General features: G+C 61.7%; 63 protein-coding genes (1 of these 63 cut by a window edge). 17 read left to right on the top strand and 46 right to left on the bottom strand.

The features are described 5' to 3' along the window. From DA915_RS04895 to DA915_RS04860, 8 genes are all read right to left on the bottom strand, one after another. Positions 1–2,474, bottom strand: partial view of a glycoside hydrolase/phage tail family protein gene (locus DA915_RS04895; RefSeq protein WP_107675292.1) — the 5' portion only. It extends 1,324 nt beyond the left edge of the window; the window shows 2,474 of its 3,798 coding nt (coding positions 1–2,474); the start codon lies at positions 2,472–2,474; its stop codon lies beyond the left edge, outside the window. A gap of 16 nt (positions 2,475–2,490) precedes the next feature. After that, a complete protein-coding gene (locus tag DA915_RS04890; RefSeq protein ID WP_107675291.1) occupies positions 2,491–2,925 on the bottom strand; it encodes an NlpC/P60 family protein in 435 nt (144 codons plus the stop codon). Continuing rightward, positions 2,922–3,806 carry a DUF2163 domain-containing protein gene (locus tag DA915_RS04885; RefSeq protein WP_107675290.1) on the bottom strand — a complete coding sequence of 295 codons (885 nt, stop codon included), beginning with the start codon at positions 3,804–3,806 and terminating at the stop codon, positions 2,922–2,924. The genes DA915_RS04890 and DA915_RS04885 overlap by 4 nt, the downstream gene beginning before the upstream one ends. Further along, positions 3,803–4,441, bottom strand: coding sequence for a TIGR02217 family protein (locus tag DA915_RS04880; RefSeq protein ID WP_107675289.1), 639 nt, complete (start codon positions 4,439–4,441; stop codon positions 3,803–3,805). The genes DA915_RS04885 and DA915_RS04880 overlap by 4 nt, the downstream gene beginning before the upstream one ends. A gap of 48 nt (positions 4,442–4,489) precedes the next feature. Further along, complete coding sequence (locus DA915_RS04875) at positions 4,490–5,071, bottom strand: phage tail tape measure protein (protein WP_107675288.1); 582 nt, start codon at positions 5,069–5,071, stop codon at positions 4,490–4,492. A gap of 68 nt (positions 5,072–5,139) precedes the next feature. Then, complete coding sequence (locus DA915_RS04870) at positions 5,140–5,349, bottom strand: rcc01693 family protein (RefSeq protein WP_099085542.1); 210 nt, start codon at positions 5,347–5,349, stop codon at positions 5,140–5,142. Then, a complete protein-coding gene (locus DA915_RS04865; protein ID WP_107675287.1) occupies positions 5,346–5,705 on the bottom strand; it encodes a gene transfer agent family protein in 360 nt (119 codons plus the stop codon). Before DA915_RS04865 ends, DA915_RS04870 begins: the two co-directional genes overlap by 4 nt. Next, complete coding sequence (locus tag DA915_RS04860) at positions 5,705–6,112, bottom strand: phage major tail protein, TP901-1 family (RefSeq protein ID WP_099086136.1); 408 nt, start codon at positions 6,110–6,112, stop codon at positions 5,705–5,707. Before DA915_RS04860 ends, DA915_RS04865 begins: the two co-directional genes overlap by 1 nt. A 90-nt stretch (positions 6,113–6,202) precedes the next feature. Between DA915_RS04860 and DA915_RS04855 the strand changes: the two genes are divergently transcribed. After that, positions 6,203–7,402: an MFS transporter gene (locus DA915_RS04855; protein ID WP_003509834.1), complete on the top strand. Its 1,200-nt coding sequence runs from the start codon at positions 6,203–6,205 to the stop codon at positions 7,400–7,402. Positions 7,403–7,409: 7 nt separating this feature from the next. Here DA915_RS04855 and DA915_RS04850 read toward each other — a convergent pair whose 3' ends face one another. From DA915_RS04850 to DA915_RS04795, 11 genes are all read right to left on the bottom strand, one after another. Continuing rightward, complete coding sequence (locus DA915_RS04850; RefSeq protein ID WP_087743622.1) at positions 7,410–7,805, bottom strand: DUF3168 domain-containing protein; 396 nt, start codon at positions 7,803–7,805, stop codon at positions 7,410–7,412. Continuing rightward, the gene (locus DA915_RS04845) at positions 7,802–8,137 is read right to left on the bottom strand and encodes a phage head closure protein (protein ID WP_020809569.1); all 336 of its coding nucleotides are present in this window, start codon (positions 8,135–8,137) and stop codon (positions 7,802–7,804) included. Before DA915_RS04845 ends, DA915_RS04850 begins: the two co-directional genes overlap by 4 nt. Positions 8,138–8,140: 3 nt before the next feature. Then, positions 8,141–8,710 carry a phage head-tail connector protein gene (locus DA915_RS04840; RefSeq protein ID WP_107675286.1) on the bottom strand — a complete coding sequence of 190 codons (570 nt, stop codon included), beginning with the start codon at positions 8,708–8,710 and terminating at the stop codon, positions 8,141–8,143. Positions 8,711–8,892: 182 nt separating this feature from the next. Further along, complete coding sequence (locus DA915_RS04835) at positions 8,893–10,161, bottom strand: phage major capsid protein (protein WP_107675285.1); 1,269 nt, start codon at positions 10,159–10,161, stop codon at positions 8,893–8,895. A 30-nt stretch (positions 10,162–10,191) separates the two neighbouring features. Beyond that, positions 10,192–10,800 (bottom strand): HK97 family phage prohead protease, encoded by a 609-nt coding sequence (locus DA915_RS04830; protein ID WP_003509185.1) that lies wholly within the window; start codon positions 10,798–10,800, stop codon positions 10,192–10,194. A 28-nt stretch (positions 10,801–10,828) separates the two neighbouring features. Next, positions 10,829–11,149: a DUF6107 family protein gene (locus DA915_RS04825; RefSeq protein ID WP_003509186.1), complete on the bottom strand. Its 321-nt coding sequence runs from the start codon at positions 11,147–11,149 to the stop codon at positions 10,829–10,831. Between the two features lie 195 nt (positions 11,150–11,344). Then, on the bottom strand, positions 11,345–12,511 hold the full coding sequence (locus tag DA915_RS04820) for a phage portal protein (RefSeq protein ID WP_107675296.1): 1,167 nt from the start codon (positions 12,509–12,511) through the stop codon (positions 11,345–11,347). A 254-nt stretch (positions 12,512–12,765) separates the two neighbouring features. Next, positions 12,766–13,074 carry a Dabb family protein gene (locus DA915_RS04810; RefSeq protein ID WP_031233658.1) on the bottom strand — a complete coding sequence of 103 codons (309 nt, stop codon included), beginning with the start codon at positions 13,072–13,074 and terminating at the stop codon, positions 12,766–12,768. Positions 13,075–13,133: 59 nt separating this feature from the next. Further along, entirely contained in the window at positions 13,134–13,772 is a 639-nt protein-coding gene (locus DA915_RS04805) for a hypothetical protein (RefSeq protein ID WP_107675284.1), read from the bottom strand. Between the two features lie 445 nt (positions 13,773–14,217). Then, positions 14,218–15,477, bottom strand: coding sequence for a DNA-packaging protein (locus tag DA915_RS04800; protein ID WP_162708892.1), 1,260 nt, complete (start codon positions 15,475–15,477; stop codon positions 14,218–14,220). Positions 15,478–15,480: 3 nt separating this feature from the next. After that, positions 15,481–15,993, bottom strand: a complete 513-nt coding sequence (locus tag DA915_RS04795) for a hypothetical protein (RefSeq protein ID WP_107675283.1) — start codon at positions 15,991–15,993, stop codon at positions 15,481–15,483. Between the two features lie 448 nt (positions 15,994–16,441). Here DA915_RS04795 and DA915_RS04790 point away from each other — a divergent pair, with 448 nt between their 5' ends. Next, entirely contained in the window at positions 16,442–18,082 is a 1,641-nt protein-coding gene (locus DA915_RS04790; RefSeq protein ID WP_192886410.1) for an alpha/beta-hydrolase family protein, read from the top strand. 23 nt (positions 18,083–18,105) lie between these two features. Here the strand turns inward: DA915_RS04790 and DA915_RS04785 are convergent, their stop codons facing one another. Continuing rightward, a complete protein-coding gene (locus tag DA915_RS04785) occupies positions 18,106–18,945 on the bottom strand; it encodes an SDR family oxidoreductase (protein ID WP_107675281.1) in 840 nt (279 codons plus the stop codon). Between the two features lie 142 nt (positions 18,946–19,087). Here DA915_RS04785 and DA915_RS04780 point away from each other — a divergent pair, with 142 nt between their 5' ends. Next, positions 19,088–19,456 carry a helix-turn-helix domain-containing protein gene (locus DA915_RS04780; RefSeq protein ID WP_003509204.1) on the top strand — a complete coding sequence of 123 codons (369 nt, stop codon included), beginning with the start codon at positions 19,088–19,090 and terminating at the stop codon, positions 19,454–19,456. A gap of 115 nt (positions 19,457–19,571) precedes the next feature. On the opposite strand, the gene DA915_RS04775 is transcribed toward DA915_RS04780, so the two are convergent. Beyond that, on the bottom strand, positions 19,572–20,003 hold the full coding sequence (locus DA915_RS04775) for an Lrp/AsnC family transcriptional regulator (RefSeq protein WP_052817598.1): 432 nt from the start codon (positions 20,001–20,003) through the stop codon (positions 19,572–19,574). 145 nt (positions 20,004–20,148) lie between these two features. Here DA915_RS04775 and DA915_RS04770 point away from each other — a divergent pair, with 145 nt between their 5' ends. After that, on the top strand, positions 20,149–21,249 hold the full coding sequence (locus DA915_RS04770) for a saccharopine dehydrogenase family protein (protein ID WP_080866011.1): 1,101 nt from the start codon (positions 20,149–20,151) through the stop codon (positions 21,247–21,249). Between the two features lie 95 nt (positions 21,250–21,344). Here DA915_RS04770 and DA915_RS04765 read toward each other — a convergent pair whose 3' ends face one another. Beyond that, complete coding sequence (locus DA915_RS04765; RefSeq protein ID WP_107675280.1) at positions 21,345–22,805, bottom strand: YdiU family protein; 1,461 nt, start codon at positions 22,803–22,805, stop codon at positions 21,345–21,347. 169 nt (positions 22,806–22,974) lie between these two features. On the opposite strand from DA915_RS04765, the gene DA915_RS04760 reads away from it, so the two are divergent. Continuing rightward, entirely contained in the window at positions 22,975–24,690 is a 1,716-nt protein-coding gene (locus DA915_RS04760; RefSeq protein WP_107675294.1) for a glycoside hydrolase family 32 protein, read from the top strand. 67 nt (positions 24,691–24,757) lie between these two features. Next, positions 24,758–24,931 (top strand): hypothetical protein, encoded by a 174-nt coding sequence (locus DA915_RS04755; protein WP_020009686.1) that lies wholly within the window; start codon positions 24,758–24,760, stop codon positions 24,929–24,931. Between the two features lie 80 nt (positions 24,932–25,011). Here the strand turns inward: DA915_RS04755 and DA915_RS04750 are convergent, their stop codons facing one another. Further along, complete coding sequence (locus DA915_RS04750; protein WP_244600694.1) at positions 25,012–26,400, bottom strand: MFS transporter; 1,389 nt, start codon at positions 26,398–26,400, stop codon at positions 25,012–25,014. Between the two features lie 176 nt (positions 26,401–26,576). Here DA915_RS04750 and DA915_RS04745 point away from each other — a divergent pair, with 176 nt between their 5' ends. Beyond that, entirely contained in the window at positions 26,577–26,825 is a 249-nt protein-coding gene (locus DA915_RS04745) for a hypothetical protein (protein WP_003509215.1), read from the top strand. On the opposite strand, the gene DA915_RS04740 is transcribed toward DA915_RS04745, so the two are convergent. The 6 genes from DA915_RS04740 to DA915_RS28800 form a co-directional block, all read right to left on the bottom strand. Continuing rightward, complete coding sequence (locus DA915_RS04740) at positions 26,822–27,187, bottom strand: hypothetical protein (RefSeq protein WP_060726102.1); 366 nt, start codon at positions 27,185–27,187, stop codon at positions 26,822–26,824. The genes DA915_RS04745 and DA915_RS04740 overlap by 4 nt on opposite strands. Then, positions 27,177–27,446: a type II toxin-antitoxin system ParD family antitoxin gene (locus tag DA915_RS04735; RefSeq protein ID WP_003509217.1), complete on the bottom strand. Its 270-nt coding sequence runs from the start codon at positions 27,444–27,446 to the stop codon at positions 27,177–27,179. The genes DA915_RS04740 and DA915_RS04735 overlap by 11 nt, the downstream gene beginning before the upstream one ends. A gap of 76 nt (positions 27,447–27,522) precedes the next feature. Then, entirely contained in the window at positions 27,523–27,723 is a 201-nt protein-coding gene (locus DA915_RS04730; protein ID WP_060723954.1) for a heavy-metal-associated domain-containing protein, read from the bottom strand. 52 nt (positions 27,724–27,775) lie between these two features. After that, a complete protein-coding gene (gene cueR / locus DA915_RS04725; protein ID WP_060726101.1) occupies positions 27,776–28,198 on the bottom strand; it encodes a Cu(I)-responsive transcriptional regulator in 423 nt (140 codons plus the stop codon). Continuing rightward, on the bottom strand, positions 28,195–30,792 hold the full coding sequence (locus tag DA915_RS04720) for a heavy metal translocating P-type ATPase (protein ID WP_192886408.1): 2,598 nt from the start codon (positions 30,790–30,792) through the stop codon (positions 28,195–28,197). The genes cueR and DA915_RS04720 overlap by 4 nt, the downstream gene beginning before the upstream one ends. A 49-nt stretch (positions 30,793–30,841) precedes the next feature. Then, complete coding sequence (locus DA915_RS28800) at positions 30,842–31,006, bottom strand: hypothetical protein (RefSeq protein ID WP_192886407.1); 165 nt, start codon at positions 31,004–31,006, stop codon at positions 30,842–30,844. Between DA915_RS28800 and DA915_RS04715 the strand changes: the two genes are divergently transcribed. Both DA915_RS04715 and DA915_RS04710 read left to right on the top strand, forming a co-directional pair. Continuing rightward, positions 31,005–31,280: a type II toxin-antitoxin system RelB/DinJ family antitoxin gene (locus tag DA915_RS04715; RefSeq protein WP_020811442.1), complete on the top strand. Its 276-nt coding sequence runs from the start codon at positions 31,005–31,007 to the stop codon at positions 31,278–31,280. The genes DA915_RS28800 and DA915_RS04715 overlap by 2 nt on opposite strands. Before the next feature lie 73 nt (positions 31,281–31,353). Beyond that, positions 31,354–31,485 carry a type II toxin-antitoxin system mRNA interferase toxin, RelE/StbE family gene (locus DA915_RS04710; RefSeq protein ID WP_244600692.1) on the top strand — a complete coding sequence of 44 codons (132 nt, stop codon included), beginning with the start codon at positions 31,354–31,356 and terminating at the stop codon, positions 31,483–31,485. Positions 31,486–31,512: 27 nt separating this feature from the next. On the opposite strand, the gene blaOXA is transcribed toward DA915_RS04710, so the two are convergent. Together blaOXA and DA915_RS04700 are read right to left on the bottom strand one after the other, a co-directional pair. Further along, entirely contained in the window at positions 31,513–32,337 is an 825-nt protein-coding gene (gene blaOXA / locus DA915_RS04705) for a class D beta-lactamase (protein ID WP_003509224.1), read from the bottom strand. Between the two features lie 168 nt (positions 32,338–32,505). Next, positions 32,506–32,985: a YcgN family cysteine cluster protein gene (locus DA915_RS04700; RefSeq protein WP_020009676.1), complete on the bottom strand. Its 480-nt coding sequence runs from the start codon at positions 32,983–32,985 to the stop codon at positions 32,506–32,508. 254 nt (positions 32,986–33,239) lie between these two features. Between DA915_RS04700 and DA915_RS04695 the strand changes: the two genes are divergently transcribed. Continuing rightward, the gene (locus tag DA915_RS04695; RefSeq protein WP_003509229.1) at positions 33,240–35,432 is read left to right on the top strand and encodes a transglycosylase domain-containing protein; all 2,193 of its coding nucleotides are present in this window, start codon (positions 33,240–33,242) and stop codon (positions 35,430–35,432) included. A 250-nt stretch (positions 35,433–35,682) separates the two neighbouring features. Here DA915_RS04695 and DA915_RS04690 read toward each other — a convergent pair whose 3' ends face one another. Then, complete coding sequence (locus DA915_RS04690; protein WP_107675277.1) at positions 35,683–36,582, bottom strand: LysR family transcriptional regulator ArgP; 900 nt, start codon at positions 36,580–36,582, stop codon at positions 35,683–35,685. A 373-nt stretch (positions 36,583–36,955) separates the two neighbouring features. Here DA915_RS04690 and DA915_RS04680 point away from each other — a divergent pair, with 373 nt between their 5' ends. From DA915_RS04680 to DA915_RS04670, 3 genes are all read left to right on the top strand, one after another. After that, complete coding sequence (locus tag DA915_RS04680; protein WP_107675276.1) at positions 36,956–37,564, top strand: LysE/ArgO family amino acid transporter; 609 nt, start codon at positions 36,956–36,958, stop codon at positions 37,562–37,564. A 109-nt stretch (positions 37,565–37,673) separates the two neighbouring features. After that, entirely contained in the window at positions 37,674–38,261 is a 588-nt protein-coding gene (locus DA915_RS04675; protein WP_003509240.1) for a DUF1214 domain-containing protein, read from the top strand. Continuing rightward, the gene (locus DA915_RS04670; protein ID WP_003509243.1) at positions 38,254–38,802 is read left to right on the top strand and encodes a hypothetical protein; all 549 of its coding nucleotides are present in this window, start codon (positions 38,254–38,256) and stop codon (positions 38,800–38,802) included. The genes DA915_RS04675 and DA915_RS04670 overlap by 8 nt, the downstream gene beginning before the upstream one ends. Before the next feature lie 19 nt (positions 38,803–38,821). On the opposite strand, the gene DA915_RS04665 is transcribed toward DA915_RS04670, so the two are convergent. After that, complete coding sequence (locus DA915_RS04665) at positions 38,822–39,010, bottom strand: hypothetical protein (protein WP_003509245.1); 189 nt, start codon at positions 39,008–39,010, stop codon at positions 38,822–38,824. Between the two features lie 561 nt (positions 39,011–39,571). Between DA915_RS04665 and DA915_RS04660 the strand changes: the two genes are divergently transcribed. Then, positions 39,572–40,507, top strand: coding sequence for a DUF2336 domain-containing protein (locus DA915_RS04660; RefSeq protein WP_244600693.1), 936 nt, complete (start codon positions 39,572–39,574; stop codon positions 40,505–40,507). 73 nt (positions 40,508–40,580) lie between these two features. Here the strand turns inward: DA915_RS04660 and DA915_RS04655 are convergent, their stop codons facing one another. The 3 genes from DA915_RS04655 to DA915_RS04645 form a co-directional block, all read right to left on the bottom strand. Next, a complete protein-coding gene (locus DA915_RS04655; RefSeq protein ID WP_003509247.1) occupies positions 40,581–40,934 on the bottom strand; it encodes a DUF1491 family protein in 354 nt (117 codons plus the stop codon). A gap of 260 nt (positions 40,935–41,194) precedes the next feature. Continuing rightward, positions 41,195–42,103: a peptidoglycan-binding protein gene (locus tag DA915_RS04650; protein ID WP_192886406.1), complete on the bottom strand. Its 909-nt coding sequence runs from the start codon at positions 42,101–42,103 to the stop codon at positions 41,195–41,197. Continuing rightward, entirely contained in the window at positions 42,075–43,607 is a 1,533-nt protein-coding gene (locus DA915_RS04645) for a HAMP domain-containing sensor histidine kinase (protein ID WP_060723946.1), read from the bottom strand. The genes DA915_RS04650 and DA915_RS04645 overlap by 29 nt, the downstream gene beginning before the upstream one ends. Positions 43,608–44,094: 487 nt before the next feature. Between DA915_RS04645 and DA915_RS04640 the strand changes: the two genes are divergently transcribed. After that, positions 44,095–44,520: a DUF5330 domain-containing protein gene (locus DA915_RS04640; protein WP_003509252.1), complete on the top strand. Its 426-nt coding sequence runs from the start codon at positions 44,095–44,097 to the stop codon at positions 44,518–44,520. A gap of 213 nt (positions 44,521–44,733) precedes the next feature. Further along, complete coding sequence (locus DA915_RS04635; protein ID WP_107675273.1) at positions 44,734–45,150, top strand: SufE family protein; 417 nt, start codon at positions 44,734–44,736, stop codon at positions 45,148–45,150. 4 nt (positions 45,151–45,154) lie between these two features. Here the strand turns inward: DA915_RS04635 and DA915_RS04630 are convergent, their stop codons facing one another. The 10 genes from DA915_RS04630 to DA915_RS04585 all read right to left on the bottom strand — a co-directional run bounded on the left by DA915_RS04630 (position 45,155) and on the right by DA915_RS04585 (position 53,581). Further along, entirely contained in the window at positions 45,155–46,021 is an 867-nt protein-coding gene (locus DA915_RS04630) for a DUF6456 domain-containing protein (protein ID WP_107675272.1), read from the bottom strand. Further along, on the bottom strand, positions 46,014–46,436 hold the full coding sequence (locus DA915_RS04625) for a helix-turn-helix domain-containing protein (RefSeq protein ID WP_107675271.1): 423 nt from the start codon (positions 46,434–46,436) through the stop codon (positions 46,014–46,016). Before DA915_RS04625 ends, DA915_RS04630 begins: the two co-directional genes overlap by 8 nt. Before the next feature lie 335 nt (positions 46,437–46,771). Continuing rightward, positions 46,772–47,200 (bottom strand): MucR family transcriptional regulator Ros, encoded by a 429-nt coding sequence (gene ros, locus DA915_RS04620; RefSeq protein ID WP_003509257.1) that lies wholly within the window; start codon positions 47,198–47,200, stop codon positions 46,772–46,774. Between the two features lie 433 nt (positions 47,201–47,633). Further along, the gene (gene mnhG / locus DA915_RS04615) at positions 47,634–47,966 is read right to left on the bottom strand and encodes a monovalent cation/H(+) antiporter subunit G (RefSeq protein ID WP_020812975.1); all 333 of its coding nucleotides are present in this window, start codon (positions 47,964–47,966) and stop codon (positions 47,634–47,636) included. Continuing rightward, a complete protein-coding gene (locus DA915_RS04610) occupies positions 47,963–48,349 on the bottom strand; it encodes a cation:proton antiporter (RefSeq protein ID WP_003509260.1) in 387 nt (128 codons plus the stop codon). Before DA915_RS04610 ends, mnhG begins: the two co-directional genes overlap by 4 nt. Then, the gene (locus DA915_RS04605) at positions 48,346–48,825 is read right to left on the bottom strand and encodes a Na+/H+ antiporter subunit E (protein ID WP_107675270.1); all 480 of its coding nucleotides are present in this window, start codon (positions 48,823–48,825) and stop codon (positions 48,346–48,348) included. Before DA915_RS04605 ends, DA915_RS04610 begins: the two co-directional genes overlap by 4 nt. Further along, the gene (locus tag DA915_RS04600) at positions 48,822–50,399 is read right to left on the bottom strand and encodes a Na+/H+ antiporter subunit D (protein WP_107675269.1); all 1,578 of its coding nucleotides are present in this window, start codon (positions 50,397–50,399) and stop codon (positions 48,822–48,824) included. The genes DA915_RS04605 and DA915_RS04600 overlap by 4 nt, the downstream gene beginning before the upstream one ends. Positions 50,400–50,418: 19 nt before the next feature. Further along, positions 50,419–50,796, bottom strand: coding sequence for a Na+/H+ antiporter subunit C (locus DA915_RS04595; RefSeq protein ID WP_107675268.1), 378 nt, complete (start codon positions 50,794–50,796; stop codon positions 50,419–50,421). After that, complete coding sequence (locus DA915_RS04590) at positions 50,796–51,215, bottom strand: Na(+)/H(+) antiporter subunit B (protein ID WP_003509264.1); 420 nt, start codon at positions 51,213–51,215, stop codon at positions 50,796–50,798. The genes DA915_RS04595 and DA915_RS04590 overlap by 1 nt, the downstream gene beginning before the upstream one ends. Next, the gene (locus DA915_RS04585; protein WP_107675267.1) at positions 51,212–53,581 is read right to left on the bottom strand and encodes a putative monovalent cation/H+ antiporter subunit A; all 2,370 of its coding nucleotides are present in this window, start codon (positions 53,579–53,581) and stop codon (positions 51,212–51,214) included. Before DA915_RS04585 ends, DA915_RS04590 begins: the two co-directional genes overlap by 4 nt. Positions 53,582–53,784: 203 nt before the next feature. Between DA915_RS04585 and DA915_RS04580 the strand changes: the two genes are divergently transcribed. Beyond that, positions 53,785–53,992: peptide-methionine (R)-S-oxide reductase (locus DA915_RS04580; protein WP_192886405.1), on the top strand; the 208-nt coding region annotated here is incomplete at its 3' end.

Genomic DNA, 53,992 nt, shown 5'->3' with positions numbered 1-53,992 from the left:
AGCACGGCCTCTGCCGCAAAATCGCTGTCATGGCCGCGACTTTCCGACCAGAGCGGCTCGTCCTCCAGATCGGCCAGCACGGCAATATCGCGGACCGGCAAAACCGCCGTGTTACGGGAGCGGAAGCGCAGGGTTCCGCCATCTTCCGCCACATCCACCTGGAAAGCCGCCATCAGCGGCTCCAGGAGGTTGCGGGCCGAGGTCACGTCACCCTGCACATAACCGGTCAGATCACCGCTGACGGCGGACACGTCGAAGGCGGAAAAGCCGTGATCGGTGAGGATGGCGGCGATGGTATCGGCGAGTGTGGCCGTTCCCAGCCGGCCATTCAGCCAGTGGCCAGTGCGCCAGTTCGCCCCATCGCTCCATGCCGCGCCATTCTGCGGAAAGGCGGGAAAAGGCCGTGCATCCCAGGTCCACAGATAGACCCTGTCTGCATCGACCATCGCTGCGGCCTCACGCCAATGGTCGAGATGCGCCTCGAGAAACCGCCGCTGCTGGCTGTCGGCGCGGCTTCGGCGGGAGAAATAAGGAAAGGCGTTTTCCGCCGATTTCGGATCGGGAAAGACATTGGGGCGTGTCGCGCTCTTGTCCACCGCCGGGCAGCCGAGTTCGGTGAACCAGATCGGCTTCGAGCCCGGCACCCATGCGGTCGGGGCGGATTTCTCCGTTCCCCGCAGCCGGTCGAAATGGAGATTGCCCCACCAGTTCCTGATGTCCTTGTAGCGGAACACCCATGGCTTGGCCTTCAGCCCGTCGGTTATGGGCGTGCGCTGCCGCGCCGCGCGGCCGGCATCGCTTGCATAATACCAGTCGAAGCCCTCGCCTGCCGTGATGGCATAACGGAATGCGGCGGCATCATCCGGGCCGGTCATGCCATCGGAACTGCCGTTCGCGGCATCCTCGTCACGCCAGTCGGAGAGCGGCATGTAATTGTCGATACCAACAGCATCGATATCAGGGCTCGCCCAGAGCGGGTCGAGGTGGAAGAACACGTCGCCCGAACCATCTGCCGGCTGGTGGCCGAAATATTCGCTCCAGTCCGCCGCATAGGTCAGCTTCACCGCCGGCCCCATCACGGCCCGTACGTCGCCCGCCAACCGCACCAGTTCCTCGACAAAGGGAAAGGCATCATTCTCGTCTCTCAGCGCCGTCAGCCCACGCAGTTCCGAGCCGATCAGGAAGGCATCCACCCCGCCCGCCCGAGCCGCCAGCGCCGCATAATGCAGCACCATGCGGCGGTAACCTTCATCGCGATTGCAGAAGGCGGAAACCTGCGTCCGTGCGCCCGCGCTGCGATCCGCAGAACCGGCCCTGCCGGGTGCGGGAAAGCAGGTGATGCGCCCGCGCCAGGCATAAGCGTCCTGCTCGCTTTTGCCATAGGGGTCTGCAAGACCGTTACCGACGGGAACATCCATCATCACGAAGGGATAAAGGCACACTCGCAAACCCCGCGCCTTGAGATCGGCGATGGCCTGCAACACGCTTTCGTCGTTGGGTGTACCGCCATAGGCGGGACCGTCGCCGTGATGGCTGACGAGATGCGCCTCGCCGCGCGAAAGGCCGGCGACGGACCATGGCATCGTTTCCCCATCCCGGCCGTCCACCTCCACGCCGGGCAGAATGCGGCATTCACCCACCCGCATATCCGTGCCGAACCAGCTCACCACCAGCGCCACGCTCTCAAGATTGGGGCAGAGCGCCTGCAATTCGTCGATTGCCGCCTGCCAATCCGTCGCGGCGGTCAAACCATTGCGGTTCATGATGCGGCTTTGGCCGATGCCCGTTCGTTCGGAAACCTGCACGGTGGCGTAACCATGTTCCGTTGCGCCGGGGATGACGGTGATGGCGCGGATGGCTTTTTCCAGCCGTCCGACAGGCCGCACCACTTCGAACTGCATCAGCGGGATACGGTTGCCATAACTATCGAGCGGCAGACGTTCGAACACCACATAGGCCAATCCGCGAAAGGCCGGCGCATTGCCCGCCCCCTGCTTCGCCTCGATCAAAGGATCGGGCAATTGTGTCTCGCTGCCGGAATAAAAACGCATCTCGATGGCGCTCAGGTCCAACTCCCGCCCATCGGCCCAGACACGCCGCACCATGGCCGCCTCACCTTCGCACAGGCCGATGGCGACATTGGCAAAATAGCGAAAGGTTTCGACCTTCGGGCCACGGTTGCCCTTGCCGCCGCGGCGCTCCACCTCGATGCTTTCTTCAAAACGCGTCGCCCAGATCAGCGTGCCGCCGATCCTTGCGGTGCCATAAAGCCGGCTGATCGCCGCCCCCTCATCCGCCCCCGGAATGCGCGCCGTCGAAAGACGCGCGCCCGTTACCGTCCGCCCGTTCGAAAGCAGCGTGCGGTCGATGGCATTGCCCGCCAGCGCCCCGGCCGCCCGGCCGATCATTGCGCCCAAAGGACCGAAAATGCCGCCGAGCGCCGCACCCGCCGCCTGAAAAACGATTGTCGCCATGCTCGCCTCGAAAAACTCAGGGATCGGGAAAACGAAAGATACCGGCGATGCGCCGCCTCCAGCCCGGCACCAGCGCCGAACGCACCACCGCCGCCTGTTCATAGGCATGGATGAAATGCTGTGACCCGGCCAGAATGCCGAGATGTTTGGCCGCCGCATCGGCCCGCCAGCGAAACAGCAGCAGGTCTCCCGACCTTGCCTCTTCCATGCGCGGAACCGCCAGAAAATGGCGTTCCGCCGCCGCCATCAACCGGTCCTCGCCGCCGCGTTCAGCCCAATCGGGCGCATAGGGCGGCGGCAATTCCGGTTCGTGGCCGTAAATTCCGCGCCAGATACCGCGAACGAGGCCGAGGCAATCGCAGCCGACACCCTTCAACGAGGCCTGATGCCGATAGGGCGTGCCGATCCAGCCTCCGGCGAGCGCCAGCACTCTTTCGCCGGTGTCGCTCATGGAAACAGCGCCCCACCGTCATGGCTCTCACCGCCGCTCGCATAGGAATAGGCGAAATCCGCCCCCGGCAGATGCGGGAAGCCCCGGAAATTCAGATGATTGGTGAATTTCGCCCGGCAAGTGGTGAAACTCTTGTCGCAGCCGGCGGTGACAGAAAACGTGTCCCCCGGCGAAGGCAGCTGTTCCGGCGGCAGCCAGAAGGACAGATGCACGCCGCCGTCACGCCGCTCGTGGCCATCGAGGTCGAAACTCTTGGCCGCCAGCAGGCCGGCCAGAAAGCGGAGCTTTCCCCGGCTGAAAAAACCATCGGCAAAGGCATCGAGCCCTGACACGAGCAGGCCGCCCGAGGCATCCACCGCCACAACGTTGCCATGGCCGGTAAACGGCTCGAGATCGACACCGCAACGCCTGTCCCCGAGTGCGGCATCGCAGCGACGCCCATAGACCCTGCCCTGCGGCTGGCCGAGGCGATGGGCAAGGCTGCGCAGCTCGGCGCGAAACGCCCCGCCAGCCCGTGTCACCTCGCCAATCTCGCGCATGTTCAGCAGCATATGCTGGTCAGGCGCCTGCCAGTTGACGAGGAAAAGCTCCACCCTCGCACCATCGAAACGCCCGGCGGCAAGATCGTCTTCCGCAATCGCCTCGCTCGAAAAACCGCCCGCCACCTCCCCGGCACTCGCGCCCAGCCCCATTTCGCTGTCGCTGTCGCTGGCCGAAAAGCCGCTGGCGGCAAGGTAGGAGGTGCCGCCGAACACGATCATCTCATCATGATCGGTAAAACCGATCGTGACGCCATCCTTCAGTGTCACCTTCCAGCAATGGCATGTGGTCGTCGCATCTCCCTTGAGATGCTCGGCAAGGGCGGCGGGAATGGTTTTCATGGCAGGATTTCCATCAGTGGAATGGAGGGAATGCGGCCCGCCTCGAAAGCGGTCAGGTTTACGTCGATACGGTCGATCGCGAAACGGACCGGCACGTCGAATTCAAAACCGGCGCGGATCGCGGCGCCGGCGGGCGGCACGCGGCCCGCCCGGAAGAGCACCATGCCGGTGGCGTGATCGACCGAAATATCGGCCGCTTCCGCCTTCACCCCCTCGACCGAAACAATGACCGAACCCTCCGCTGGTTTATCGATCCGCCGCGTGAAGGAGCCGCCGGCATCGGCATAGGTCTTCAGCAACTCAAAACCCGCCGTCACCCCATCGCCGGTACCAATCCTCTGATCGGTCGAGGCAGGCGTCTCTCCCGGCGGGCAGGATTTGAAATCCACGGGATCGCGAAAACGAAAGCCGTAAAGCTCACCGCGCCGCGCCTCGAAAAAGGCGAGCACCTCATAGAGATCGGCGACGGAGCGGATACCGGATCCGGCGTCATAGCTGCGTCTGGCGTTCCTCCAGCGCTGGTTGCGACTCTCCCGGCCGTTGGACAGGTTGACGATATCCGTCCGCCTCACCGGCCCGCCGCTGACGCCGAGCGCGAGCCGCAACGGAAAGCGCACTTCATGAAATGCCGCCATGTCGTTGTTCCTGGATTCTTTTCAATGGTCTGGGAAAGTGAGCGCGCGTCACAATCCGCGCTGGCCGCGTCCGACGCTGCGCGCCAGCATGGCGGCGATCTGGCCTTCGCTTTTGCGGAAGCTCGCAGCATCCGTCGCCGTCACGTTAAAAACGATCTGCGCCCCGCCGCCGCCCGCAGGTGCGGCAACACCGAGGGTGCCATCCGAACCGCGCTTCAGCGGCAAAATCGCTTCCGCCCCCGCCTCACCCATCAGGCCAAGTCCGCCGCCCATCGGAAAAAAGGCGGGGCTGGAGACCACGCCGCCATCGGCAAAAGGCGTGATGCTGCGCCCCGGCACCCCGCCATCGGCAAAGGCGAACAGCGAACCGCCGCCGTTCAACAACCCGCCGACGGCATCGCCAATAATGCTCTCCAGCGGTTTCAGCCCGGCCGAAAGCGCGATGCCGGACAGCCGTTGGCCAAGCCCGCGCAACACATCGTCCAGCCCCTTGCCGCCCGTCGCCGCCGCCTGCAGGGCCGAGGTCAGGGCCGCACCGAACCGCTCGGTACGCTGCTCGAGATCACCCATCACCTCGGAGAGCGCCTCCGCCTCCTCCCGGTTCTCCGCAATCGATCTTTCGCCCGTCATCGCGCTTGCCTTTCTGATTCAAACCGGAGCCGCAAAATTTTGAAATGCCATTCGTTTTTGAGATCAACTCACCCATCCGGAAACTGCCGCATCATCCCCTCCATGGCCTGACGGTCAGGGCCGCGCGAAGCGGCGTTGCCACCCGTCATCGCGAAAAATTCCCTCGGGGTCATCATCCAGAAGGTTTCGGAGGAAAGCCGCAGCAGGAAGAGGCCGGTATGGATCACCGCGTCCCAGGGGAATGGGCGCGGCGTCGCCTCGCCTGCTGCGGCACTCAAGGGTCCGGTGGCGTCTCGCCTTTCAACCCGCCGAAAGTCGCGGTCAGAAGATCGGCGACGATCGCGGCGTGGCCGGCAATGCCTCCTTCCACCGTGGCGGCGGCCACATCCTCGTCGGAAACGACGTTGCCCGCGCCGCGCAGGCCCGCGCCGATCACCCGGATCATGTCCACCGCCTTCATGCGCCCGCTCGCGAAACGTTCAGCGAGCGCGGTGAGGTCATCGGCTTCAAAGGCGGTTTCGAGTTCGGCAAGAGCCCCGAGCGTCAGGCACAGGATGCGCCTTTCGCCGTCTATCAGCGCTTCTATCTCGCCGCGATGGCGGTTCGCCCGCCCGTAACGTAACCCTTGCGGCATCACAGCGCTCCGAATGTTAGAAGACCGGCCGATTCCAGCGCGATCTCGAATTGCACTTCGCCATCGTGGCGGCCGGAATATTCGAGCGCGACGATCTGGAAGGGGCCGGCAATAGAGCCGAAATCGGGAATGACGATCTGCCAGCCGGGAATGCTGCCCGCAAAAAATGCGCCGCGCACCAGCGCATCGCTCGCCTGGTCCTTGAAGATGCCGGAGGCCGTGAGCGATGCCCGCTGCACGCCCGCGCCGGCGAGAAGCTCGCGCCAGCGCCCGGCGCTTTCGGCATCCGTCACGTCGACCGCCTGCGCATTGAAGGCCAGCCGTTTTGTTCTCAGCCCCGCCACGGTCGCAAAGGCGCCGGCATTGTCGATCTTCAGCAGCAGGTCCTTGCCCTTCTGCGCCACCATGTTGTTTCCTTTCATTTAAATTGCGGTTGCGGGGGTGCGGCGGGCCTGCTACCAAATGGTTTCCCGCACCTCGCACCCCGCGATCTCACCATGTCCGACGCCGCCTCCATGACGTCCCGCGTGCGCCTTATCGGCGTGCTGGCGCTTGGGCAGATCATCAGCTGGGGCAGCGGTTTCGACATGTTGGCCATTCTGGCGCCACGGATCGGCGGCGAACTGGCGATCGGCAACGAGATCGTTTTTGCCGGCCTCACCATCATGATGCTGATCAGCGCGCTTTGCGGCCCGCTGCTGGGAAGAATGCTCGTCCAGCGCGGCGCGGCGCCTGTGCTGGTGGCCGGCTCAGTACTCTTTGCCGCCGGCTTTGCCGTGCTCGCCTTTTCGGGCGGTGTCACAAGCTATCTTTTCGGCTGGGCCGTAATGGGTCTGGCCGCGACCTGCGGGTTGACGACGGCGGCCCATACCGCCGTGGTGGAGCGTGTGGGTGCGGAAAGCGGCCGGTTGCTGACGCTTCTGATGCTGTTCACCGGGCTTTCGGGCGCGGTTTTCCTGCCCGTCACCGCGCTGGCGGAACAACATCTCGGCTGGCGCGGCACACTTCTGCTCTATGCCTGTCTGCAGCTCTTCGTGCTTCTGCCGCTCTATTTCTTCATCCTTCCCGACCGTCCGCCCCGCAAGGAAGCGAAGCGGCAGAAAGCCGACGCCCTTTCGTCCACGCCAGTCGATACACGCCGGGCTTTTCTGCTTCTGGCGGCCATGACGACGATCAGCGCCTTTACGACCTTCGGCCTGTCGCCGCTCCTGCCGCTGCTGCTCGTTCAGGCGGGCGCAACGCAATCGCTTGCCGTCCAGCTGGCATCGGCGCGCAGCCTGCTGGCAATTACGGCGCGCGGGCTGGATTTCCTGCTTGGGAAACGCGGCAGCCCCTTCCTCACCGCCATGATCGGCTTCTGTCTTCTGCTGCTGTCGCTGCTGCTGTTGCTTGGCTTTGCCCCGGCCATGCCGGCTTTCATCGGTTTCATCATTTTTTTCGGTTTCGGCGCCGGTGTGCTCACCGTCAGCCGGGCCGTGCTGCCGCTGGCGGTATTTTCCCCGGAAGAATATGGGCTGCAGGCCGCGCGTATCTCCCTGCCGCAGAACCTCGCCATTGCCGTTGCACCTGTTATTTTCACGCTAGCGCTGGATCGCGGCGGGGTGGCGGCCATGCTTGGCGTCGCCGCCGTGCTGATCGCCATTTCGTTTGTGCTCCTGATCGTCCTGTGGAAAACCGTGCGCAGGCAGAACGCCTGAAACGGCACTACTCCGTCACCGCCCTGAAGCGCATCTCGACGATGAAATTCCGGGTCTTCGCCTCGCGGCGCGAGCGGCTGGAGAGAAGATGCAGATTGACGAGAGAGACCCCGGCAATCGGCAGCGCCGCATCGTCGAGCAGGCTCGTCACACGAGCGGTGATCTCCCCCGCACCCTTGCGGCCATTGGCATCGCTCCAGATCTGCAGCGAGAGGAAATGCTCCTCGGCCTTTTCCGTGGCGGTCGAATAATCCCTGCTTTCAAGATCGCCGATAACGATGCATGGCAGAACCGCGCGCGGCAGAAGCCGGTCGACAATGCCGCCGGGGATGAGCGCCGTCAGCACCGCATCGCCCGTCAGCCATGCGAAAATCGCCTGAAGAAGCGGGTTTGCGGCGCTCATCGGCTTTCCTCCTCGCAGCGGCAGACGATAAAGCGACATGTCTCATCCGGGTCCATCACGGCCCGGATCGCCAGAATGCGGCGGCCCTTGCGAAAGCGCATGCCAGCGGTGATGTCATCGCGGTAAGCCAGCCAGACGCGGTGGGTGATCGTCACGCCCTCGGCCGAGGCCCGTTCATGGGATGCCTCCGAAACGGGTTCGATCGCAGCCCAGAGCGACCGCAGGAAATTCCAGCTTTCCGCAGCACCACCCTGCCCGTCCGGCGTTTCGGTCCGCACGTCCAGTTCCAGCCGCGCCGTCAGCTTGCCGGGATCGAGAAAAACAAGGTTCATGTCTCAAAGCCCCAGACGGCAGAAGGGCGCAACCAGCCGCTCGTAGCCGGCGGGAACGGCGGCGGGCTGGTTTTCCGGGGCGACAGCACCGCGAAAGGCGAACATCTGTGCCACATGCATCAGCATGGCGCGTTTCAGCGTGTCGGGCACATCCGTTCCCGCTTCGCCGTAACCGGCAATGAAATCGATCTCGATGCCGTTCATCGCCCGGCCGGGAGCCGGCGGATCGCGCAGCCACAGCCTTGCCGGACGCGCCGCACCGTCGAGCAATTTCTCCCCGGCGGTGATATCCGCCGAATGCCCCTCTCCGTCAAAAACCAGAATCGTTTCGATGGCTTGCACCGGTGTCCTGCCAATCAGAATCACGCCCGTCTGCGGCCACCGGTCAAGATAAAGCCGCCAGGTCTGACGGAGGAGGCAAAGCCCGCTCGTGCGTTCCAGATGCTCGCGGGCGATGCGGATGAGTGCGGCAAGAAGCGCGACCTCGTCGTCGCCGTCGAGGCGCAGATGCGCCTTGACCTCGGCAAGCGTCAGCGGCTCCGCCTGCGGCGGATGAATGAGGGCATAGGTCATGGGGTCTCCGGAAGGACGGCAATCAAAGAGGGAGCGAGCGGTGGCGGCTTGTTGCCTTCTCCCCGAGAGGGAGAAGGTCGCGGCAGCGGGATGAGGGGGTGACGGTAGAGATATTCGGCAACGTTGCCCCTCATCTGCCCTTCGGGCATCTTCTCCCCGGCGGGGAGAAGAAAGGGCCGCGGTCAATTCACCCCGAATTTCACCAGCTTGATCGCCTCGAAATTCTGCACGCCGCCGCCCACACGCTTGGTGGTGTAGAACAGCACATAGGGTTTGGCCGAATAGGGATCGCGCAGGATGCGCACGCCCGTGCGATCAACGACGAGATAGCCGGCGCGGAAATCGCCAAAGGCGATGGCAAAGCTGTTGGCCGCCACATTCGGCATGTCCTCCGCTTCCGTCACCGGGAAGCCCATCAGCGAGGCCGGCTGGCCGGCGGCGGCGGGCGGGTGCCACAGATAGGCGCCGCTCGTATCCTTGAAGCGGCGCAGCGCCCCTTGCGTCTTGCGGTTCATCAGGAAGGTGCCGTTCTGGCGGTGGCCGGCCTTTAACGCATAGACGGCATCGAGCAGCACATCCATCGGCCCGGCGGAAGCAAAGCCGGCCGAAACGCCGGTCGCGACATAACCGATGTTACCCCAGCTCCAGCTATCATTGGCGACGGTGGTATAGGAGAGGAAACCCTTGGGCTTGCTGGCGCCATCGCCGGCGATGAAAGCGGCGGCCTCCTGTTCGGCGAAAGCGATGTCCACCTCGGAAGCAATCCAGGCCTCGATATCGACAGCGGCATCATCCAGCAGGCCCTGCGTAGCCGCCGGCATGGCGTAAAGTTCCATGGTCGGGAAGGAAAGCTCGGCAAGCTGCGGCGTTGCCGTCTGCGGGCGCGCCGCCGTTTCGGAGACCCAGCCGGTCGTCATGCCGCCGGGCGCGAAGGGCTTTTTCAGCACGGCGGCGGAAACCTGCCGCACGGTTGCCAGTGCGCGGATCGGCGAAATCGCCGTCATGCGCCGGCCGATCTCGCCATCCGTCTCACTCGGCAGCAGGAAGCCGCCATCGGCTCCGGTCGAGCCGGCAAAAGCCTTCGCCTCCAGATCGCGCAGCGCGCCTTCCTCACCGCGGCGGATATAGGCCTCGAAAGCGGCCTTGTGCTCCTCGGCATCGTGGGAAAGCGCGTCCTTGCGGCCAAGTGCGGGGCGCGCTTTCCTGAGCGCCAGATCGTCCATGATCCTGCGGTTGTCGTCGAGCGTCTTGTCGATGCGGTCGAGCTTGTCGCGGGTCACGACATCAGCCCCCATCTTGCGCTCGATATCGGCAAGCCGCTGGTCGTTGGTTTCGCGGAAGGCCTCGAAGGCTTCCATGAACTCATCGAAGGCGGCCGTCACCGTATCGGGCACGGCCTTCACCTGCGGCGCGACGGTCATCGGGGCCGGTTTCGTCATCTGGTCTGTCATGTCGTTTCCTTGTGGGTGATTGTCCGGAAGTCAGCGTTTGAATGCCGTGTCGAACAGCGAGCGGGCAGCGCGACGCATGTTGCGCACCAGCTCGGTCTCGCGGTCGCGGAAGAAGCGGGCGTGCTTGACGTCGGAAACCCGCGCGGACGGCAGCATCGGGAAGGTCACGACCGAAATTTCCCAGAGATCGGCCTCCAGAATGCGCCGGACGCCTGAGCCCGCCGCCTTGCCGGAGCGCCCATCCTTACTGGAACGCCCCTCTTTACTCGAACGTACGGTGCGAAAGCCGATCGACAGCCCGTCCAGCGCGCCGGTCTTCATCAGCGAATGCACCTCGCGGGAGCGGGCGACGCCGGGTGCGAGAACGCCCTCCACATAAAGGCCGCGCTCATCCTCGCGGATGGTCCGCCAGGCGCCGATAGGTTCGGCAGGGTCGTGCTGATAGAGCATGCGGATGCCGGCCGCGCCCCGCTCCTCGATGGAGCGACGGAACGCGCCGCGCTCGATGACATCCTGACCGAGATCGATCTCGCCGAAGACGCTGGCATAGCCGGAAAAGGTGCCGTCGCTGGTAATGCCGCGCAGCTCCAGATTGGCGAATTTGCGCGTGGCGGGACGCGGCCCGCGATAAACGTGCATGGAAAACTCCTGCGATGTGAAGGAAGTGTCAGGCGCGCGGGCGGGCGCTGTAACGGTCGGCGATACGCACCAGCACGCCCAGCCCCCACCACGCCCCCATGCTGGCGGCGGCGGACCCCGCCACCATGATTTCCCGCCCCGAAAGCGCGCCGGCAATATCGAGCTGCTGCACGATCCACAGGCCGATCGGCCCGCCGAAGATCATGCCGCAGGACACGCCGGTGATGAAACGGCTCGCAGCCTCACGTTTGCTTTTCGGCAGGAGGTAGACGAGCGACACACCCGCGCCCGCCACGGCGCCGGTGATGCGGGCGGCCCAGATGCCGGCCTCATTGGCGAATTCAGACATGGGTAATCATTCCGTTCTAGGATGTTGTTATCGGGCGGACGCGCCGCGTCGCACGCAGGCGTTTTTTGCGCGCCTGCGCCGGGTGATTTTGTGAGTCTTCGGAATCGCTTGGGCGGAAGACCTCACAGGGAGATTCCGCTTCTTCAGAAAATGATTGAACACGAGGCCGGGGCTTCGATCCCGCCGGGTCGGTGATCAATAACCGACGGCTTCGCGCTTTTCTTCGTCGCTCAGGAATGATGCCGCGCCGATGCGTGCCCAGAGCGCATCCCGCTCGCCGGCAAGCCCGGCAATCCGGTCGAGATCAGGTTCGAGCCTCAACCCCGAGCCGAAGACCGGAGAAAGCCAGCCGCAGAGCCTCGCCGCCGTGCGATAAACGAGCGGCAGGACGGTCAGACGATAAAAGGCGCGGTTCGCCTCCTGGTAATTGGCATAGGTATTGTCGCCGGGAATGCCGATGAGCATCGGCGGCACGCCGAGCGAAAGCGCGATATCGCGCGCCGCGCCGTTGCGGGCCTCCAGAAAATCCATGTCGCGCGGCGAAAGACCCATGGCCTTCCAGTCCAGCCCGCCTTCCAGCAACAGCGGACGGCCGGCATTCATCGCCCCCTGATAACCTTCCTCCAGCTCACGCTTCAGCCGCTCATATTGCTCGGTGGAGAGATTGCCGCCCTCCTTCGGCTGGTAGACCAGCGCCCCGGAAGGCCGGGCGGAATTATCGAGCAGGCGTTTGTTCCACTGGCTTGCGGCATTGTGCAGATCAAGCGCGGCCCCTGCGGAAGCGAGCGGTGCAAAACCCGCCCGATCATCCAGCGGATGAAAGAGTTTCAGGTGCAACAGCCCTAGCCCGTCGCGCTCGGCGGCGATGCGCCGGGATGCCCGGCCTTCGGCGCGGTAATCAAAGGCCACCGGCCAGCCGTCCTGTCCTTCGACGATGCTCACCCGGTCGGGCCGCAACAGATGCAGTTCACGCAACTGCCCACCCACCGTTAACGGCTCGATATAGGCATTTCCGGCCAGCATGAGGTGGCCATAAAGCGCCTCGAAAAAATCCGGCCCGCCCATATGGGCGCTCGGTTTTAAAAGCAGCGCCAGCAGCGGATGATCGGCCAGTTCCTCTTCGCCATCATAGAGCAGCCAGCTGACCGAGGCGGATGTTTCCGCCACCATGCGGGCGGCGCGGTGCGCCACCGGGTTTTTCATAAAGCCTTCGCGGGCAAGTGCGGCATAGGACCGGCCGGACCAGAAGGCCTGCCCGCCCTGCACCGCCACCGCCATGAAGCCATCAGCCATTTTCCGGCTTTCAGGCACGGCTCTGCCATCCGCCGGGCGCTTGCGCGGCAGGGAAAAGGGAAATCGCATGGAATTGTCCTTGTTTTGATGGCCGCTCAAGTCCCGATGCCCCTCATCCCTGTGCTTTCACAGGGATCCAGCCAGCCCAAGTCTTTGGGCTGGGAAGAGTCCTTTCGCCGCGCAGACGCGCGTCGGCTGGATTCCTGTGACAAGCACAGGAATGAGGGAGATGGGGCCTCAGCCCTACGACAAAGGAAAGATGTGCGCCCGTTATCAGTAGACTACGTGCGGATGCGCGCCACCTTCGCAGGCGGAAGCGGACGTTACCGGATCGGCGCTTTCACCGCCGTATCGCTGTCGAAATCTGCGGCAACGCGGGTCTCGCGCAGCGGCTTTACCGTGCGGGTCGAAAGATCATAGGCGGGATCGGCCTTGTAAGCCGCCAGCGCCGCCTCGTTTTCGAACTCGCCATAGACGATGAAATCGACCGAGTTGCCCCATTGGTCCTTCTTCACGTTCTCGCCGATTTCCAGCTTCAGCGAATGCGGTATCGCGGTGAGGCCGGAAAGCCCCTTGCGCACGGCGTCGCGGTTTTCCTCGGGAACGGTGAAAAAGACGATATGGCGGATCACGGTGTCACCTGTCATGCAAACTTAAAAAGGCGGCCTTTTCGGTACCGGGTAACGGGTTATCATCTGGCCCGCCCGGGTTCAATCCGGGCAGCGACAAGCGCGTGATGAAATGCGCGCCCGTAACCGCCTACAAGCCGCGCCCTGTCGCTGCCATTGATAATGGCCCGGGCACCATCCCAATCCTCGCGCCTGTCGCTGAAGAAATCGGCGAGCCTGCGGCCGGTGAAGCCGCCGCCCGACATGCCGTGAATCAGGATCGTGGTGGCCACCTCCGCCTCCATGGCCCGCTCCGGTCGCTCCAGAAGGTCAACGCCAGTCAGCGCCGACATGGCCTCGTAGTTGCGCCGATGCGTCAGCTGCACGAAGCCGCGCCCCAGCCAGCTCTTACCCTCGGTGTCCGGCCGCCAATAGGGCTTGCGCACCATGGGCAACCTGCCCGCCGCAAAGGCGCGGTCGAGCCTTGTCATCGCTTCCGCGTCGCTTGCCGCCAGGGTTTCGCGCACGGGCTGCATGGTCGCTGCCGTCTCGTGAAAGGCCGTCGCCAGCATATAGGCGAGCCAGCGCGGATCGCCGCCCGGCATCGCCTTTTTGAACCCTGCCAGCATCGTTTTCGTGCCGGCAAGCTGGGCGGTGCGCAGGCGACCGCCGAAAATAGAAATCCGCGCCGACGCGAAGAATCGCGCCTCGTCATAAGCCATGACTGCTCCTGAAAATGATGGGCGATATGACGCCGGGTTTTTCCACATGACAGTCGCCGGAACTAAATCGATTTGAAAAAACCTTAATCGATTTTAATCCGCGCCCCGTGGTTTTGGGGTAAAAAATTCCTTGAATTCCGGAACCTTAGCGCGCTAACTCCATTCACCGCGCAATCCTGCAGCGTTAACCATTCAAGGAGGAATGCCATGACAGCGACAATCCCCCAGACCGTTTATGACCGGCTCGAAAACGAGTGGCGCCAGATGCGCGAAACCGGCTCCCAGCCGAAACCGGCACAATCCCCGAAGAAGTAATATCCGCCAGACGCCCGAATTCGGGCGTTGACGGTACCCCGCTTTTCTTCTCCCCGCCGGGGAGAGGAAACAGGCGGCATCCGCTCGACCGGTAATTGGCTCTCTTCGCGGGAGCCAATAATCGCCGGCCTCACATCCCCCGCACCTTCGGTTCACTCACCACCATGGTCGTCAACGCCGTGATCGCCCAGACGAGCGCATCCAGCCGGTCGGGCGAGCGTCCTGAAGAAAGACCATCCGGCCCGAAATCCGTCATCTGGTCTTCGAGCTTTTCAAACCGTGCGGCGTGGCACACCCTGCCCTGCTCGTAGAGTGCCGCAACCGGTTCGGCGCGGGTGAATTTGCCGCGGCTTGCCCGCACCAGTGTCAGCGGCAGGTTGGCGTCCACGCTCTGCAGCATGGCCCGAACCATCTCTCCGCCCTGATTGACCTCCGCCACCACCCGGTCCGCCTCGTGGCCGCGAAAGGCGGCGACCACGGCGCGGGCCCAGCCTGCCGGCGTTTCGCCCTCCACCGAACAATCCGCAAGCACGTTAAGACGCCCGGATATGCCGAGCCCGGCCACGACAATGCCGCAGCAGGAATGTTCACCGATGCCCGCGGGCGGATCGACAGCCACCACGATCCGCGCAAGCGGTTCATGTCCCGCATCGATGATCGCTTCCAGATCGGCGCGTTTCCACAGCGCGCCCTCGCGCTCATCGATCAATTCGCCGCCGATTTCCTGACGCCCCAGCCGCGTGCCGCCGTAACGGTCCTGCATGGCTTTCAGAAAACCGGGCGAGAGATTCCGCGCATTCATCGCCGTCGGCATTCGCGCCACCCGTGTCGAGGGATCGGCGAGAAGCGCCTTCAGCAGCGGAATCGGCCGCGGCGTGGTGGTCACGAGTTGCCGGGGGACCTCACCCAGACGCAGGCCGAATTGCAGCATGTCCCAGGTTTCCTGCGGATATTTCCATTTGCCGAGCTCATCCGCCCAGGCCATGTGGAATTGCGGGCCACGCAGGCTTTCCGGGTCTTCCGAGGAAAACACCTGCGCCATCGCGCCATTCGGCCAGAGCAGCCGCCGGCGCGACACCTCGAAGGCGGGGCGATGGCGGCGGGCGATGCGGCAGATGCCGGAAATGCCGTCGATCATCACCTCGCGGGCGTCGCCCAGCGTCTCGGCGACGAGCGCAATGCGCAAATCCGACTGCTTGCCGGCGGAGGCGACATGATGCACCCATTCCGCCCCGGCGCGGGTCTTGCCGGAACCACGCCCGCCAATCAGCAGCCATGTCCGCCAGTCGCCCTCCGGCGGCTGCTGCGGCAGGTTGCCGATGAAGCGCCAGTCGCGCAGGAGGTTGAAGACCTGTGCCTGAAGGCTCACTTCGGTCAAAACGTCCGCCATGCCTCAGTCAGACCCCGCCGGAGTGCCGGACGCAGCCATCGCCTCCAGCCTCTCGCGGCATTTCTGCTCGGCCAGCTCGTCGATGCGTTTGAGGAAATGCGCCACCGCCGCCTCATAATCCTGCGTATCGTTTTCATCCTCGCCCATCAGCGCTTGCCGCTCTTCCGCCAGCACCCGTTGCAGCGCGTCGATCCGCTCCAGAGTGCGGACGATGAGCGACAGCTGATCCGTTGCAACTTTCACATCGGCACGGGCCTGCTTGCCTTCCGTGTCGTCGGCATCAGGCAAAAGCCCCGCCTCGCCCGACTGCCGAAGATTGCGATACATGCAGACTTGATCGCGCATCTCCTCCGTCAGCTCGTTCAGCAACTGCCGCAGACTGCCGTTGCGCGCCGCATCTGCGGCGGCCAGCCTATCTGCCCGCGATTTGATCTCAGGCGCGGCCTCATCCGCATAAGCAGGCCTGTCCGGCCAGGCTCCGTAGAGCACCGGGTCGCAATTATGAGCATTTGTCATCGGATTGGCCTGGGAGGGAAATGGAGATGAACATGGGCATGCGACGCGGTTCATTTGTGGGTGGTGCCTCCCCACAGCCCTCATTCCTGTGCTTGCCACAGGAATCCAGTCGACGCGCGTCCGCGCGGCGGAGGGAGGCTTTTCAGCCCAAGGACTTGGGCTAGCTGGATTCCTGTGACAAGCACAGGAATGAGGGAAGAGAGCAAAGCCTTGTTATTCGTAAAATCCAGCGCTCTGATATTTCTGAACCAACCGCGACCCAGCCGCAAATCTCCGACTGTAGCCAAACACTATCAAACCACCGTCACGCTGTAAAGGATTATTTTCCTATCATCGTGATTTTTGTCCTCACCACAGGATTTGCACCCTCGTCCGCCACATATTACACTCGATGCCAGATGGTGAGCAAAAGGGGCGAGTCAAGTTGGTGAAACAATGGGTTGGGCGGTTGTTTGCGGGCCTTTCGGCAACCGGCATCGTCTTTGGCGCTATTCTGTTCTGCGCCTCACTTACCCCGTCGCTCCTGCCGCGAACCTGGCTGATGCAGGGTGTGCTGTGCGGCTTTTCCTTTGCCATCGGTTATATGATCGGTGTCGCCCTGCATGCCGTCTGGGCCTATCTCGAACTGCCCGAGCCCTCGCGCCACAATATGCGCGGCATTCGCTTTCTCATCGCGCTCGCCGCCGCCATCACCGCAATCGCGTTTTTATGGCAGGCGAAGGACTGGCAGAATTCCATCCGCGTTCTGATGGAGCTCGATCCGCTGCCCAGCGCCCACCCCACCAAGACCGGCGGCCTTGCCGTGCTGGTCGCCGCCATCCTTATCGGCGCAGGCCGGCTTTTCCAGCTTATCCGCCGGTTCTTTGCGGCGCGCAGCGGTCATTTCCTGCCGCGCAGACTTGCCAATGTGCTCGGCATCGCGGCAGCAATCGTCCTCTCATGGATGCTGCTGAACGGGCTGATCTTCGATATCGGTCTCAGATTTGCGGATTCTTCGCTGAAACAGGTGGATGCGCTGATCGAGCCTGACGTGCCGCGCCCTTCCGATCCGCTCAAGACCGGCAGCAGCGCCTCGCTGATGGCGTGGGAATCGCTCGGCCGACGCGGCCGCGAATTCGTCGCCGAAGGCCCTGATGGCGCAGACATATCCGCCTTCACCCATCGCCCGGCAAAGGAACCGCTCAGGGTCTATGCGGGCCTCAACTCGGCTTCGGCGCCGGAAGAAAGAGCGGCCTTAGCGCTGGAGGAATTGAAACGGGTCGGCGGTTTCGAACGCAAGGTGCTTCTGGTGGTCATTCCCACCGGCACCGGCTGGATCGATTCGGAAGCACTCGATACGGTCGAATATCTGCATGACGGCGATATCGCCAGCGTCGCCGTGCAATATTCCTATCTTTCCAGCTGGATCGCCTTGCTGACGGAGCCGGATTACGGTGTCGAGACGGCACGCGCTTTGTTCGAGGCCGTCTACGGCTACTGGACCACGCTGCCGAAGGAAACGCGGCCGAAGCTTTACCTGCATGGCCTCAGCCTCGGTTCGCTCAATTCGCAGAAATCTTCCGATCTCTACGATGTGCTGGCAGACCCCTTCCAGGGCGCGTTGTGGAGCGGTCCGCCCTTTTCCAGCCCGACATGGCGCATGGCCACCAATGGCCGGGTGAAGGGCACGCCGGAATGGCTGCCGCGTTTCCGCGATTCCTCCGTCATCCGCTTCGCCAACCAATATACGACAGCCCATATGCCCGATGCGGAATGGGGGCCGATGCGGATCGTCTATCTGCAATATGCCAGCGACCCCATAACCTTCTTCGAGGCCGCCTCACTTTACCGGCGGCCGCAATGGATGGTGCATCACGGGCCTGACGTTTCCACATCCTTCCGCTGGTTCCCGGTCGTCACCCTGCTGCAGCTCGGTCTCGATGTCGCCGCCGCCACCACGGCACCGATCGGTTACGGCCATGTCTATGCGCCGGAACATTATATCGATGCATGGACGGAGGTGACCGAGCCACAGGGCTGGAACGCGGACGAGATTCAGCGGCTGAAGATGCTCTTCAAAGCCCGCCGCGGTTCCACCGATCCGGCGTGAACGCGGCGGGCTCGCTTGGAGCCTCAGCCCTTCAGCCGGTCCAGATTGTCGGCGATATAGGTCTCCAGTGAACGCGGCGCATGGCCGGTCAGCGTTTCGACATCGCCAGTCACCACGGCCGTCCAGCCTTCGCGCACGGGATAAAAGATCGAGGCGAGGAACGAGGCGTAGTCCTGCGGCACGCCCGCGCCGGTGAGAATGCCGATGAAGACCTCATCCGAAACGGCAGCGTAAGAAACCGGCTTGCCGATCGCCTGCGAAATCAGCGCGGCCGCTTCGCCGTAACCCAGGGCTTTCGGACCCGTCAGGTTGAAAGCCTTGCCATTGAAGGCATCAGAGGTCAGCGCGGCGGCGGCGCTGTCGGCGATATCGCGAACATCGATAAAGCTCGACTTGCCCTCGCCCGCCGGAACGGCGATCTGGCCATGGTCGATGCCCGCCTTCCAGTAGCTGTGGAAATTATTGGCGAACCAGTTGGGGCGCAGGATGACGTGAGGCGTGCCCGAAGCGATGATCTTCAGCTCGATCTGGCGATAGGGAATGGAATCATCGGCATCGACGCCGAGGACGCTGAGGAACACGATCTTCACCTTGCGGCGCGCGGCCTCCTCGACAACGGGCGTCAGCGCGTCGATGGCATCCAGACGACCGCCAGCCAGGATGAGGAACAGACGGTCAACGCCATCGAAGGCATCCGCATAAGTCGATGCGTCGGTATAATCGAAACGCACACCTTCCGCGCCGCCCGTGGCGTTGCCGCTACGCGAGGCCGCCTTAACGCTTTCGCCCTTGGAAAGAAGCGCTTTCACCAGCGGCGTGCCGATGGTGCCGGTGGAACCGATTACGAGTATCTTGCCTGCCATCTCAAATCTCCGTAGTATCTAATGGAAACCATGTTTCGAAAACACAGGTACTGCGTTTACGAAATCATGAAAAGAGAGCACTTTTCGGTTATCTGGTATCCTCGCGGAAACCGGCATGGCCCTGAAACGACGGAACAAACCCATGGAACGTATCTATGACGTCTATGAAGACCGCTGCCCCACCCGCATGGTGCTGGACAGGATCGCCGACAAATGGGCGCTGCTGATCCTCGACCGGCTGCGGGTGGAGGCGGTGCGCTTCAACCTGCTGCGGCGGGAGATCAAGGGCATTTCGCAAAAGGTCCTGTCGCAGACGCTCAAGAAGCTCGAACGCGACGGGCTGATTTCGAGGCAGGTCTTTCCGACTGTGCCGGTGACGGTCGAATATTCGCTGACGCCGCTGGGGCGGACGCTGACCGACACGGTGGCGGCACTTGCCCATTGGGCGGAGGGCAATATCGACGCGGTGATGGCGGCGCAGAGGGCTTATGATGAGCGGGCGGTGGTTTAGGGTAAGGTCACCGTCCTTTACTTCCCTCATCCCTGTGCTTGTCACAGGGATGAGGGAAGAAGAAAGTATCGCGCGCACCCACCGGGCTTTGCGCCTGTCGCACTCCCCAAAATCCCTACCGCGAAATCCGCGTCGAAAGAATGATCGACGACAACGTCCGCTCCACGCCGTCAAGCGCGCCGATCCTGTCGATCAACCGGTCGAGGTCGAGGATCGAAGGAGCGGCCAGAATGGCGATGAGATCGAAGGTCCCGCTCACCGAATGCAGCGTCGTCACCTCCTTGATGGCGGCAAGTGCCGCCGTCACGCCGGGCAGCGCCTTGGGTGCAATGGTGATCAGCACATGGGCGCGCACCAGCCCGGAAAGATAGCTTTCCGAAAGCCTCAGACCATAACCGGCAATCACCCCGTCCGCCTCCAGCCGCTCAATGCGGGCCTGCACCGTGGTGCGCGAAAGGCCGAGTTTGCGCGCCAGCTCTGCCACCGGCATGCGGGCATTTTCGGAAAGCAGGGCGAGCAGCGCCCGGTCCTTGTCGGCAATCGTCATAGTGACCAATCCTGTCGTCTAATTGCTCAATATTAACCATCTATCCGCACATAGTGAAGCTGCGAATCGTCAAAAAAAGCTGGCATTCTGTCTTTAAAGCGCATCCGGTGCGCAGACATGCGAATTTACTGCGGGGAACAAAAACATGAAAAACATTGTCGTCATCGGCGCGGGCAATATCGGTTCGGCAATCGCCTGGATGCTGGCCGCATCAGGCGATTATCGCATCACGGTTGCCGATCGTTCAGCCGATCAGCTGGCCAATGTGCCGGCGCATGAACGGGTCGACACCGAAATCGTCGACATTACCGACCGTCCCGCTCTGGAAGCACTGCTAAAAGGCAAATTCGCCGTGCTCTCCGCCGCCCCCTTCCACCTGACGGCGGGTATTGCCGAAGCGGCCGTTGCCGTCGGCACGCATTATCTCGATCTCACCGAAGACGTGGAATCCACCCGCAAGGTCAAGGCGCTGGCGGAAACGGCCGAAACCGCGCTCATTCCGCAATGCGGCCTCGCCCCCGGCTTCATCTCCATCGTCGCTGCCGATCTCGCCGCCAAGTTCGACAAGCTGGACAGCGTGCGCATGCGCGTCGGCGCTCTGCCGCAATATCCGTCCAATGCGCTCAACTACAACCTCACCTGGAGCACCGACGGGCTGATCAACGAATATATCGAGCCCTGCGAAGCGATCGTCGAAGGCCGCCTCACCGCCGTTCCGGCCCTTGAGGAGCGCGAGGAGTTCTCGCTCGATGGCATCACCTACGAGGCGTTCAACACCTCGGGCGGTCTCGGTACGCTTTGCGCGACGCTGGAAGGCAAGGTGCGGACCATGAACTACCGCACTATCCGTTACCCCGGCCATGTGGCGATCATGAAGGCGCTTCTGAATGACCTCAACCTGCGCAACCGCCGCGATGTGCTGAAGGACCTGTTCGAAAACGCCCTGCCCGGCACCATGCAGGATGTGGTCATCGTCTTCGTCACCGTCTGCGGCACCCGCAACGGCCGCTTCCTGCAGGAAACCTATGCCAACAAGGTCTATGCCGGCCCGGTTTCCGGCCGCATGATGAGCGCCATCCAGATCACTACCGCCGCCGGCATCTGCACGGTTCTCGACCTGCTCGCGGAAGGCGCCCTGCCGCAGAAGGGCTTCGTTCGACAGGAGGAAGTGGCGCTGCCGAAGTTCCTCGAAAACCGGTTTGGCCGGTATTATGGCTCGCATGAGCCGCTGGCGCGGGTTGGGTGATTTAAAGGCACAACATCGCCGCCGGTTTCTTCTCCCCGCCGGGGAGAAGGCGAAACAGGCGCCCGCTCGCTCCGGCATGCGGATCAGCGCTACGCTTACGTCCCGCAAAATGTCCTGAACACCCGCTCATGGCTCATCGGCGGCTGCATATAGACGAAATTATCCGGCCGCTCTTCGAAAGGCGTCGCGATTGCTCTCAGCATGGCGTGGAAGGGCTCGAAATCATCCTCTTCAACCGCCGCTTCGATCAGTTCCTCGATACGGTGGTTGCGCGGGATGATGGCGGGATTGGCAGAGAGCATCGCGCCTGACCTTTCGGAATCGGAAATACCCTCACGACCGGCTCTTTCCCGCCAACGGGTGAGAAATTCGTCCGCCCCCGCGATATCGATGAACATGCCGCGGAATGGCTCGGCGTCGCCATTGGCCGCATGGGAAAGACGCCGGAAGGTCAGCGTATAATCCGCTTCAGATGCCTGCATCAGCGCCAGCAGCGCCTGCACCAGATCCATGTCGCCCTCTTCCTCGGTCGTCAGGCCAAGCTTTTCTCGCATACCGGTAAGCCAGCGTTGGGGAAAGGCGGCGGCGAAATCGGCTAGAACGGCATTGGCGAGTTCGGCGGCTTTTTCTACCTGCGGATCGAGCAGCGGCAGCAGGCATTCCGCCAGTCTTGCGATATTCCATTGCGCGATGCCCGGCTGATTGTTGAAGGCGTAACGGCCCTGCGCATCGATGGAGGAAAAGACCTTGTTGGGGTGATATTCATCGAGGAAAGCGCAGGGGCCGAAATCGATGGTTTCGCCGGAGACCGCCATATTGTCGGTATTCATCACGCCATGGATGAAACCCACCATCATCCAGCGAGCGATGAGTTCGCATTGCCTCCCGGCGATGCCGCGCAGCAGGGCGAGGTAAGGATTGTCTGCCTCTTTCGCCTCGGGATAATGACGGTCGATCACGTAGTCCGCGAGGTTTTTGATCGCCTCGTCATCCTCGCGCGCGGCGAAGAACTGGAACGTGCCGACACGGATATGGCTTGCCGCAACGCGGGTGAAGACGCCGCCCGGCAGGCCGACTTCGCGCTGCACCCTTTCGCCGGAGAGGACGGCCGCAAGCGCCCGCGTGGCGGGAATGCCAAGCGCAAACATCGCTTCCGACACGATATATTCGCGCAGCACCGGGCCAAGGGCCGCACGGCCGTCTCCCCTGCGTGAAAACGGCGTCGGGCCGGAGCCCTTGAGCTGGATATCGCGGCGTTTGCCGTTAATGTCGATCACTTCACCAAGTAGAATGGCGCGGCCATCGCCCAGCTGCGGCACGAAGCCGCCGAACTGGTGGCCGGCATAGGCCATGGCCAGCGGCTCGGCCCCCTGCGGCAAGACATTACCGGAAAAGATCGCCGCCAGCCTTTCATCATCAAGGCCGGCCACATCGAGAAGGAGTTCGTCGGCCAGCCCGCGATTGAAAGCGATGAGGCGCGGCGCCTTCACCGGCGTCGGCAGCACGGCGGCGCTGAAGCGTTCCGGCAGGCGGGCATAGGAATTGTCGAATTTCATCACGGATAAACTCCCTGCTTTGTCCCTATATGGGGCCGGAAGGCGACGGATGCGAGCGATAAATGCCGCGCCTCCTCCATCGCCTCATTCAATTTTGCGCAATGAACTTTCCCGCGCCATCATCGTTCCTATGCTTGACCAGCAGAATGCCGAACGGAAAGGAAAAGCAATGACCGTTGTTGAAGCCGCAGCCGAACCGGAAAGCGCCATCCGCACCCTCCACACCGAACTGCCTGTCAACGCCACCTTCCATGTCTGGCTGAAGGCGAAAAAAGATGCCGAGCCCGGCGCCGTCTCCTTTTCCAACCAGAATGGAAAATTCGCTGAAGTTTCAAGCGTCAATACGGAAGAGTTCGGTTTTCGAATCTACCAGGTGTTTGGCGGCGGCCATGTGGAACTGAGTTACGACACCGTCACGACAGCCGTTTCCGTCATCTACTGGTTCACCGCGTCCGATGTGCTCGAAACCGGCATCACCGTTGTCCATACCAAGCCTGATAATGCCGCACCCGAACTTCCCGGCAGCTATCACTTCCGTCCGCCCTTTGGCTGGATGAACGACCCGAACGGCTTTGGCCGCTTCGAGGGCCGCCCGCATCTGTTTTATCAGCATTATTCTCACGGCCTGCGCTGGAACACCATGCATTGGGGCCATGCCGTCTCCTCCGATTACCTGCGCTGGCGGCACCTGCCGATCTTCCTCTTCCCTTCAGAGGATCTGACGACGCGGCCGGATAAGCGCGGCGGCGCCTATTCCGGCTCGACCATTCCGCTGGTGGAAGGCACCGGCATCCGCGTCTTCTTCACAGAGCAGGTGCAGGACCGCATTCCCGAGCAGCAGATACAGCTGACCGCCACCTCGTCCGATCTCATCATGGCTGGGCAGGCCGAGGTCATTCTCGGCACCCGGCCGGACGGACAGGGGCTGACACCGGATTTCCGCGACCCTTACGTCTTTCGTGGCCCGGATGGCCTGTGGAAAATGGTGCTTGGCAGCCAGAGCGATGGCGGCGGCGTCATTCTGCTCTACGAAACGCTCGACCCCACGGCGGCATCGGGCTGGACCTATGTCGGCAAACTCTGGGTGGAAACACGCTACAAGACAACGGCCATCGAATGCCCCTGCCTGCTGCCGCTCGATGGTCCGGTCAATGCCCGCTCCACCCGCTGGGTGCTAATTTACGGGCTGATGCATTCGGAGGACCCGGAGACCGGCCGCAAGAACCTGACTATGGCCGATGTCGGCTGGTTTGACGGCAAGGCCTTCACCAAGGAATCCGGGCAGGAACTGGATTTCGGCACCGACAACTACGCCTTCCAGGCCTTTCTCGATGGCGACAGCATCATCGGCATGGGCTGGCTGGCAAACTGGGCGGATGCCAATCCGGAGATCGATTTCCCGACCTCGATGACGCTGCCGCGCCGGATTCATTATGTGAATGGCGAGCTTCTGACCCCGCCCATCGGCGCGGCGGAAAGCCTGCGCAGCCATATCCTCGACCGCACGCGGCTTGCCGCCGGCGAACGCGTCACCTTCATCAACGGGGCGGTGGAAATATTGTTCGAGCTTGCCTCACCCGGCGCGCCCTTCGAACTGGTGCTCGATCATCCGACGGTTAAGCTTGGCGTCGTTTCCGATGAAACGGGGCTGTGGATCTGCCATGAGGACGGGCGCGACGGCCCCTCGCCGCATTATATCGCCAGGGGAGCCAAGGCATCCCGCATCCGCATCTTTCTCGATTATGGCTCGATTGAGGTCTTCGCCAATCGCGGGCGATATGTGGGCACCAAGCGCATCGAAGGTTTCGAACCCGTGCGCTCGGCGCTGCTGAAGGCCGCCCCCGGCGCGGTGGTGCATGCCACCAGCTGGGCGCTGAAACCGTGAGGAACCTTTTGACGGATTGGGCGGTTGATAGACCGAAACCGCCCAATCCGCCGAAAGGAGAAACGGCATGACCAAAATCCGCGACACCAGCGATCCGATCCTGTTTCCAACCGAAGCCAATGAAAACAAGGCAGAGAAGAAACGCGCCGGCAAGGGCATCATCATCATTATCGGCGCAATCGCCATTATGTCCTTCGTCGTTTATCTGGCGGCGATCACCATCGCTGCCACCCAGTCCTGATCAAGGCCGCGAAGGGCCTTTCACTTTGTTGGGTCGCATTTCCGGACGGAAAACCCGGTTCCACTTTTTTTGGAAATGCTCTAGCGCCTTTCACCCCGCAACCCGCTGGCGGTCATGATCGCCAGCAGCGATACGACCACACCCAGCCCATAAAGATAAACCATCGGCATCGTCACATCCGCACGCTCGATCTGCGCCACGAGATCGCTGGCGGCGGCGACAGTGCCGCTTGCGCCAGCACCGGCCGCAGAGCCGAGCGTCGCGACCGTCGGCAAAAGCGCACCCGTCATCTTGCGTTCCTCTTCCGGCGCTGCTTCCATTGCCGCCTGGCTGATGCCGGCCCAGGACATGCCGAAGGCCGATCCGATCAGGATTTGCCCGAGCAGCATTTCTCCCCAGTTGCCGGTCGCCAGCCCCAGCCCCAGCAGGGCGCAGCCCGGCACCATCTGGTAGGGACCGTAATGCAGGCACAGTTCCCGCAGGCGGCTAGAGCGCAGGCTGCCGATCAGCATTGCCACGAAGCTCCAGGCAAGCGGCATCGTCACCACGATGAAACCGGCAAAGGTGGGCTCATGCTGCCAGAGATTGATAGCGACATAAGCGAGATAGACGCTGCCCAGCGCATGGGCATAGGACATCAGGAACAGCACCCAGAAACCGCTGCCGAGCACCGTCTTCAGCCGGAAGGAATTCTTCGGGAACAATCCGACGGAAGGCCGTGTGCCAGCCCGCAGCGACGCCCACAACAGCACCGCCCCCGCCAGCAGGGAAATCGCCCGCAGGCTCGCATCCTCGAAGGCGGAAGGAGCGGAAAAGGCCAATGCGCCGACAAGGCAGAAAACCAGCGGCACCAGCGGTTTGCGCGTCGCCGCCACCGGCCGCTCGGCGGAGACGGCAATGGTGGTATAGGCCAGAAGCAGCAGGATCAGCGGCGCCGACAGCAGGAAGGTGGCGCGCCAGGAGATGTGTTCGGTGGCAAAACCGCCGGTCAGCGGGCCGATGAAGGAGGCGACCGCCCAGATCGCCGCCTCGATGGCGAAGACCTTCGGCAACAGGCCGGAGCGGAAACCGGCGGGAATGAGACTGTAGCAAACGGCGACGATCAGCCCGTCCGCCAGTCCCTGCAAGGCCCGGCCGACGACGACCCACAAAAAGTCACCTGCAATTGCCGAGAGAACCGAACCGAAGGAAAAGATCAGGCAGCAGAGAAGCAGGACGGTGCGCGCGCCAAAACGTTCGCGAAACAGCACGGCGGTGACACCGCCCGCCACGGAACCGACGAAATAAAGACTATAGGCCCAGCTGTAAAAACCCGCGCCGCCGATTTCGTTCACGGCCACGGGCAAGGCCGTCACGACAGCGAACTGATTAAAAGCGTGCAGGCCGATACCGGAGGAGATGACGGTCAGAAGCGAGAGATTCGCCCCGCTCAGCAATTCGCTCCAGCCGTTTTTCTCCGCCATTTCGATACTCGACAAAGCCGTATCCTTTCCATTTTTGCGATACGGCGGGCAAACTAGAACCTCAAGCGCCATTGAGGTCAAGACGGCTTTTTCAGGTCATTTGTTCCGAAGGAATTCTCGCGCGGCAGGAACCCTCCGCGCGCCCGGCCGTTTGCCGAAGAACCGATAGAAAGGACACCGTCATGGACCGCAAGAAAATCCTGCCCCTTAACGAAGACGCCATGAACGAGGATCTGCTTGATCTCGACATCGACGCCCTTCCCGCCAAGGGAGAGATTCCGCAATCCATCGAACAGGAAATCGAGGAAGAAGAGGCCGAGAGCGAGGACGACCCCTATCAGGAAAGCGACGAGGCCCTGCCCGACGATGCCGAGGAACGGGTGATCAACCGCAATCCCTCGCGGGAAGGCGGGGCTTTCGACGAGGTTTAGGGAAGACTGACGGTGCGACCGGACACGAGGCGCGTGAGCATATAGCGTAGATGATCCTGCCCGCCGAAAAAGACCGCGAGAATACGCACGGTCTTTTCACCCTCATCGATATCGAAATAAAAGACAGCCTGATTTTTCGTTACCCGGCGAAGGCCGGGTAATATTTCGGGCAACAATGTTCCCTGGAAGGGCGCTTTATGAAGCGCTTCCATATCCGCTTCAATCGACCCCACGCGTCGTACAGCGCGCGTGAAAGCTGCTGGCAAGGCGTCGCCGAGGTCGAGATAGGACTGGATGAGATGGTCGAGAATGAGGCCGAGGTCTTGATCTGTCTGTGTTGAACGCAGGACCTTATAGGCCATAGCCGGCCTTTCTGGCCGCTATCATGGCTGCTGTTCTTTGTTTACCTTCCTCAACGGAGACGAAGTCGTCCTGCTTACGATCTGCCAGCAGGTCGCGAAGCGCAGCAAGCTCGGCGTCCCTCAACTCGGTCTCCTGCCGAAGCAGTTCCAGCCCACGCTGGACGACGGCACTGAGGCTGGCGTAACGCCCTTCCTCCACCAGCCTGCGCGCGAAGCTGTCCTGTTGATCGGAGATGGAAACTGACGCCTTGACGGACATTGTGGCACTCCCTCGACAGGACAGATCATGCTACTCAGTAGCACATCTTTCCTGTTCATTCCAGCAACGAGATGCTTCAACCCGCCCTTTCCGGCGAATAACCGGCTTCGCGGATCGCCGCTTCCGCAGTTGCGGCGTCGCCCGTTACCGTGAGCCGGTGGGCGGAAAGATCAATGCTGACGGCGGCATCGGGAAGCACCTCAGTGAGAGCGCCGCGCAGCGTCTTTTCGCAATGGCCGCAGGTCATGTCTGGAATGAGGAAGGTGGTTGCACCCATGGTTTTCTCCTTCTGGCCGGTAGCGATATTTTCGCGCCGGTTGTCATAAAGTTCAGTGGGTTCGCACAGGCCTGGCGTCGCTCTTCTCAGCGCCGGCGAGATCATCGAGGATGGGGCAGTCGGGCCGGTGGTCGCCGCCGCAGCAATGGGCGAGATGGGACAGCGTCTTCACCATGCTCTTCATCTCGGCGATCTTCTGTTCGAGATCAGCGATGTGGACGAGCGCAATTTCCTTCACCGCCGAACTCTCACGGCTTTTGTCCTGCCAGAGTTTCAGCAGCGTCTCGGTCTCCTCCAGCGAGAAACCGAGCGTGCGCGCCCGCTTGATGAAGCGCAGATTGTGCACGTCCTGCTCGCCATAGACCCGGTAATTATTGCCGGTTCGGGCGGCGGGGGTGATGAGGCCAATCTGCTCGTAATAGCGGATCATCTTGGCGGAAACGCCCGATGCTTCCGATGCCTGGCCGATATTCACGATGTCACCTCCCTGTGTGCAACCTTCGCCCGTTTCAACCTCAGCGCATTGGCGAGAACGAAGACGCTGGACAGCGCCATTGCCCCCGCGCCAATCATCGGCGACAGCGTGATGCCGAAGGCCGGATAAAGCACGCCCGCCGCAACCGGTATCAGCGCCACGTTGTAGCCGAAAGCCCAGAACAGGTTTTCCTTGATGTTGCGGATGGTTGCGCGACTCATCTCGATGGCGTTGACCGCACCCATGAGATCGCCGCCGACCAGCACCACATCGGCGCTTTCGATGGCGACATCCGTTCCCGTACCGACGGCGATACCGATATCGGCCTCGGCCAGCGCCGGCGCATCGTTGATGCCGTCGCCGACAAAGGCGAGCACCTTGCCGCCTGCGCGCATCTCGTGGATCGCCTTCACCTTGCCCTCGGGCAGCACTTCCGCCACCACGCGGGAAATGCCGACCTGCCGGGCGATTGCATTGGCCGTGCGGGCATTGTCGCCCGTCACCATGGCCACTTCGATGCCCATCGCCTGCAGCGCCCTGATGGCGGCAACACTCGATGGTTTCAGCGGATCGGCGACGGCAATCGCAGCCGCCAGCCTGCCGTCGATGGCGGCATAAAGCGGCGTCTTGCCCTCGTCACCCAGCCTTGCGGCAGCTTCACTGAAGATATCGACGGAATGGCCGAGTTTCGCCATGAAGCGATCCGCGCCGACCTCGACCCTGCGGCCATTGACGGTGGCGGCGATGCCGTAACCCGTGACGCTTTCGAAATTTTCAACGGTCGGAGGTTCAAGTCCCTCTCCCGCTACCACACTCCGGTCTTCAGCAGCCCGGACGATGGCTTCGGCAATCGGATGCTCCGACCGACCCTCGACGGTGGCGACGAGCGCCAGAACCTCGTTGTCGGCAAACCCTTCCGCAACCACCAGATCGGTCAGTTCCGGGCGGCCCTTGGTCACAGTGCCGGTCTTGTCGACCACAACGATTTCAGCCGAACGCAGTTCCTGCAGGGCCTGTCCCTTGCGGAACAGCACGCCCAGCTCCGCCGCCCGGCCGGTGCCAACCATGATAGAGGTGGGCGTGGCGAGACCCATGGCGCAGGGGCAGGCGATGATGAGCACCGCGACCGCATTGACCAGAGCGAATGTATAGGCGGGTTCCGGGCCGAATATCGCCCAGACGATGAAGGTCAGCACCGCAATGGCGATAACAACGGGCACGAAGAGCGCAGTGACGCGGTCCACCAGCAGCTGGATTGGCAGCTTGGACCCTTGAGCCTCCTCCACCATGCGGATGATCTGCGACAGCATGGTATCCGCGCCCACCTTGGTCGCCTTGAACTTGAAGGCGCCAGTCTTGTTGAAGGCGCCAGTCTTGTTGATGGTGCCGCCGACGACCGTTGCGCCGATGGTTTTTTCCACCGGCACCGGCTCGCCTGAAATCATCGATTCATCGACATAGGACGAGCCTTCGACGACTTCGCCATCCACCGCCAGCCTTTCGCCGGGACGGATGACGACGATATCGCCAGCCACCAGATCATCGGGGGAAATATCGATGGTGGCGCCGTCGCGCTCCACACGGGCGGTCTTCGCCTGCAGGCTCATCAGCTTGCGGATGGCGTCTCCCGTGCGGCCGCTGGCGCGGGCTTCGAGAAGCCGCCCGGTCAGGATCAGCGTGACGATGACGGTTGCCGCTTCATAATAGACGAACTGCGCCTCTTCCGGCAGTAGATCGGGCGCGAAGGTCGCCACGACGGAATAAGCGTAGGCCGCCGTCACGCCCAGCGCCACAAGAGAATTCATTTCCGGCGCACCGCGCAGCAAAGCGGGAAAACCGGTCTTGAGAAAGCGCAGGCCCGGCCCAAAGATCACCGCCGTCGCCAGCACGAAATAGATGTAATAGAGGTTCTGCGTCTCGATGAGACCCATCAGCCAGTGATGCATCGGCTCATAGAGATGGCCGCCCATTTCCAGCACGAAAAGCGGCGCGGTCAGGATCGCGGCAATCGTCAGGTCGCGTTTCAGCGCGCCCTCCTCACCCGCATGCTGCATATGGTCATGGCCGCCGGTTTCGCCCGCCATCTGACCATGGCCCTCATGATGTCCCTGGTGCTGGTTATGATTGTGATGGGCGGAATGATCGTGCGGTTTCGGTGTCTTCAGCGCGAACCCGGCAAGCTTTGCCGTTTCCACCAATGCGTCCCGTTCGCGCCGGCCGCCGATCGTTTCCACCGAGACCTTGCCTGAAGCCGCGTCTACCTTGACGGCGATTGTGGTGGCGACCGCTTCCAGAACGGCCTTCAGCCGCCCGGCCTGCGCCTCGTCCTGCAAGCCTTCCACCGTAAATTCCTGCCGCTCCGGCGCGATATCATAACCGACCTTCTTGATGGCGGCGCCAAGCGTGCGCGCCGAAAAACCCTCGGCGGGCTCGACGGTAAGCTTCTTCGTGGCGAAGTTCACGGAACTCGACATGACACCGGGCACCTTGGCGGCAGCCGTTTCCACCCGCCGCACGCAGGAAGCGCAGGTCATGCCCTCCACGGGAATGGAAACCGGTTCATTTCGATGGGCGTGTTTGACTGTCTCGTTCATGGGAAATCCCCTTTCGAGACCCTATGTAGAGATTCCCATGATGGGAAGGTCAAGGGAAGGGAAAGCTTTTTGTTGAACACACAATCGTGAGCGCAGCCACGCTTATCGCCGCCGCCCGCTCGGCAAGAAAGAGTATGGAGGGGGCGGCAATACACGCGTTGAATTTGATGCTCATTTGAGCTACAAACAAATCTCTAAAAAGGAGATTGATCATGACCGCAAATGCTTATGTGAGAGCGCGCATCGATCAGGCACTCAAGGACGACGCGACTGCCGTGCTCGACAGTCTGGGACTGACTGTTTCCGACGTCATGCGAATGATGCTGACGCGCATTGCCCGAGAAAAAGCACTGCCGATAGAACTGACGCAACCGAACGCTGAAACGCTCGCCGCGATTGAAGAAGCGCGCGCCATCGCGGCTGCCAGGCGCAATCGTTTCGGCACGGCGCAAGCCTTGTTTGACGCCCTTGATGGTAACAAGCGGTGACGGATAAGAAAGGTCACGGAAAAGAGGCGGCATCGAAGCGAACGGTGCTGCCGCGCAGTTTCGTGACCATGAATTGACCGGAGAATGGCACGATCATCGCGAATGCCATGTCGGCGGGGACTTTCTGTTGATCTACAAACTTGATGAGAAGCAGAACCTTCTCATCTTCACCCGCGCAGGAACGCACGCCGAGCTTTTCAGGTAAAGACGCGATCTGAAAGATACGATCTCGCTACCGGTGCACGGCCAGCCGCGGAATATCGCGCAGGAAGGCATCGCGCACGGCGGGGCCGAGCGGCTCGTCGGACGGTTTGTCGGAAACGCGCAGCCTTGCGAAGACGATGTGCTGGCCTTCGCGCTCCGCCCAGCCGACAAACCAGCCGAAGGGACGGTTGCGGTCGGGGTTGCCCTTTTCGTCACGCATGTAGCCGGTGCCGGTCTTGCCATGCACGGCCCAGCTTTCCGGCGCATCAAAGACCGGAACGATTGCCCTTGTCTTCGCCTGCGCATCACGCGAGACCGGCAGATTGCCGGCCAGGAGGCGGCGGAGGAAGCCGACCTGCTCCACCGGCGAAACCGTCAGCGACGATCCAAGCCAGGAATGGGTCAGGCCGTTATTCTTGCCCGGCTCACCGGAAACATCGGCATTGCCGTAACCGAGACGCTTCACATAGGCGGCGAATTTATCCGGTCCAAGGCGACGGGTGATTTCACGCGAATACCACAGGACCGAATCCTGTTCCCATATCGAGGGATCGACCGTCTTGCGGTCGGAGGCGCGCGCCTCCGTGCCGGGTTTCCAGTCCCAGGCGGGCGTCTTTTCATCCTGAAGAATGCCGGCATCGTAACCGATCAGCGCCAGCGGCACCTTGAAGGTGGAGGCCGGCGCCACGCGCTGGTCGCAGGCGCCCTGCTGGTTGATGATCGCGCCGGTCTCGATTGAGGTGACGAGCGTGCATTCGAAGGCCTGGGGCTGTTGCTGGGCATCAGCGGAAAACGGCAGGAGCCCCGGAAGGGCAAGGCATGAAAGAACGATGGCGGGCAGCCGGTAGCGCATGCGTTTTGATGTCCCTCGTCCGCTTTGCGGATCATTTGCCGGAATGGCCGGAAGCTGTCTTTGATTTCAGACAAGTCGATCCCGAAACCGTGACACGCTTTCGGACGACATGCCTTTAGGAGACTGATGGGGCAGGAATAGGACCAAAACGAAAATCGACGATTTCCGTCACATCCGCTCCTTTTCGCCCGCCCTCTCGCCGACCGTCAGCGGCCAGTCGACCACATAATCCTCGAAGTCGTCAACATCCACATCGGCTTCGCTGACGGTGCGGCCGCGTGCGGAAATGCCCGCCTGATGCACCGTTTCCGTATCGCCGGAAACAAGATAGTGCCACCAGTAGAGATCCTTGCCATCACGCACCAGCGCATAGGCGCAGGTGGGCGGCAGCCAGCCGATCTCATGGACCTTCTTGAGGTCCAGCTGGATACAATCCGGCACGGTGGCGCGGCGGTTTTCGTAGTCGGAGCATCGACAGCTCTCGCCATCGAGCAGCACACAGCGAACCGAGGTGAACGCCACTTCGCCGGTGTCCCAGTCCTCCAGCTTGTTGAGACAGCAGAGGCCACAGCCGTCGCACAGGCTTTCCCATTCCTCACCGGTCATCTCGGTCAGCGATTTGGTTTTCCAGAACGGCGCGTCATTCATCGTTAACATTTCCGTTTCATTTTGATCACTTGGACAGGAGTGTTTAACCGGTCCCTAATCCTTTATATCGTATCGCCAAGGGCTGGTTTGTACGATATTTTAGCATATTGGCAGGCGGCAGAGGGGTCATTGGCCCGCGAACTGCCGCCACGTCAAGCAATTCCGACATAACCATGCCACGGTTTTGCGTCGGGAATGGGTTGAACCGCAGAATATCGACGATCGCGTTGCGTTGAACAGGAACACATCGGCACGTGCAGGAAGAAAAAGACGATAAGAACGGCCGTAAAAAACGGCACATCCTGCTCCGGATCGATAGCTTCATCGACTCCGGCCTGTGGACGGCTGCGGCAAGGCTGGTGGATTTCTGGGAAGACGTCACCATCGCCTCGCGCAAGCTGCATGTGCGCGGCTGGAAGAAGCTTCTCGTCAACCTCACCTGCGACGCGCTGACCTTCGGAACGGCGGGTTGCGTCGTGCTTCTGGCGCTCGCCATGCCCGCCTTCGAGGAAACCAAGAAGGACTGGCGTTATCGCGGCGATTTCGCCGTCACCTTCCTTGATCGTTACGGCAACACCATCGGCCATCGCGGTATCATTCATGAAGATTCCGTCCCGATCGACCAGATGCCTGACCATTTCATCAAGGCAGTGCTGGCGACCGAAGACCGGCGTTTCTTCGACCATTTCGGCATCGACTTCATCGGCCTTGCCCGCGCCATGAGCGAAAACGCCCGCGCCGGCGGCGTGGTGCAGGGCGGTTCGACGCTGACGCAGCAGCTCGCCAAGAACCTGTTCCTCACCAATGAACGCTCGCTGGAGCGCAAGATCAAGGAAGCCTTCCTCGCGCTGTGGCTCGAGACCAACATGTCGAAGAAGGAAATCCTCAGCCTTTATCTCGACCGCGCCTATATGGGCGGCGGCACCTTCGGGGCGGCGGCGGCGGCGCAGTTTTATTTCGGCAAGAACCTGACCGATGTGACACTGGCCGAATCCGCCATTCTGGCCGGCCTGTTCAAGGCGCCGGCCAAATATGCGCCGCACGTCAACCTGCCCGCCGCGCGTGCCCGCGCCAACACCGTGCTTTCCAACCTCGTGCAGAGCGGGTTGATGACCGAGGGTCAAGTGATCGGCGCGCGGCGCAATCCGGCCACCGTCATCGACCGCGCCGATGTGAAGGCGCCGGATTATTTCCTCGACTGGGCTTTCGACGAAGTGCAGCGGCTGGCCGCCGAAGGTAAATTCAAGGACCATACGGTGGTCGTGCGCACCACCATCGATACCGGCCTGCAGCAGGCGGCCGAACAGGCGATGGAAATGGGCCTGCGCGAATATGGCGAAGGTTACCGCGTCAAGCAGGGCGCGATGGTGATGATCGAAAACGGTGGCGGCGTGCGCGCCATGGTCGGCGGGCGTGATTATGGCGAAAGCCAGTTCAACCGCGCCACGGCGGCGCTGCGCCAGCCCGGCTCCTCCTTCAAGGTCTATACCTACTCGGCCGCCATGGAAAAGGGCATGAAGCCGGAGACGCTGATTTCCGATGCGCCGGTGACCTGGCGCGGCTGGTCGCCGCAGAATTATGGCCGCTCCTATGCCGGCAAGGTGACGCTGCAGATGGCGCTCGCCAAATCCTACAATACCGTGCCGGTCCGGCTCGCCAAGGATGTGCTCGGCACGCAGGTCATCGTCGACACGGCCAAGGCCATGGGCGTGGCCACACCGCTTCGCAGCGACAAGACCATTCCGCTCGGCACTTCCGAAGTGACGGTTCTCGACCAGGCCACCGCCTATGCCGTGTTCCCGGCCGATGGCATGCAGTCACGCCGCCATGGCATCGAGCAGGTGCTGGATTACGAGGGCAATGTTCTCTACGATTTCAGCCACAACGAGCCGCCTGCCAAGCGCGTGCTCTCCGAAGACGCCAATTCCAAAATGAACCAGATGCTGGTGACCATTCCCGTCATGGGCACGGCCCGCCGCGGCGCGCTTGACAATGGCATCGTCTCCGGCGGCAAGACCGGCACCTCGCAGGCTTACCGCGACGCCTGGTATGTGGGTTTCACCGGCAATTATACGACCGCCGTCTGGTTTGGGAATGACGAATTCACACCGATGAACAACATGACCGGCGGCGCGCTGCCCGCCATGGCCTTCAAACGGCTGATGGATTACGCCCATCAGGGCATGGAGCTGCGCCCGATCCCCGGCATCCAGAACCCGTTGCCGACAGGCGCTCGCCCGCAGCCTTCGGCGGAAGTGGCAGCCGCAGCCACCAGCACCCCGGCCCTGCCGGCCCTCACCCGCCCACGCTCGCTCTCTGCCGAGGCCACCCGCGTCATTCGCTCCATCGCCAAGAAGATGAAGGATGCTTCGGCCTTGAGTGTGACGACGCAGAAGGTGGCGGATGCGTCTTTGCGTGACGGCGCGGAGGATGCGGCGCGGCGGTGATGTTGCGGGCAACCGGCCAGGATTTCTGACGGAGAGTGTCGCTCACCCCCCTCTGCCCTGCCGGGCATCTCCCCCTCAAGGGGGGAGATCGATATGCGGCGAGGTCTCGCCCGTCTCAACGTTAGCGAATGAAGTGGTGGTAGCACCGCTCGCCGATCTCCCCCCTTGAGGGGGAGATGCCCGGCAGGGCAGAGGGGGGTAAGCCACTCACTCTACGGCTCCCGCCTCTCCAAATCCGGCGTCAGTCATCTCACCGCAACAACACCGCCCTCGCCGTTTCCACCATATGTGATGTCAGCGCACCGAGACGCTCCGCCGCAAGCCTGTTCACCTGCCAATAAAGCGGAATATCAAGCGGCGTGCCGGGAACGACCTCCACCAGCCTCCCCGCCTCAAGATGCTCCCCCACAAGCTGCACCGGATTGAGCCCCCAGCCCATGCCGGCAAGGCTTGCCTTCACGAAACCGTCCGTCGAAGGCAGCCAGTGGGTGGGATAGGAGACATCCTCGCGCAGCGCCTCCCTGATCCAGCTCGCCTGCAACCGGTCCTTCTGGTTAAAGGTCAGCCCCGGCGCCCGGGCGAGTGTTACTGGCGTCACGCCATCCGCGAAATGGCGGGCCATGAAATCCGGGCTGGCCGTGGCGTGATAGCGGAGCACGCCGAGCGGCGTTACACGGCAGCCCTGCACCGGCTTGGCGTGGGCGGTCACGGCGGCAAGCACCCTGCCCGCGCGCAGCCATTCCACCGTATGATCCTGATCGTCCACTGCGATATTGACGAGATAATCGCTGCCGCCGGTGAATCTTGAAACCGCATCCAGAAACCATGTGCCGAGGCTGTCGGCATTGGTGGCGATATTGAGCGTCACACGCTCCGCCGCCGCACCTGTCTCTGCGAGCGCCGGAAGCTGGCGGAACAATTCGCTTTCCAGCATGCCGACATGATCCATGTGCCGGCAAAGCCACTCCCCTTTTTCCGTCGCCACACAGGGGTTGCCGCGCACGATCAGCACCACACCCAGCCGCTCCTCCAGCTGCTTGATGCGCTGGGAGACGGCCGAAGGTGTGACACACAGCACCTGCGCCGCCTTTTCGAAACTGCCGGTCTGGGCAACGAGCGCCACGGCGCGCATGGCAGGGTAGTCGAGCATTATGGCACCTGATGTAGGGGGTGGTGGGGGTGGCGCGAGGCTCTTCGAGGCGATGGGCGACACCCTCTCCCGCCCTCATTCCTGTGCTTGTCACAGGAATCCAGTCGACGCGCGTCTGCGCGGCGGGAGAGTCTTTTCAACCCAAGGACTTGGGCTGGCTGGATTCCTGTGACAAGCACAGGAATGAGGGTTGAGAGATGGCAACGTCGTGGAAAATCGAAAGGTTGAAGAGAGAAGTGCGCCATTAGCTCAGCTTATCCGAGTTGAGTTTATTTAACTGGATTAAATCATCTGGCGGAAATATCCAAGCACTCGGTCCGGAAGCAACGCCTTCGGCCATTCCACATGGACAGAGGCAGGGGCCGTGACGCGCATGGACATCCAGATCTTCTTCACCGGCCTGACGATGGGCCTCAGCCTCATCGTCGCCATCGGCGCGCAGAATGCCTTCGTCCTGAAGCAGGGTCTGGCGCGCTCGCATGTGTTTGCCGTCTGCGCCACCTGCGCGATATCAGATGCGCTGCTCATCACCGTCGGCGTGTTTGGCTTCCAGCGGATCAGCGCCATCATCCCGGCGCTCGATCCCATCATGCGTTATGCGGGCGCCGCCTTCCTCATCTGGTATGGCGCGAAAAGCCTGCATTCGGCGCTGCGTTCCTCCGAAACGCTTTCGGTGACCGAGCGGCAGGAGGCGAGCCTGTGGCAGACGCTCGCTATTTGTCTGGCGCTGACCTTCCTCAACCCGCATGTCTATCTCGATACCGTCGTGCTGCTCGGCACCATTTCCACGCAGTTCCCCGGCTTTGAGAAAACCTTTGCGGCGGGCGCAGCCACCGGCTCGCTGGTATTCTTCTTTTCGCTGGGTTACGGCGCGCGCTGGCTGCGGCCGATTTTCGAAAAACCCTCCGCCTGGCGCATTCTCGAAGGCGTCATCGCCGTCACCATGTGGGCCATCGCCTTCAAGCTCGTCATGGGCGCATAGGCAAGGAATTTCGCGCTCCAGTCACTTTCACAAGGACTAAACAGGCCGCGCCATTTTCCAAACGGGGAATCAGTGATAGTCCTCGACCTGTTCAAAACGGGAAAACAGCGTGTTCCGAGTTCCATTCCTTGTCGGCATCGCCCTTCTGATCGCCTTTGGCGGCGGTATTGCCGCAACACTCGCAGCACTTGAGGCGACATCCGGCTTTGGATCGATCCGCATCGGCTCGTGGGATGCCTTTCCCGAAGCGCAGACGATCGAGGCCGACCCTTACGCCAAATCGCACCGCGCCGATGCCGGCAAGCTGCTTTACGGAACGGCCGAGGGGCTGGCCTTCACCGCCTCCGTCGACAGCGATGGACAACGCCTGAGCGGCGAGTGCCGGTACCGGCTGGCCGGCGCCGTGCCGCCCGCCCGTTTCTGGACGATTTACACCGCCGACCAGCAGGGAAATGTTCTCGCTGAAGATGCCGGGCGGCCCTTCGCGCTGAATTCCCGCACGCTTCTGCGCAGCGCCGATGGCGGCATCGACATCACCATCGCCCCTGACGCCCAGACCTATAACTGGCTGTCGGTGCCGCAGGGCCAGACCTTCAAGCTCGTCATGACCCTGCTCGACACACCGGTTGCCGGCAGTTCCGGCCTGATCGACATATCCATGCCGCAAATCCGCAAGCTGGGGTGTGGCAATGCTTAGGGTCCTGCTCGCCATCCTCACCGGTCTCGTCGGCGCAGCCGTGCTGCACGTCATCATCCTTCTCGCGATCCCGCATTTCAGCAATCGCGACGCCAATACGCGCGCGGTTGCGGAAGGAAAGCCGCATCTGTTTCATCTTCTCGAGGAGACGACGGAGAAAAAGACCCTTGGCAGCGGCGATCCCTTCATGCGGGTGGCCGTGTGCACCTTTAACATCGAGGAACAGCCGATCCGCTTGACCGCCGTCGGCGCCGTGCCCTTCTGGTCGGTCGCGGTTTACGACAAGGCCTCGAATGAGGTGTTCAGCATGAATGACCGCACATCCGCCGCTGGGGTGATGGATATTCTGGTAGCTGATGCGGTGCAGATAGCCGCCATCCGCAAGGCGCAGCCGCCTTCGCTCTCGCAGGCCATTCTGGCGGAATCGGATCAGACGGAAGGATATGTGGTTTTGCGGACCATGGTGCCGCAGCCGAGTTTCGGCGAAGAGGCGGAACGGTTCCTGAACGAGGCGAAATGCCAGCCGACGCCGTGGAAATAGCGTCTGGCATCATCGGCAATCAGGATTTGAGGGCGGTTTCCACTGCGGATTTGCCCTTGCGCGCGACTTTGCCGGTCGGCTCGGTATCACGTTTTTCATAACGCACGCCGGTAAACAGCACGACCTTCGCCGGGCCGATCAGCTTTCCGACAACGCCGGCGGGACGCAGGCTTCGTCGGGCGTCGCTGATTGGAATAATCTCTGCCATGCTCATCTCCTCTTCGGGACATGATTGTCAATGTTGCCCATGGGAACCGCGCAAGCCTCATCTTGCGTCGGGAATTTCATCACCATCACATTGCGCATAGGCCAGCCCACAGACTGGTTTTCGCACGATCCAAAAATCCAAAAAGATTCTTATAAGGGGATCGTGCGCAGATTCAGGCTTCGCATGCCATTTTTGCATTTATTCCGTCGATAAGAATAACATGGAATCCTAATACTGCCCATGAAATTACAAACAGACAGAGGTTAATGATCCGTTAACCCTAATTGCCGGGCCGTCACTTATTCCTCCCGGCACCACACCCCTTGAAAACAAAGGCCATGCGGTAAAGTTCCACGGCATTTCGTCCGTTGTGAAGGTTTTAAAATTTCCTTGTTGATAGAGGCAGATTCCCTCTTGCTACCCCCCATAGTTAACAGGACGTCAACGCATTTGCTCTAATTTGAACCGATATTGTGTTTGCGTTTGTTGGGTAGTGCGTTGACCGACCGGTTTCGAGAACTTGAGAGGCCAAGAGCCGTGAGGAAGAAAGATGTGGTGCTGATGGCCACCGTGACGAATTTCGAGACTGTTTCGCATCCGTCAAAAACGGACCTTCGGCAGTTCGCCGAACTTTTCATGCCGCTTTTCAACGCCTCCACCGACGAAGCCAAACGGGAGGCGATCGCCGCACTCTCGCAGCATCCGAGCGTGCCGTCAGCCGTCGCCTTCTTCATCGCCTGCCAGCCGATTTCGCTTGCAGCGCCCTTCCTCATTTCCTCGAAATGCCTCGACGACGACACGCTGATCACCATTGCCCGCACGCAAGGCGCGGCGCATGTGCGCGCCATCGTCCGGCGCGAGGATCTCTCCCCCACCGTCATCGACGCGCTTGTGGGTCTGCGCCACGCGGAAGATCTGAAACGGCCGGAAGAGGAAACGACTGCCGCCGAACCGCAGGTGGCGGCAAGCCCCGAAGAACCGAAAGCGGAAGAAAAGACTGACAACATCGCCGCCGCTTCCGCACTCGAAGAAGAAATGCGCCAGCGGATCAAGCAGATGGCGCATCACCTCAACCGCCCGGAAAGCGACGTCCTCGGTCTTCGCCGCCTGAGCGAGGTGCAGGAGGCGCTGCTGGTGCGTTTCGCCCGCGAGCGCAACGCCCGGCAATTCGCGGTGGCGCTGGCGGATTCGCTGTCCTCCAGCTACTGGCTGTCGGAGCGCATCATGCTCGATATATCAGGCGCGCAGCTGGCGACGACGCTCACCGGTCTTGGCATGGAATTTTCCGAGGCGGCCTTCGTGCTGCAATGCTTCTATCCGCATCTCGCCGCCGCCGAAGGCGACATGAGCCGCGCCGAAGCCCTGCTCGATCGCCTCGACATCGTGGAATGCGAAGAGCGGCTGGAAAGCTGGCGGCGTGCCGACAGCTATACGCATGGCCGCGAGCGGCCGAGCCGCAGCGCACCGGCTGTGCAGAGAACTGGCACGCAAGGGTAAGCAGGCCTGGCCTTGCACCTTTTGCGGCGCGAGGCCCTTCGCGGACGAAAAACCGGGGTCTGCTTTCCTGGCTCTAGGCCTTGGGCTGGTCCACCAGCGTCAGCAGAGTTCCAATCTCGTCGGTTTCGATCTCCACCACCCAAAGGTCGCTGTCGAAACGCCGTTCCCTTTCCAGAAGAGCGGCACTTTCCTCGCCATCCGCACCCGCAAGACGCGTTTCGAAACGGCGCTCGGCACGGATTTCCTCGTCATCGGCGAAGCTCTGTGGCGCGGGCCCATAGAGGTTCTCGCGGCCATCGCGCAGACGCTGGCGAACAAAGATCGCCCCCGCCTCCTCTGCCCCCTTCTTTTCGACGGCGGCAAATCCGCCGGCGGCGAAGACGCGGCGGATGAGGGCTGAGACGAACATTTCGGATTTGAGGCGCATGGGGTGCTTTCGATGGAAACGGTGGGCGGGCTCTCACTGCTGGGTTACGCGGACGAAGGTGCGTGGGGCTTACCCCCCTCTGCCCTGCCGGGCATCTCCCCCTCAAGGGGGGAGATCGATCCGCGGCAGGCGCTCGCCCACCTCAACGCTTGAGAATGGAGCAGTGAAAGAGCCTCTTGCCGATCTCCCTCCTTGTGGGGGAGATGCCCGGCAGGGCAGAGGGGGGTAAGACCCACGCACCCTCGGCTGCTGTCAAAACCTCAAAGCGCCCCGATCGACTTCAGCTTCTTAAGCACAGCCTCGCTCGGCTCACCGGTTTCCGGCAGGCGATAATGTTTCTCAAACGCGCGGATGGCATTGCGGGTCTGCTGGCCGGCAACGCCGTCCACCTTCACATCGGCATAGGCGATATTGATCAGCCCCTGCTGGATCCTGGCGATCAGCTCGCGGTTTGCCGGCTTGGCGGCATTGGCCGAACTGTTGAGGGAGGCCGGTTCGGCCTTCGGGCGCGGCGCTTCCGCCTTGCGGATGGCGGCGGCGACGGGGTCGATCTCGACGCCGCCGGTGCTATCGGCAGGCCGATCCCTGGGGATCGCGGCAACCGTTGCGCCATCGATCCGGAGTGCCGCCAGCACGCGGGTCGTCGGCTCGCCGGTCTGCTCCATGCCGAGCGTTTCTTCGAAGAACATGATGGCGGCGGCGGTGCGTGGACCCATGCGGCCGTCCGCCTCGCCTTCGTAAAGCCCGCGTTTCTTCAGTTCGGCCTGAATATCGGCAACGATCTGCTGCGGCTTCTGGTTTTCGGCGGCGGGTTGCGCCGGCGTTTCGGCCGCTGGCTGTTGCGCCGTTTCCGTCTCTGCCGGTCGTTCTATGCGAAAGGTGGTGACGTTGCCGTGCGTGCCGAGCGGCTCGGCCGGGCGATAACCGGCAATGCCGTTCGGGTTTTCCGCATCGCGCGTGCGCAGGAAGGGCGACGGGTGCACGCCCGGCTGATACCAGAGCGCATTGGCGGCGACAAAACCGAAAACGACCGCGAAGGCGCCGCAGCTGCCGACCATTTTCGGATGGCGCAGGATTTCGCGCCCGATGGCCGAAACCACCAAGGAAACAATCCCGGCGCCAATCTGGGCCGTTGTTTTCTTAGGCGATTTTCGCTTTCGCGGGGCCATCGTCACCATCCTTTTTCATCATTGCGGCCATGTCACCGAGCTGCCGGATGCGCGGCGGAAATTCCACCATGCTTTCGGCTTCGGCACCTTCGCCCTCACCCGCCATGCCGGAACCGTCGGCAGGCAAAGTGATCGTTACGACCGTTCCCTCGCCGGGCTTGCTGGTGATGGCGAAAGTGCCGCCATGCAGTGCCACAAGCCCCTTGACCAGGGACAATCCCAGACCCGTGCCCTCATAGCGACGGGTATATTCATTCTGAACCTGCATGAAGGGCTGGCCCAGGAGTTCAATCTTGTCGGAAGCGATGCCGATGCCGGTATCGCTCACCGTCAGCTTCAGCATCGCGCCTTCGCGCGCGGCGTCGATCGACACCACACCACCCGCATCGGTGAATTTTATGGCGTTGCCGGCGAGATTGATGAGAACCTGCCGGATGGCGCGCTGATCGGCCGAGATTTCGCCGATGCCGCGCTGGATGCGGCTGGTTAAAGTCAGGCCTTTTTCCTTCGCCTGCAGGCCGAGCATGGCCTCGCAGGACGAGATGGTCTCGGCAATCGGGAAGCTCTCCATCATCAGCTCGTAACGGCCGGCTTCCAGCTTGCTCATGTCAAGCATCGTGTTGACGACCGACAGGAGATGGGCGCCGGACTGGCGGATGAGGCCGACATATTCCCGCTGGCGATCGTTCTCCAGCCGGCCGAAATATTCGCCGGCGAGAATATCGGAAAAACCGAGGACCGCATTGAGCGGCGTGCGCAGCTCGTGGCTGACGGCGGCAAGGAAACGCGACTTGGCGTCATTGGCCGATTCCGCCTCCGCCGCCTTGCGGGCGACATCGCGGCGCAGGCGTTCCATCTCGGTAACATCGGAGAGCTGGGCGACGATGCGGCGCAGCCGGCCACTGGCGCTGCGGATCGCCGTCATCTCGATACGCGCATGCATGAACTGCGCCTGACGCGACTTTGCACCGGTCTCAAAGCGGAGTTCGGCGGTTGCCCTATCCTCGCCCTGCCGCAGCAGGTCGAAGGCCTGCATCAGCTCGATACGGTCGGAGACATAGACATATTCAACGAGGGCATGGCCCTGGCTGGCCTGTAGATCGGCCGGGAAGGTCGCGAGATCGCGGCCGGAGACGTGTTCGACGAAGCCGGTATCACCGATCATGAGCACGAGGCCCGGCACCTGCGTAGCGGCGATCAGGTCGTTATCGCCAGACGAGGCGGAAAAGGAGGACGCGCCGCGCGCGGGACGGGAAAAAGCGATCAGCAGCGCTGCGGCGGCCAGAAACAGCGCCAGCACCAGAGCGGCGCCGATGGGCAGCGCGATGGCGGGGCTGATGACGAGGCTGAAGAGGGCGGGCACCACGAAAAGACCAACAGTGCTGAAGGCAATCAGCCGGCGCAGGCGCGCAACGGTTCCGGCGCGCCTTTCGGCGTCCTCTTCCATGCGCGCAAGCCATCTGCCTGCGGCATGGTCGACCAATGCGACCGCTTTTTCTCTCATATTACGCAATACCAACACCGAATCCCTGAGGCGGTTCTAACGGCTCCGACAATAGAAGGCGGCGGCTTAAGGAATGGATAAAAAGAATGGCGTCAAAGGCCTGTCAAAGGCGTCGCAGTCCCATTACGGGGCATTTATTCCAAGCTTTGCCAATCATGGTTAATGACGGGTAAGCGACGGATTTCGCTTCATTTTTGCCATCATGTTAACTTTTGTGGCAAGGCGGGCCACAGCTTTGCCCGGAACGCGCGGCCTCTGTCGCAATTATGCTTAACATGGACTGTTAAAATGCGAATGAATTGATGACGGGCGTCCCGATACGAGGAGAATAGATACAATTTGAATTAAATTGCGTCGCTTTTTGCAATCGGCTGTTCGCCGGTCGCGTGTAGCTTCTTCACAAGCCCGAAAAACGGGACAAAGGCCGATGACCCGGAACCGGGCGGGGCTTTAGAAAACAAAGATCATCTGGCAGGGTAGTCTGACAATGTGGTTTCTGATCAAAGGAACATTCTGGTTTTCACTGGTGCTGGTGGCGCTGTCCTATTTCGGCAGCAGCAACGATCCGACCAAGGAACCTTCGGCATTTGATCTTCCCAGCGCCGTTTCGGCAGCCGGTGAAGCCTATCGTTATGTCAGCGCCATCTGCATCGAAAAGCCCGATGTCTGCGTCAAGGGCGCCGAAACCTTCCATGCGCTCGGCGAACGGGCAAAGGAAGGCGCGAAGGTCGCCTATGAACTGCTGGACAAGCAGCTTGCCTCCGGTGAAAAATCCGCTCCCGCCGCTGAAGTCGCAGCGGAGATCGAAAAGCTGGCTGACGCTCCTGTCGTCAGCGTCGAATTTCCCGGCAATACCGACATGCTGAAGACCGGCACCGTCATTCCCCTGCCGCAGAAGCGCCCTGCTCCCTGATCTTGCCAGCCCCTGATCTTGCAAGCCCCTGATCTTGCAAGCACCGCGCCGCGCCTTTTTTGCGGATGGAGATTTCCGTCCGCCGACTGCCTGCCAAACTTGCCCACGGAAACCTGTTTTCCGTGGGCTTTTTCGTGGCCCATGGTTCAAAATCGGCCGCACTTCGCCTATATCCTAGCAAAGACCTGCAATAACGGATGATACGGCGCGCAAATGGCCTCTCTCGAAACGATCCTTGACGATTTCGCTTTCCTCGACGACTGGGAGGACCGCTATCGTTATGTCATCGAACTCGGCAAGGCGCTGTCCGATCTGCCGGAGGACAAGCGCACGGCCGAAAACAAGGTGCATGGCTGCGCCAGCCAGGTCTGGCTCGTCAGCCATAGCGACGGCGCGGAAGACCCTCTGCTGACCTTCGAGGGCGATTCGGATGCACATATCGTGCGCGGCCTCGTCGCCATCGTGCTCGCCGTCTATTCCGGCAAAAAAGCCTCCGACATCGCCGACCTCGACGCCATCGAGGTGTTCGACAAGATCGGGCTGGTGGAACATCTGTCGTCGCAGCGCGCCAACGGCCTGCGCTCGATGATCAAGCGTATCCGCGAGGAAGCCCGGCTGCTGGCCGCCTGAGCGCTTATCCCGCCGTCACCCCTGTTGTCATCCCTGTTGTCATCCCTGCTGGCATCGAAGGGCGATAATCCGCATCGCCCCAATGGTGATTGTTGCCACGGGCGCAAGCGGCTGGCGGCGCATAATGGCGGGCAAGCGCCAGCAGTGCGGCGCGCAGCAGCAGTTTTGCCGAGCGCGCCGGCCATTGCCTCTCCCGCTCCACCGTCTCCAGACCCTTTTCGAAGCAGCAGACATCGATGGCGACGCCCGACAGTTCGGGCCCCATCGCATCCGCCGCGCGGGAAAACCGCGCCCTTGCCGCCATTGCCGCCTCGGTGAGATTGAGCATGCCTCCCGCCTCCCCCTTGGTGCGGCTGGCTACTCTCGGCTCCCATGTCGCCGTCACCTTCGGATTGAGGTGACCGCGATGAAAATCGGCGGCGAGGCGCTCGCCTGCCGCCAGAGCATCCGCCGGGAAAAACACCGTGCCATCCCGCTCCTTCAGCCTTGAAAGGCTGGTCAGCGGTGAGGTGTTGAGGTTGCGACGGGCCGGTTGCTTCGCGTCATCGACATCCACAACAACAGTCTGCATATCCCGATGCTGTTCCTGAAAAACCTCATCGCGGTCTTTTGCCATCGCGCGTTTCAGATAAGAGGCGAGCGGCGGCGCGGCGAAAAGGGTGTTTTCCCGCTGTTCCGCCAGTCCGGAAGAAACGGCAAGCCGCACCGTCGCCGCCGGAAACCGCAGCGGGGGATGCCCTGCCCGCGCCCGGTGCAGGACAATATCGCCACCCTCCTGCGAAATCTCGGCCGCGCCCGCAGCGATGCAACGCAGCAAGCGCAGGAGGTGAGGATTTGAAGAGGCAGCCGGGACGCGTTTCACCTCATTCATCCCGGCCCCCTTTCATCACGTTGAAAATACTGCCGGTGAGCCGCTCGAGCGTGGCGACGAACTCATCGAATGCCGGTTCGTCACGCCGGTCCTCCACCACCTGGCAGGCATGGCCCACCGTCGTCCTGTCCCGGCCGAAGCAGGGGCCGATATCCGACATGGGAATACCGAGCTGTACATGGCACACATACATGGCGATCTGGCGGATATGGCACTCCGTGCGCCTGATGTCGCGGCGCACCAGCGCTCGGTCACCCGTCAATTGCACCATCTCACCGGTGAGCTGCCGCACCAGACGGCAAAGACGGGGAATCTCATCCCGCCCGGCCGCAGACGGCCAACGACGAAAAGGACGATCACCGACCCGCACGCAAGGCCGCGCGGCGGCAGACAGAAACACAGTATCCGACGGCATATGCAACTCCTCTACGAATAGGAATTAATTCATACACCTGAGAACAGCTATGGGGAAGCGTAAATTTTGCGGAGAAGAATATGCGTTTGATATGGCTATATATTTGCAGAAATGACGAACACAATAAAGGATTTTTTTCCTCAACTGAAATTGCACGCGACAATAAAAAAGCCGGTCTGCGGACCGGCTGAACATTCATGTGAAGGTAGAAAAAGCTTCAGAGCAGCATAGGGAGCGGGCAAGTTCGCCTTGCCGCCTTCTCCCGGGTGGGGAGAAGGTGCGGCAGCGGGTTGAGTGGCGAGGGAAGAACAAGCCCCGCCGACCCGTCGTTACAATCAGCGGCTGGCCTTGCGGCGCTGGCCGAGACCCATTTCCTTGGCGAGCCGCGAACGGGCTTCGGCATAGGCGGGCGCAACCATCGGATAATCGACCGGCAGGTCCCATTTTTCGCGATATTCTTCCGGCGTCATGCTGTGATGCGTCGTGAGATGCCGCTTCAGCGACTTGAACGAGCCGCCGCATTCCAAACAGACGATATGATCGTCCTGAACCGACTTGCGGACAGAGACGGCAGGCTTCTGCTTTTCAACATTGACCGCCACCGATGCCGGTGCCGATGTTCCGCTAAGTGCCGTGTGAACATCCGAAATAAGGCCGGGAAGCTCAGTTACCGGAACGACGTGGTTGCTAACATAGGCAGCCACAATATCCGCAGTCAGTTCGACCAGCAGATCCTGGGCGTTACCGTATGCAGTTTCCGTCATTTAAGTATCTCCTGTTTATTAATCCCCTGAAGCGGGCGAACGCCGCATCGAGCGATGTGAAGTTACCCGGCGCCCCACCTTCGCCTTGTTGAAACCAACATGAAACCTACCCCTAGATTTCGAGCGAAAACCGGAAACGAATTGGTCCGAGATTCAACTTATGGCCCGCGACATGGGCAGCAATGGTCCGACGGGCCATAGATTAGACATTAATAAAATGCCTATGCCGACTATGAAGAGGCTAGATGCAAATCGCGATTAGCAACTTTACACTTAATTTGGATAACAGCAAAACAGCAAAAGTCAAATTCCTAGTGTCAATTTTTCAGTTCAAAACAGTCTAATTGGAATACAAAAAATTACGGGTAATAAAATACTATGCCTAGTAGTAATTGAAAATGAATACCCCCATTTATTAGGGGGATTTTCAACTTCAAATTTTCTTGATGTCATCAACTACCGATTTAACGGCAAGCGGATAACCTGCCTTGTGAGCGGCCATGGCAAGAAGATGTGCAGAGACCGGCGCGGTGAGGACAAAAAAGAAAAAGCCGGCCAGCGCCCGCGCCAGCGTCGGGATTTCCATGGAATGAATGCCGACCGCGAGAAGCAGCAGGCCGGAGCCCACCGTTCCTGCCTTGGAGGCCGCATGCATGCGGGTATAGACATCGGGCAGTCTATTGAGCCCGATTGCCGCGATCAGCGAGAAAATGGCGCCTGATATCGTCAGCGCCGCAACGAGAATAGCCACGATCCAAGCCATCATCGCCTGCCCTTTCCTTTTTTGCCGTCGGCACCTGTTTCCATTGTTTTTTCAATGGCTTCAGATGCCCTCTCGCCATCGAGAACCGCCGTCGGCCTGCGCCGGCCGTCCGGGCCGCGCGACAGGACGAAGCGGGCAAAGGCCACCGTTGCCAGAAACCCGACCAGACCAAGCGCAATGGCGATATCGACGTAAAGATTGAAGCCGGTGCGGATGGCGATAACAGCGATAAAGCCGATGGCGATGCCCACCAGCATGTCGAGCGCGACGATGCGGTCCGGCAAGGTGGGGCCGACGACGACGCGATATACTGTCAGCAAAAAGGCGGCCGACAGAACAACCGATGCAAGTATAGTTGCAAATGAAACTGTCTGTTCTGGCGTCATATCTGAAACGCCTCCATGATCTTTCTTTCGAAGCCATTTCTGATGTCGTTTTTCGTGGCTTCGATATCGCTGCAGTCGATCGCGTGCACGTAAAGCGTTTTCCTGTCCGCGGAAACATCGACGGAGAGCGTGCCGGGGGTGAGCGTGATGAGGTTGGCGAGCAGTGTGATCTCGAAATCCGTCGTCACCGTCAGCGGATAGGCGAAAATGCCGGGCTGCACGTCGAGCCTGGGCCGCGTCACCAGCACGGCGACCTTCCAGGCCGAGAGCGCCAGTTCCTTGAAGAACAGCAGCGCCAGCGACAGCACGCGGGTAAGCCGCAGCCAGTGGTTACGTCCGCCCGGCAGCTGGTGGCGGATGAGGCCGAGCGCCAGTGTCGAAACGATCAGGGCGAAGATGATGTTCGCCAGGGTGACGCTGCCCGTCACGGCGAGCCATACGGCAACGAACAGCAGTTGCACGAGATAGAGGCTCATGGTTTGCCTCCTTCGGAAAAGACCGACTGGATATAGGCCTGCGGGTTGCCGAGGCCTGCGGCCGCCTGCTGGCTGAGATTGAGCAGGCTTTCCGGAAACAGGCCGAAGAATACCACGAGCAAGGTCAGCCCCAACAGCGGCGCGAAAGACGGAGCCGCCGACGGCGACGCCTGCGGGAAGGAAGGCTGACCGGGGGATGCCGCAGCGGGACGCCAGAAACACAAAAGGAAGATCCGCCCGAAGGCGATGGTGGCGATGAAGCCGGAGGCGAGGATGGCGCCGGCGAGCCACCAGGCGCCGATATCGATCGCCGACTTGACCAGCACCGCCTTCGGCCAGAAGCCGGAAAAGGGCGGCAGGCCGGAACCGGCGAAAAACAATGCCAGCGCCAGCGCCGAAAACCACGGAGCCTGCTGGTAAAGGCCTCTGAGTGAGGTGAGGCTGAAGCTGCCGCCGAGACGGGCGGCATGGCCGGCGGCGAGATAAAGCGCCGTCATCAGCACCATGGAATGCAGCGCGTAGAAAATGGCGCCTGTGACACCGGATGGCGTGCCGATGGCGATGCCGGCCATCATGTAGCCGATGCCTGATATGACGATGTAACCGAGCATGCGGCGGATATCGTTCTGGGCGAGAGCGCCCATGGCCCCAAGCACCATGGTGAGCGCCGCGGAGATGGCGATGACGATGCTGAGTTCTTCCCGCTCGACAGGGAACAGCATGACCATGACCCGCAGCAGCGAATAGATGCCGACCTTGGTGAGCAATCCGCCGAAAAGCGCGGAAACGACGATGCGCGGCGTGTGATAGGAGGCCGGCAGCCAGAAGTTCACCGGGAAGGCCGCGGCCTTCATGGCGAAGGCGAGTGTAAAGAGGCTCGCAAGCGTCATCAGCGGCGCGGTCTCCCGCAGAGCCGTCGCCTTCTGCGCGATATCGGCCATGTTGAGCGTGCCGAAGATGGCGTAGAGATACCCGACCGTGATCAAAAACAGCGTCGTGCCGATGAGGTTCAGAATGGCGTATTTCAGCGCGCCGTCGATCTGCTCGCGCGTCGAACCGAGCACGATCAGGCCGAAGGACGAGATCAGCAGCACTTCGAACCAGACATAGAGGTTAAAGATGTCGCCGGTCAGGAACGCGCCGGTGACGCCGGCCATCAGGAGCAGCAGGAAGGGATAAAAACCGTATCGCCTGCCGCTGGCGTCGATATCCGCACCGGCGTGGATGGCGCCCGCCAATGCGACGATGGCGGCCGCAAGCGACAGCAGCGCCCCCGTCAGGTCGGCGGTAAAGGCGATGCCGAAGGGCGGCAGCCAGCGGCCCATCACCATGGTGAACGGGCCTTCAGTGGCGACCTTCCATAAAAGTGCTGCATCGAGCAGGACCAGCAGGAACAGCGCCGCGATGGCAACGGTCGCGTGATGGCGGATGGCATGGCGCATCATCATCAGCACCGCGCCTGCGCCGATGCAGAGCGCGATGGGGAGAATGATCAGCCAGTCGGCAAGAGGCACAGGCGTCGTGACGAGCGCTGCCGAGAGATCAGTGACTGCTGTTGTGGTGGTGGATGCCATGTTGTCTCAGCCTCGTCGCTCAATAACCGAGCGGCGGCAAGGGCTCGCCTGCGGGTTCTGCGCTGCGCATCTCGTCCGTGTCGTCGGTCTGCAGTTCCTGAAACGCACGCCAGGTCAGCACCAGAAGGAAACAGAAGAAGGAAAAGGAAATGACGATTGCCGTGAGAATGAGCGCCTGCGGCAAAGGATTGGCCGCCCCTGCGGGCAGCGTATCCATGCCGGGCGGAATGATCGGCGGCACCTCGCGCGTCAGCCGGCCGGCGGTGAACAGCAGAAGGTTCACCGCATTGCCGAGAATGGCGATGCCGAGCAGCATGCGGATGCTGTGGCGCGACAGCATGAGATAGATCGCCACCGAAAAGAAGATGCCGACGAGAATCGAGAAGACCGCTTCCATCAGTCGCTTTCCCTTTCTTCCAGCGCCAGCGCAATGGAGGTGATGGCGCCGACCACCACGAGATAGACACCGATATCGAAGGACATGACGGTGGAGAGCGGCATTTCGACACCGAACAGGCTCGGATAGACCCAGAGCCCGGTCATGAACGGCACGCCGGCGGCCATCGAGACGAGGCCGGAAAGCATGGAGAGCAGCAGCCCCGCCCCGGCAATCGACAGGGGATGAAACATGATGGCGCGCCTGACTGCCGTGACGCCATAAGCGATGCCGTAGATCGCCAGCGCCGAGACCGCGATCAATCCGCCGATGAAACCGCCGCCCGGCTCGTTATGGCCGCGCAGCAGCACGAAGATGGAAAACAGCACCATGAGGCTGGTGACGACAGGAGTGACGGTGCGCAGAATGAGCGTGTTCATGCCCGCGCTCCTTTCTTCTTCGCGGTTTTGGCCGGTCCCTTGACCGCGGCGGCCGGACGGATGCGGATCAGCGCGAGAATGGCAAGACCCGTTATCATCACGACAGCGATTTCGCCGAGCGTATCCGTGCCGCGGAAGTCAACGATGATGACGTTGACCACATTGGCGCCGTGGGCGATGACCTTGGAATAGGTGTTGTAGAAGTCCGTCAGGCGGTTGTCGAAGCTCGCCTGCGTCGCGCGCATCAGGAACAGGGCAAAGCCGGTTCCGCAGGCAATGGCGATGGTGCTGTCGAGAAGCTTCTGGCCAAGGCCGCGATGGTCTGACGGTGACAGGCGAAGCCTTGTCATCACCAGCGTCAGGATGACCACCGACAGCGTCTCGACCATGAATTGCGTGAACGACAGATCGGGCGCGCCGAACAGCAGGAAGATGACCGCCACCGCAAAGCCCTGAATGCCGAGCGCGATGATCGCAGTCAGCCGGCTCGACGCCGTCAGGACAGCGACAAGGCCCGCCACGGCGATGGCGATGAAGGTCAGCTCATGGACCGGCATGTCACGCGGCCATGACGGCATGGACGGCAATTCGCCATAGAGGAACAGCGGCACCAGCAGCACGGCGGCGATGACGGCGAAGGTGGCGGTGACGTAGAACTCCAGCCGGCCGGGCTGAATGAGCCGGGTAACGTGGAACGAGACTTTCACCAGCATTTCGATGAAGACGTCAAAGCCCCTGTCAGGTCCGGCCCCCAGCGCCGTGAAGGTGCGGACCATCAGGCTGCGGACAGCGGAAAGCTGCGTATAGAGGACGATACCGAGCGCGATGGTGAGCAGCGACAGGCCGAGCGGCACGCCAATATGGGGAATGAGCGAGATTTCCACCGGGCGCACCTCGCCGGCAATGGCGCTCGCCATGGGCGTCGAAATGTAGAAATGCGCAATGCCGGAAAAGAGAGCGATCGTCAGCCCCTTCAGAGCCAGCAGCGCCGGGCCGAGCCAGAGCAGCAGCGGACCTTCATGCGCGTGTTTCGGCGTTTTCACCGGCTTGCCGAGGAAGGGTTTCAGCCCCACGGCAAAGGCGACGGCGAACATCAGCCCGTTGCCGAGGATGGCGATGCCGGTGAACAGCACGGCGCGCGGATTGCCATGCGCCAGCGCATAATAAATCTCTTCCTTGGCGAGAAAACCGAAAAAGGGCGGCAGGCCGGCCATGGAAATCGCAGCCGCCAGCGCTGCCGCAAAGGTGATGGGCATGGCTTTTCGCAAGCCACCGAGCTTCGTTATGTCGCGGGTGCCGGCCTCATGGTCGATGATGCCGGCGACCATGAAGAGCGCGCCCTTGAACAGCGAATGCGCCACCAGATAAAGCACCGCCGCCTCGATGGCATGGTCAGAGCCAAAGCCCGTCAGCATGACCAGCAGGCCGAGCGACGACACTGTGGTGTAGGCAAGCATCAGCTTGAGATCGGTCTGGCGCACGGCGAGCAGCGCGCCGGTGAGCATGGTCAGCCCGCCAAAGAAGGGCAGCAGGATCTGCCAGGCGGCTGTATCGCCAAGTACCGGATTGAGGCGCATCAGCAGATAGACGCCGGCCTTCACCATGGTTGCCGAATGCAGATAGGCGGAGACTGGCGTTGGCGCTTCCATGGCGTTGGGCAGCCAGAAATGGAAGGGAAACTGCGCCGATTTGGTAAAGGCGCCGCCGAGAACCAGAAGCAGCGCGGCCAGATAAAACGGGCTGTCACGCAATATATCGCCGCCGCGCACCAGCATCGACAATTGCGTGATGCCGCTTATATCCCAGATGAAGATCAGCCCGGCGAGCAGCAGAAGGCCGCCGCCGCCCGTCACCACCAGCGCCTGCAGCGCGGCACGGCGCGAAGCTGCGCGCTCATGGTCGAAGCCGATCAGCAGGAAGGAGGTGATCGAGGTGAGTTCCCAGAAGACGAACAGCATCAGCAGGCTGTCGGAAACGACGACGCCGAGCATCGCTCCCATGAACAGAAGCAGGAAGGACAGGAAACGGCCCTGCTGCGGATGGCCTTTCATATAACCGCCCGCATAAAGCACGATCAGCAGCCCGATGCCGGTGATGAGCAGCGCAAAGGTGAGCGACAGACCGTCGATGAACCAGGAGAAGCTGAGATTGAAGCTCGGCACCCAGGCATAACCGCCGGTCACCACGCCGCCTGCCGCGATCTCGGGCAGCATCAGCGCAAAATGCACGAAGGCGAGAGCCGGCGCGATCGCCAGAACCCATGCCGCATTGTGACCGAACCTTTTCACCAGGGCCGGCGCGGCAAGCGCTGCCAGAAACGGCAGAAACAGCGACAGGAATGTCAGCGACGTGACATCTGATGTCATTCACATCTCCCGGGATGTCCCCCATCCCTGCGCGCCACTGAATGGCGTTCTTCTTTCAAATCCGCTTTTCAGTTAAGGCATAGACACGGGCATCTCAACCCAAATCGGTACGCCCGGCCCATAACGAACGCGTTATGACGCCCATCCCCTTTCAATCCGCCTCAGTGATGATTATTTGAGGCGGGAACAGAAAGGATCATTCCATGAGCGATCTGACATCCCCCAAATTGACCAAGACCGATGCCGAGTGGCGTGAGCAGCTGACGCCGGAGCAATATCGCATCCTGCGCGAACACGGCACCGAGCGCGCCTTCACCGGTCCCTATTGGGATACATTCCAGAAAGGCCTCTACCGCTGTGCGGCCTGCGACGAGCCGCTGTTCCTCTCCGACACGAAATTCGATGCCGGCT

The organism is Agrobacterium sp. LAD9, assembly GCF_003031125.1.
GTDB classification, from domain to species: Bacteria; Pseudomonadota; Alphaproteobacteria; order Rhizobiales; family Rhizobiaceae; genus Agrobacterium; species Agrobacterium radiobacter.
The sequence above is the reverse complement of the archived record's forward strand: the minus strand, read 5'-3'. Positions and strand labels throughout refer to the sequence as shown.

What these genes read in the sequence shown, in the direction of transcription:
- DA915_RS04595 (WP_107675268.1), bottom strand. Translation starts at nt 50,796, where the DNA reads ATGGAAGCGGTCTTCTCGATTCTCGTCGGCATCTTCTTTTCGGTGGCG.
- DA915_RS04735 (WP_003509217.1), bottom strand. Translation starts at nt 27,446, where the DNA reads ATGTCCGTCAAGGCGTCAGTTTCCATCTCCGATCAACAGGACAGCTTC.
- DA915_RS04730 (WP_060723954.1), bottom strand. Translation starts at nt 27,723, where the DNA reads ATGGGTGCAACCACCTTCCTCATTCCAGACATGACCTGCGGCCATTGC.
- DA915_RS04655 (WP_003509247.1), bottom strand. Translation starts at nt 40,934, where the DNA reads ATGCGCCTCAAATCCGAAATGTTCGTCTCAGCCCTCATCCGCCGCGTC.
- mnhG (WP_020812975.1), bottom strand. Translation starts at nt 47,966, where the DNA reads ATGATGGCTTGGATCGTGGCTATTCTCGTTGCGGCGCTGACGATATCA.
- DA915_RS04755 (WP_020009686.1), top strand. Translation starts at nt 24,758, where the DNA reads ATGACCAAAATCCGCGACACCAGCGATCCGATCCTGTTTCCAACCGAA.
- DA915_RS04630 (WP_107675272.1), bottom strand. Translation starts at nt 46,021, where the DNA reads ATGAATGAGGTGAAACGCGTCCCGGCTGCCTCTTCAAATCCTCACCTC.
- DA915_RS28800 (WP_192886407.1), bottom strand. Translation starts at nt 31,006, where the DNA reads ATGATCAATCTCCTTTTTAGAGATTTGTTTGTAGCTCAAATGAGCATC.
- DA915_RS04885 (WP_107675290.1), bottom strand. Translation starts at nt 3,806, where the DNA reads ATGAAAACCATTCCCGCCGCCCTTGCCGAGCATCTCAAGGGAGATGCG.
- DA915_RS04765 (WP_107675280.1), bottom strand. Translation starts at nt 22,805, where the DNA reads ATGAAATTCGACAATTCCTATGCCCGCCTGCCGGAACGCTTCAGCGCC.
- DA915_RS04585 (WP_107675267.1), bottom strand. Translation starts at nt 53,581, where the DNA reads ATGACATCAGATGTCACGTCGCTGACATTCCTGTCGCTGTTTCTGCCG.
- DA915_RS04645 (WP_060723946.1), bottom strand. Translation starts at nt 43,607, where the DNA reads ATGAGAGAAAAAGCGGTCGCATTGGTCGACCATGCCGCAGGCAGATGG.
- DA915_RS04665 (WP_003509245.1), bottom strand. Translation starts at nt 39,010, where the DNA reads ATGGCAGAGATTATTCCAATCAGCGACGCCCGACGAAGCCTGCGTCCC.
- DA915_RS04795 (WP_107675283.1), bottom strand. Translation starts at nt 15,993, where the DNA reads ATGACAAATGCTCATAATTGCGACCCGGTGCTCTACGGAGCCTGGCCG.
- DA915_RS04850 (WP_087743622.1), bottom strand. Translation starts at nt 7,805, where the DNA reads ATGAGCGCCGCAAACCCGCTTCTTCAGGCGATTTTCGCATGGCTGACG.
- DA915_RS04865 (WP_107675287.1), bottom strand. Translation starts at nt 5,705, where the DNA reads ATGCCGCAAGGGTTACGTTACGGGCGGGCGAACCGCCATCGCGGCGAG.
- DA915_RS04760 (WP_107675294.1), top strand. Translation starts at nt 22,975, where the DNA reads ATGACCGTTGTTGAAGCCGCAGCCGAACCGGAAAGCGCCATCCGCACC.
- DA915_RS04605 (WP_107675270.1), bottom strand. Translation starts at nt 48,825, where the DNA reads ATGAGCCTCTATCTCGTGCAACTGCTGTTCGTTGCCGTATGGCTCGCC.
- DA915_RS04720 (WP_192886408.1), bottom strand. Translation starts at nt 30,792, where the DNA reads ATGAACGAGACAGTCAAACACGCCCATCGAAATGAACCGGTTTCCATT.
- DA915_RS04650 (WP_192886406.1), bottom strand. Translation starts at nt 42,103, where the DNA reads ATGGCCCCGCGAAAGCGAAAATCGCCTAAGAAAACAACGGCCCAGATT.
- DA915_RS04860 (WP_099086136.1), bottom strand. Translation starts at nt 6,112, where the DNA reads ATGGTGGCGCAGAAGGGCAAGGACCTGCTGCTGAAGATCGACAATGCC.
- DA915_RS04890 (WP_107675291.1), bottom strand. Translation starts at nt 2,925, where the DNA reads ATGAGCGACACCGGCGAAAGAGTGCTGGCGCTCGCCGGAGGCTGGATC.
- DA915_RS04800 (WP_162708892.1), bottom strand. Translation starts at nt 15,477, where the DNA reads ATGGCGGACGTTTTGACCGAAGTGAGCCTTCAGGCACAGGTCTTCAAC.
- DA915_RS04875 (WP_107675288.1), bottom strand. Translation starts at nt 5,071, where the DNA reads ATGACGGGCGAAAGATCGATTGCGGAGAACCGGGAGGAGGCGGAGGCG.
- DA915_RS04590 (WP_003509264.1), bottom strand. Translation starts at nt 51,215, where the DNA reads ATGAACACGCTCATTCTGCGCACCGTCACTCCTGTCGTCACCAGCCTC.
- DA915_RS04820 (WP_107675296.1), bottom strand. Translation starts at nt 12,511, where the DNA reads ATGCGATTTCCCTTTTCCCTGCCGCGCAAGCGCCCGGCGGATGGCAGA.
- blaOXA (WP_003509224.1), bottom strand. Translation starts at nt 32,337, where the DNA reads ATGCGCTACCGGCTGCCCGCCATCGTTCTTTCATGCCTTGCCCTTCCG.
- DA915_RS04680 (WP_107675276.1), top strand. Translation starts at nt 36,956, where the DNA reads ATGGACATCCAGATCTTCTTCACCGGCCTGACGATGGGCCTCAGCCTC.
- DA915_RS04610 (WP_003509260.1), bottom strand. Translation starts at nt 48,349, where the DNA reads ATGACGCCAGAACAGACAGTTTCATTTGCAACTATACTTGCATCGGTT.
- DA915_RS04845 (WP_020809569.1), bottom strand. Translation starts at nt 8,137, where the DNA reads ATGAACCTTGTTTTTCTCGATCCCGGCAAGCTGACGGCGCGGCTGGAA.
- DA915_RS04600 (WP_107675269.1), bottom strand. Translation starts at nt 50,399, where the DNA reads ATGGCATCCACCACCACAACAGCAGTCACTGATCTCTCGGCAGCGCTC.
- DA915_RS04690 (WP_107675277.1), bottom strand. Translation starts at nt 36,582, where the DNA reads ATGCTCGACTACCCTGCCATGCGCGCCGTGGCGCTCGTTGCCCAGACC.
- DA915_RS04855 (WP_003509834.1), top strand. Translation starts at nt 6,203, where the DNA reads ATGTCCGACGCCGCCTCCATGACGTCCCGCGTGCGCCTTATCGGCGTG.
- DA915_RS04740 (WP_060726102.1), bottom strand. Translation starts at nt 27,187, where the DNA reads ATGGCCTATAAGGTCCTGCGTTCAACACAGACAGATCAAGACCTCGGC.
- DA915_RS04640 (WP_003509252.1), top strand. Translation starts at nt 44,095, where the DNA reads ATGTGGTTTCTGATCAAAGGAACATTCTGGTTTTCACTGGTGCTGGTG.
- DA915_RS04700 (WP_020009676.1), bottom strand. Translation starts at nt 32,985, where the DNA reads ATGAATGACGCGCCGTTCTGGAAAACCAAATCGCTGACCGAGATGACC.
- DA915_RS04660 (WP_244600693.1), top strand. Translation starts at nt 39,572, where the DNA reads ATGGCCACCGTGACGAATTTCGAGACTGTTTCGCATCCGTCAAAAACG.
- DA915_RS04840 (WP_107675286.1), bottom strand. Translation starts at nt 8,710, where the DNA reads ATGACCTATGCCCTCATTCATCCGCCGCAGGCGGAGCCGCTGACGCTT.
- DA915_RS04770 (WP_080866011.1), top strand. Translation starts at nt 20,149, where the DNA reads ATGAAAAACATTGTCGTCATCGGCGCGGGCAATATCGGTTCGGCAATC.
- DA915_RS04825 (WP_003509186.1), bottom strand. Translation starts at nt 11,149, where the DNA reads ATGTCTGAATTCGCCAATGAGGCCGGCATCTGGGCCGCCCGCATCACC.
- DA915_RS04805 (WP_107675284.1), bottom strand. Translation starts at nt 13,772, where the DNA reads ATGGCTTATGACGAGGCGCGATTCTTCGCGTCGGCGCGGATTTCTATT.
- ros (WP_003509257.1), bottom strand. Translation starts at nt 47,200, where the DNA reads ATGACGGAAACTGCATACGGTAACGCCCAGGATCTGCTGGTCGAACTG.
- DA915_RS04670 (WP_003509243.1), top strand. Translation starts at nt 38,254, where the DNA reads ATGCTTAGGGTCCTGCTCGCCATCCTCACCGGTCTCGTCGGCGCAGCC.
- DA915_RS04775 (WP_052817598.1), bottom strand. Translation starts at nt 20,003, where the DNA reads ATGACGATTGCCGACAAGGACCGGGCGCTGCTCGCCCTGCTTTCCGAA.
- DA915_RS04745 (WP_003509215.1), top strand. Translation starts at nt 26,577, where the DNA reads ATGGACCGCAAGAAAATCCTGCCCCTTAACGAAGACGCCATGAACGAG.
- DA915_RS04785 (WP_107675281.1), bottom strand. Translation starts at nt 18,945, where the DNA reads ATGGCAGGCAAGATACTCGTAATCGGTTCCACCGGCACCATCGGCACG.
- DA915_RS04635 (WP_107675273.1), top strand. Translation starts at nt 44,734, where the DNA reads ATGGCCTCTCTCGAAACGATCCTTGACGATTTCGCTTTCCTCGACGAC.
- DA915_RS04880 (WP_107675289.1), bottom strand. Translation starts at nt 4,441, where the DNA reads ATGGCGGCATTTCATGAAGTGCGCTTTCCGTTGCGGCTCGCGCTCGGC.
- DA915_RS04625 (WP_107675271.1), bottom strand. Translation starts at nt 46,436, where the DNA reads ATGCCGTCGGATACTGTGTTTCTGTCTGCCGCCGCGCGGCCTTGCGTG.
- DA915_RS04830 (WP_003509185.1), bottom strand. Translation starts at nt 10,800, where the DNA reads ATGCACGTTTATCGCGGGCCGCGTCCCGCCACGCGCAAATTCGCCAAT.
- DA915_RS04715 (WP_020811442.1), top strand. Translation starts at nt 31,005, where the DNA reads ATGACCGCAAATGCTTATGTGAGAGCGCGCATCGATCAGGCACTCAAG.
- DA915_RS04835 (WP_107675285.1), bottom strand. Translation starts at nt 10,161, where the DNA reads ATGACAGACCAGATGACGAAACCGGCCCCGATGACCGTCGCGCCGCAG.
- DA915_RS04780 (WP_003509204.1), top strand. Translation starts at nt 19,088, where the DNA reads ATGGAACGTATCTATGACGTCTATGAAGACCGCTGCCCCACCCGCATG.